Annotated in this window: 68 protein-coding genes, 2 tRNA genes and 4 pseudogenes (1 of these 74 running past the window's edge); 40 read left to right on the top strand and 34 right to left on the bottom strand. The window is 63.5% G+C overall.

Annotation, left to right across the window (positions count from 1 at the left end):
- The first annotated feature begins 74 nt into the window (after positions 1–74).
- Positions 75–311: a hypothetical protein gene (locus ACETMP_RS06110; RefSeq protein WP_375160265.1), complete on the top strand. Its 237-nt coding sequence runs from the start codon at positions 75–77 to the stop codon at positions 309–311.
- Positions 312–520: 209 nt separating this feature from the next.
- On the opposite strand, the gene ACETMP_RS06105 is transcribed toward ACETMP_RS06110, so the two are convergent.
- Positions 521–1,789, bottom strand: a complete 1,269-nt coding sequence (locus ACETMP_RS06105; RefSeq protein WP_375160264.1) for a hypothetical protein — start codon at positions 1,787–1,789, stop codon at positions 521–523.
- 115 nt (positions 1,790–1,904) lie between these two features.
- On the opposite strand from ACETMP_RS06105, the gene ACETMP_RS06100 reads away from it, so the two are divergent.
- Positions 1,905–2,132, top strand: a complete 228-nt coding sequence (locus tag ACETMP_RS06100) for a DUF2171 domain-containing protein (RefSeq protein ID WP_375160263.1) — start codon at positions 1,905–1,907, stop codon at positions 2,130–2,132.
- A gap of 364 nt (positions 2,133–2,496) precedes the next feature.
- Here the strand turns inward: ACETMP_RS06100 and ACETMP_RS06095 are convergent, their stop codons facing one another.
- Complete coding sequence (locus ACETMP_RS06095) at positions 2,497–2,646, bottom strand: hypothetical protein (protein ID WP_375160262.1); 150 nt, start codon at positions 2,644–2,646, stop codon at positions 2,497–2,499.
- A 227-nt stretch (positions 2,647–2,873) separates the two neighbouring features.
- Here ACETMP_RS06095 and ACETMP_RS06090 point away from each other — a divergent pair, with 227 nt between their 5' ends.
- Positions 2,874–3,035 (top strand): hypothetical protein, encoded by a 162-nt coding sequence (locus tag ACETMP_RS06090; RefSeq protein WP_375160261.1) that lies wholly within the window; start codon positions 2,874–2,876, stop codon positions 3,033–3,035.
- Positions 3,036–3,301: 266 nt separating this feature from the next.
- On the opposite strand, the gene ACETMP_RS06085 is transcribed toward ACETMP_RS06090, so the two are convergent.
- The 3 genes from ACETMP_RS06085 to ACETMP_RS06075 form a co-directional block, all read right to left on the bottom strand.
- Positions 3,302–4,048: a hypothetical protein gene (locus tag ACETMP_RS06085; protein ID WP_375160260.1), complete on the bottom strand. Its 747-nt coding sequence runs from the start codon at positions 4,046–4,048 to the stop codon at positions 3,302–3,304.
- A gap of 200 nt (positions 4,049–4,248) precedes the next feature.
- Positions 4,249–4,467, bottom strand: coding sequence for a DUF2273 domain-containing protein (locus ACETMP_RS06080; RefSeq protein WP_375160259.1), 219 nt, complete (start codon positions 4,465–4,467; stop codon positions 4,249–4,251).
- A gap of 86 nt (positions 4,468–4,553) precedes the next feature.
- Positions 4,554–4,781: a hypothetical protein gene (locus ACETMP_RS06075; RefSeq protein ID WP_375160258.1), complete on the bottom strand. Its 228-nt coding sequence runs from the start codon at positions 4,779–4,781 to the stop codon at positions 4,554–4,556.
- A gap of 262 nt (positions 4,782–5,043) precedes the next feature.
- Between ACETMP_RS06075 and ACETMP_RS06070 the strand changes: the two genes are divergently transcribed.
- On the top strand, positions 5,044–5,391 hold the full coding sequence (locus tag ACETMP_RS06070) for a DUF6481 family protein (RefSeq protein ID WP_375160257.1): 348 nt from the start codon (positions 5,044–5,046) through the stop codon (positions 5,389–5,391).
- A 151-nt stretch (positions 5,392–5,542) separates the two neighbouring features.
- Here ACETMP_RS06070 and ACETMP_RS06065 read toward each other — a convergent pair whose 3' ends face one another.
- Positions 5,543–5,788 carry a pentapeptide MXKDX repeat protein gene (locus ACETMP_RS06065; RefSeq protein WP_028136553.1) on the bottom strand — a complete coding sequence of 82 codons (246 nt, stop codon included), beginning with the start codon at positions 5,786–5,788 and terminating at the stop codon, positions 5,543–5,545.
- Between the two features lie 314 nt (positions 5,789–6,102).
- Here ACETMP_RS06065 and dctP point away from each other — a divergent pair.
- From dctP to ACETMP_RS06050, 3 genes and pseudogenes are all read left to right on the top strand, one after another.
- Positions 6,103–7,124, top strand: a pseudogene (dctP, locus tag ACETMP_RS06060) (TRAP transporter substrate-binding protein DctP).
- Complete coding sequence (locus ACETMP_RS06055) at positions 7,121–7,675, top strand: TRAP transporter small permease (protein WP_375160256.1); 555 nt, start codon at positions 7,121–7,123, stop codon at positions 7,673–7,675. The pseudogene dctP and the gene ACETMP_RS06055 overlap by 4 nt, the downstream one beginning before the upstream one ends.
- Positions 7,672–9,030 carry a TRAP transporter large permease gene (locus ACETMP_RS06050; protein ID WP_375160255.1) on the top strand — a complete coding sequence of 453 codons (1,359 nt, stop codon included), beginning with the start codon at positions 7,672–7,674 and terminating at the stop codon, positions 9,028–9,030. The genes ACETMP_RS06055 and ACETMP_RS06050 overlap by 4 nt, the downstream gene beginning before the upstream one ends.
- A 98-nt stretch (positions 9,031–9,128) precedes the next feature.
- Here ACETMP_RS06050 and ACETMP_RS06045 read toward each other — a convergent pair whose 3' ends face one another.
- The 4 genes and pseudogenes from ACETMP_RS06045 to ACETMP_RS06030 form a co-directional block, all read right to left on the bottom strand.
- Positions 9,129–10,040: a hydroxymethylglutaryl-CoA lyase gene (locus ACETMP_RS06045; RefSeq protein WP_375160254.1), complete on the bottom strand. Its 912-nt coding sequence runs from the start codon at positions 10,038–10,040 to the stop codon at positions 9,129–9,131.
- 1 nt (position 10,041) lies between these two features.
- Positions 10,042–12,040 (bottom strand): annotated as a pseudogene (locus ACETMP_RS06040) (acetyl/propionyl/methylcrotonyl-CoA carboxylase subunit alpha).
- A gap of 4 nt (positions 12,041–12,044) precedes the next feature.
- Entirely contained in the window at positions 12,045–13,649 is a 1,605-nt protein-coding gene (locus ACETMP_RS06035) for a carboxyl transferase domain-containing protein (RefSeq protein ID WP_375160253.1), read from the bottom strand.
- A 25-nt stretch (positions 13,650–13,674) separates the two neighbouring features.
- Positions 13,675–14,801: pseudogene (locus ACETMP_RS06030) on the bottom strand (isovaleryl-CoA dehydrogenase).
- A 146-nt stretch (positions 14,802–14,947) separates the two neighbouring features.
- On the opposite strand from ACETMP_RS06030, the gene ACETMP_RS06025 reads away from it, so the two are divergent.
- Positions 14,948–15,976, top strand: coding sequence for an AraC family transcriptional regulator (locus tag ACETMP_RS06025; protein WP_375160252.1), 1,029 nt, complete (start codon positions 14,948–14,950; stop codon positions 15,974–15,976).
- On the opposite strand, the gene ACETMP_RS06020 is transcribed toward ACETMP_RS06025, so the two are convergent.
- Positions 15,973–16,461 carry an Lrp/AsnC family transcriptional regulator gene (locus ACETMP_RS06020; protein ID WP_028136562.1) on the bottom strand — a complete coding sequence of 163 codons (489 nt, stop codon included), beginning with the start codon at positions 16,459–16,461 and terminating at the stop codon, positions 15,973–15,975. The genes ACETMP_RS06025 and ACETMP_RS06020 overlap by 4 nt on opposite strands.
- 224 nt (positions 16,462–16,685) lie before the next feature.
- Positions 16,686–16,991 (bottom strand): ETC complex I subunit, encoded by a 306-nt coding sequence (locus ACETMP_RS06015; protein WP_028136563.1) that lies wholly within the window; start codon positions 16,989–16,991, stop codon positions 16,686–16,688.
- Between the two features lie 257 nt (positions 16,992–17,248).
- On the opposite strand from ACETMP_RS06015, the gene ACETMP_RS06010 reads away from it, so the two are divergent.
- Together ACETMP_RS06010 and ACETMP_RS06005 are read left to right on the top strand one after the other, a co-directional pair.
- A complete protein-coding gene (locus tag ACETMP_RS06010) occupies positions 17,249–18,415 on the top strand; it encodes an OpgC domain-containing protein (protein WP_375160251.1) in 1,167 nt (388 codons plus the stop codon).
- 173 nt (positions 18,416–18,588) lie between these two features.
- Positions 18,589–18,987, top strand: a complete 399-nt coding sequence (locus tag ACETMP_RS06005) for a translational machinery protein (RefSeq protein ID WP_375160250.1) — start codon at positions 18,589–18,591, stop codon at positions 18,985–18,987.
- Positions 18,988–19,069: 82 nt separating this feature from the next.
- On the opposite strand, the gene ACETMP_RS06000 is transcribed toward ACETMP_RS06005, so the two are convergent.
- Positions 19,070–19,264, bottom strand: a complete 195-nt coding sequence (locus ACETMP_RS06000; RefSeq protein WP_375160249.1) for a hypothetical protein — start codon at positions 19,262–19,264, stop codon at positions 19,070–19,072.
- A gap of 330 nt (positions 19,265–19,594) precedes the next feature.
- Between ACETMP_RS06000 and ACETMP_RS05995 the strand changes: the two genes are divergently transcribed.
- Entirely contained in the window at positions 19,595–19,780 is a 186-nt protein-coding gene (locus ACETMP_RS05995; protein ID WP_375160248.1) for a hypothetical protein, read from the top strand.
- Positions 19,781–20,077: 297 nt separating this feature from the next.
- Here ACETMP_RS05995 and ACETMP_RS05990 read toward each other — a convergent pair.
- From ACETMP_RS05990 to ACETMP_RS05975, 4 genes are all read right to left on the bottom strand, one after another.
- A tRNA-Pro gene (locus tag ACETMP_RS05990) sits at positions 20,078–20,154 on the bottom strand.
- 97 nt (positions 20,155–20,251) lie between these two features.
- The gene (locus tag ACETMP_RS05985; RefSeq protein WP_375160247.1) at positions 20,252–20,734 is read right to left on the bottom strand and encodes a DUF192 domain-containing protein; all 483 of its coding nucleotides are present in this window, start codon (positions 20,732–20,734) and stop codon (positions 20,252–20,254) included.
- 148 nt (positions 20,735–20,882) lie between these two features.
- A complete protein-coding gene (locus ACETMP_RS05980) occupies positions 20,883–21,545 on the bottom strand; it encodes a cold-shock protein (RefSeq protein ID WP_028136568.1) in 663 nt (220 codons plus the stop codon).
- 198 nt (positions 21,546–21,743) lie between these two features.
- Positions 21,744–22,505 carry an NAD-dependent deacetylase gene (locus ACETMP_RS05975; protein WP_375160246.1) on the bottom strand — a complete coding sequence of 254 codons (762 nt, stop codon included), beginning with the start codon at positions 22,503–22,505 and terminating at the stop codon, positions 21,744–21,746.
- A gap of 234 nt (positions 22,506–22,739) precedes the next feature.
- Here ACETMP_RS05975 and ACETMP_RS05970 point away from each other — a divergent pair, with 234 nt between their 5' ends.
- Entirely contained in the window at positions 22,740–22,910 is a 171-nt protein-coding gene (locus ACETMP_RS05970; protein ID WP_157095033.1) for a hypothetical protein, read from the top strand.
- A 67-nt stretch (positions 22,911–22,977) separates the two neighbouring features.
- Here ACETMP_RS05970 and ACETMP_RS05965 read toward each other — a convergent pair whose 3' ends face one another.
- The gene (locus ACETMP_RS05965; RefSeq protein WP_375160245.1) at positions 22,978–23,265 is read right to left on the bottom strand and encodes a hypothetical protein; all 288 of its coding nucleotides are present in this window, start codon (positions 23,263–23,265) and stop codon (positions 22,978–22,980) included.
- 282 nt (positions 23,266–23,547) lie between these two features.
- Here ACETMP_RS05965 and ACETMP_RS05960 point away from each other — a divergent pair, with 282 nt between their 5' ends.
- Together ACETMP_RS05960 and ACETMP_RS05955 are read left to right on the top strand one after the other, a co-directional pair.
- Positions 23,548–23,778: a hypothetical protein gene (locus tag ACETMP_RS05960; protein WP_028136571.1), complete on the top strand. Its 231-nt coding sequence runs from the start codon at positions 23,548–23,550 to the stop codon at positions 23,776–23,778.
- Between the two features lie 81 nt (positions 23,779–23,859).
- A complete protein-coding gene (locus ACETMP_RS05955) occupies positions 23,860–23,985 on the top strand; it encodes a hypothetical protein (RefSeq protein WP_375160244.1) in 126 nt (41 codons plus the stop codon).
- Between the two features lie 33 nt (positions 23,986–24,018).
- On the opposite strand, the gene ACETMP_RS05950 is transcribed toward ACETMP_RS05955, so the two are convergent.
- Positions 24,019–24,216: a hypothetical protein gene (locus ACETMP_RS05950; protein ID WP_375160243.1), complete on the bottom strand. Its 198-nt coding sequence runs from the start codon at positions 24,214–24,216 to the stop codon at positions 24,019–24,021.
- 395 nt (positions 24,217–24,611) lie between these two features.
- On the opposite strand from ACETMP_RS05950, the gene ACETMP_RS05945 reads away from it, so the two are divergent.
- The gene (locus tag ACETMP_RS05945; RefSeq protein ID WP_375160242.1) at positions 24,612–24,797 is read left to right on the top strand and encodes a hypothetical protein; all 186 of its coding nucleotides are present in this window, start codon (positions 24,612–24,614) and stop codon (positions 24,795–24,797) included.
- Between the two features lie 60 nt (positions 24,798–24,857).
- Here ACETMP_RS05945 and ACETMP_RS05940 read toward each other — a convergent pair whose 3' ends face one another.
- Both ACETMP_RS05940 and ACETMP_RS05935 read right to left on the bottom strand, forming a co-directional pair.
- On the bottom strand, positions 24,858–24,998 hold the full coding sequence (locus ACETMP_RS05940) for a hypothetical protein (protein WP_375160241.1): 141 nt from the start codon (positions 24,996–24,998) through the stop codon (positions 24,858–24,860).
- Positions 24,999–25,428: 430 nt separating this feature from the next.
- Entirely contained in the window at positions 25,429–25,725 is a 297-nt protein-coding gene (locus ACETMP_RS05935; protein WP_018323108.1) for an HU family DNA-binding protein, read from the bottom strand.
- Positions 25,726–26,076: 351 nt separating this feature from the next.
- On the opposite strand from ACETMP_RS05935, the gene ACETMP_RS05930 reads away from it, so the two are divergent.
- Positions 26,077–26,568 (top strand): hypothetical protein, encoded by a 492-nt coding sequence (locus ACETMP_RS05930; protein ID WP_375160240.1) that lies wholly within the window; start codon positions 26,077–26,079, stop codon positions 26,566–26,568.
- A gap of 213 nt (positions 26,569–26,781) precedes the next feature.
- A complete protein-coding gene (locus ACETMP_RS05925) occupies positions 26,782–27,084 on the top strand; it encodes a hypothetical protein (protein WP_028136575.1) in 303 nt (100 codons plus the stop codon).
- A 70-nt stretch (positions 27,085–27,154) separates the two neighbouring features.
- Here the strand turns inward: ACETMP_RS05925 and ACETMP_RS05920 are convergent, their stop codons facing one another.
- From ACETMP_RS05920 to ACETMP_RS05905, 4 genes are all read right to left on the bottom strand, one after another.
- A complete protein-coding gene (locus ACETMP_RS05920; RefSeq protein ID WP_375160239.1) occupies positions 27,155–27,532 on the bottom strand; it encodes a hypothetical protein in 378 nt (125 codons plus the stop codon).
- A 10-nt stretch (positions 27,533–27,542) separates the two neighbouring features.
- The gene (locus ACETMP_RS05915; protein ID WP_375160238.1) at positions 27,543–27,710 is read right to left on the bottom strand and encodes a hypothetical protein; all 168 of its coding nucleotides are present in this window, start codon (positions 27,708–27,710) and stop codon (positions 27,543–27,545) included.
- A 78-nt stretch (positions 27,711–27,788) separates the two neighbouring features.
- Complete coding sequence (locus ACETMP_RS05910; protein ID WP_128941618.1) at positions 27,789–28,016, bottom strand: hypothetical protein; 228 nt, start codon at positions 28,014–28,016, stop codon at positions 27,789–27,791.
- Positions 28,010–28,243: a hypothetical protein gene (locus ACETMP_RS05905; protein ID WP_375160237.1), complete on the bottom strand. Its 234-nt coding sequence runs from the start codon at positions 28,241–28,243 to the stop codon at positions 28,010–28,012. Before ACETMP_RS05905 ends, ACETMP_RS05910 begins: the two co-directional genes overlap by 7 nt.
- Positions 28,244–28,340: 97 nt before the next feature.
- On the opposite strand from ACETMP_RS05905, the gene ACETMP_RS05900 reads away from it, so the two are divergent.
- The 8 genes and pseudogenes from ACETMP_RS05900 to ACETMP_RS05865 all read left to right on the top strand — a co-directional run bounded on the left by ACETMP_RS05900 (position 28,341) and on the right by ACETMP_RS05865 (position 34,229).
- Entirely contained in the window at positions 28,341–28,532 is a 192-nt protein-coding gene (locus tag ACETMP_RS05900; RefSeq protein ID WP_375160236.1) for a DUF3072 domain-containing protein, read from the top strand.
- 57 nt (positions 28,533–28,589) lie between these two features.
- Complete coding sequence (locus ACETMP_RS05895; protein WP_155253518.1) at positions 28,590–28,742, top strand: hypothetical protein; 153 nt, start codon at positions 28,590–28,592, stop codon at positions 28,740–28,742.
- Positions 28,743–28,776: 34 nt separating this feature from the next.
- Entirely contained in the window at positions 28,777–28,929 is a 153-nt protein-coding gene (locus ACETMP_RS05890) for a hypothetical protein (RefSeq protein ID WP_375160235.1), read from the top strand.
- A gap of 467 nt (positions 28,930–29,396) precedes the next feature.
- Positions 29,397–30,056 (top strand): oxidoreductase, encoded by a 660-nt coding sequence (locus tag ACETMP_RS05885; protein WP_375160234.1) that lies wholly within the window; start codon positions 29,397–29,399, stop codon positions 30,054–30,056.
- A gap of 329 nt (positions 30,057–30,385) precedes the next feature.
- Positions 30,386–31,483, top strand: a pseudogene (locus ACETMP_RS05880) (tannase/feruloyl esterase family alpha/beta hydrolase); the annotation flags it as partial.
- A 117-nt stretch (positions 31,484–31,600) separates the two neighbouring features.
- Positions 31,601–32,017: a tannase/feruloyl esterase family alpha/beta hydrolase gene (locus tag ACETMP_RS05875; protein ID WP_375161849.1), complete on the top strand. Its 417-nt coding sequence runs from the start codon at positions 31,601–31,603 to the stop codon at positions 32,015–32,017.
- 196 nt (positions 32,018–32,213) lie between these two features.
- Positions 32,214–32,948, top strand: coding sequence for a hypothetical protein (locus ACETMP_RS05870; protein WP_375160233.1), 735 nt, complete (start codon positions 32,214–32,216; stop codon positions 32,946–32,948).
- A 9-nt stretch (positions 32,949–32,957) separates the two neighbouring features.
- The gene (locus tag ACETMP_RS05865) at positions 32,958–34,229 is read left to right on the top strand and encodes a hypothetical protein (RefSeq protein ID WP_375160232.1); all 1,272 of its coding nucleotides are present in this window, start codon (positions 32,958–32,960) and stop codon (positions 34,227–34,229) included.
- Between the two features lie 438 nt (positions 34,230–34,667).
- Here ACETMP_RS05865 and ACETMP_RS05860 read toward each other — a convergent pair whose 3' ends face one another.
- On the bottom strand, positions 34,668–34,877 hold the full coding sequence (locus ACETMP_RS05860) for a transposase (RefSeq protein WP_375160231.1): 210 nt from the start codon (positions 34,875–34,877) through the stop codon (positions 34,668–34,670).
- Positions 34,878–34,965: 88 nt separating this feature from the next.
- Here ACETMP_RS05860 and ACETMP_RS05855 point away from each other — a divergent pair, with 88 nt between their 5' ends.
- The 4 genes from ACETMP_RS05855 to ACETMP_RS05840 all read left to right on the top strand — a co-directional run bounded on the left by ACETMP_RS05855 (position 34,966) and on the right by ACETMP_RS05840 (position 38,197).
- Positions 34,966–35,151: a hypothetical protein gene (locus ACETMP_RS05855; RefSeq protein ID WP_375160230.1), complete on the top strand. Its 186-nt coding sequence runs from the start codon at positions 34,966–34,968 to the stop codon at positions 35,149–35,151.
- 445 nt (positions 35,152–35,596) lie between these two features.
- The gene (locus tag ACETMP_RS05850) at positions 35,597–36,052 is read left to right on the top strand and encodes a hypothetical protein (RefSeq protein ID WP_375160229.1); all 456 of its coding nucleotides are present in this window, start codon (positions 35,597–35,599) and stop codon (positions 36,050–36,052) included.
- Between the two features lie 765 nt (positions 36,053–36,817).
- Positions 36,818–37,270 carry a VOC family protein gene (locus tag ACETMP_RS05845; protein ID WP_375160228.1) on the top strand — a complete coding sequence of 151 codons (453 nt, stop codon included), beginning with the start codon at positions 36,818–36,820 and terminating at the stop codon, positions 37,268–37,270.
- Between the two features lie 288 nt (positions 37,271–37,558).
- Positions 37,559–38,197, top strand: coding sequence for a glutathione S-transferase family protein (locus ACETMP_RS05840; protein WP_375160227.1), 639 nt, complete (start codon positions 37,559–37,561; stop codon positions 38,195–38,197).
- A 64-nt stretch (positions 38,198–38,261) separates the two neighbouring features.
- Here ACETMP_RS05840 and ACETMP_RS05835 read toward each other — a convergent pair whose 3' ends face one another.
- From ACETMP_RS05835 to ACETMP_RS05825, 3 genes are read right to left on the bottom strand one after another with little or no spacing between them, the layout of a single operon-like run.
- The gene (locus ACETMP_RS05835; protein ID WP_375160226.1) at positions 38,262–38,429 is read right to left on the bottom strand and encodes a hypothetical protein; all 168 of its coding nucleotides are present in this window, start codon (positions 38,427–38,429) and stop codon (positions 38,262–38,264) included.
- Between the two features lie 6 nt (positions 38,430–38,435).
- Positions 38,436–38,684, bottom strand: a complete 249-nt coding sequence (locus ACETMP_RS05830; protein ID WP_375160225.1) for a hypothetical protein — start codon at positions 38,682–38,684, stop codon at positions 38,436–38,438.
- Positions 38,685–38,740: 56 nt separating this feature from the next.
- Positions 38,741–38,995, bottom strand: coding sequence for a PilZ domain-containing protein (locus ACETMP_RS05825; RefSeq protein WP_028136585.1), 255 nt, complete (start codon positions 38,993–38,995; stop codon positions 38,741–38,743).
- 224 nt (positions 38,996–39,219) lie between these two features.
- Between ACETMP_RS05825 and ACETMP_RS05820 the strand changes: the two genes are divergently transcribed.
- The 8 genes from ACETMP_RS05820 (at position 39,220) to ACETMP_RS05785 (ending at position 44,833) form a co-directional block, all read left to right on the top strand.
- A tRNA-Glu gene (locus ACETMP_RS05820) sits at positions 39,220–39,294 on the top strand.
- Positions 39,295–39,410: 116 nt separating this feature from the next.
- Positions 39,411–40,079 (top strand): hypothetical protein, encoded by a 669-nt coding sequence (locus ACETMP_RS05815; RefSeq protein ID WP_375160224.1) that lies wholly within the window; start codon positions 39,411–39,413, stop codon positions 40,077–40,079.
- A 205-nt stretch (positions 40,080–40,284) separates the two neighbouring features.
- Positions 40,285–40,911 (top strand): PilZ domain-containing protein, encoded by a 627-nt coding sequence (locus tag ACETMP_RS05810; protein WP_375160223.1) that lies wholly within the window; start codon positions 40,285–40,287, stop codon positions 40,909–40,911.
- A gap of 120 nt (positions 40,912–41,031) precedes the next feature.
- Positions 41,032–41,283, top strand: coding sequence for a hypothetical protein (locus tag ACETMP_RS05805; RefSeq protein WP_375160222.1), 252 nt, complete (start codon positions 41,032–41,034; stop codon positions 41,281–41,283).
- Between the two features lie 58 nt (positions 41,284–41,341).
- Positions 41,342–41,494, top strand: coding sequence for a hypothetical protein (locus ACETMP_RS05800; RefSeq protein WP_375160221.1), 153 nt, complete (start codon positions 41,342–41,344; stop codon positions 41,492–41,494).
- A 330-nt stretch (positions 41,495–41,824) separates the two neighbouring features.
- On the top strand, positions 41,825–42,865 hold the full coding sequence (locus tag ACETMP_RS05795) for a PrsW family glutamic-type intramembrane protease (RefSeq protein ID WP_375160220.1): 1,041 nt from the start codon (positions 41,825–41,827) through the stop codon (positions 42,863–42,865).
- A 69-nt stretch (positions 42,866–42,934) separates the two neighbouring features.
- Entirely contained in the window at positions 42,935–43,513 is a 579-nt protein-coding gene (locus ACETMP_RS05790) for an HdeD family acid-resistance protein (protein WP_375160219.1), read from the top strand.
- Between the two features lie 234 nt (positions 43,514–43,747).
- Positions 43,748–44,833: a 3-deoxy-7-phosphoheptulonate synthase gene (locus tag ACETMP_RS05785; protein WP_375160218.1), complete on the top strand. Its 1,086-nt coding sequence runs from the start codon at positions 43,748–43,750 to the stop codon at positions 44,831–44,833.
- Positions 44,834–44,892: 59 nt separating this feature from the next.
- Here the strand turns inward: ACETMP_RS05785 and ACETMP_RS05780 are convergent, their stop codons facing one another.
- The 3 genes from ACETMP_RS05780 to epmA are packed head-to-tail and all read right to left on the bottom strand — an operon-like array spanning position 44,893 to position 47,333.
- Positions 44,893–45,141, bottom strand: coding sequence for a hypothetical protein (locus ACETMP_RS05780; protein WP_375160217.1), 249 nt, complete (start codon positions 45,139–45,141; stop codon positions 44,893–44,895).
- A 36-nt stretch (positions 45,142–45,177) separates the two neighbouring features.
- On the bottom strand, positions 45,178–46,272 hold the full coding sequence (locus tag ACETMP_RS05775) for a lysine-2,3-aminomutase-like protein (protein WP_375160216.1): 1,095 nt from the start codon (positions 46,270–46,272) through the stop codon (positions 45,178–45,180).
- Positions 46,269–47,333, bottom strand: coding sequence for an EF-P lysine aminoacylase EpmA (gene epmA / locus ACETMP_RS05770; RefSeq protein WP_375160215.1), 1,065 nt, complete (start codon positions 47,331–47,333; stop codon positions 46,269–46,271). The genes ACETMP_RS05775 and epmA overlap by 4 nt, the downstream gene beginning before the upstream one ends.
- A 162-nt stretch (positions 47,334–47,495) precedes the next feature.
- On the opposite strand from epmA, the gene efp reads away from it, so the two are divergent.
- Genes efp through ACETMP_RS05755 form a run of 3 tightly spaced genes read left to right on the top strand, consistent with a single transcriptional unit; the run spans position 47,496 to position 50,759 of the window.
- On the top strand, positions 47,496–48,062 hold the full coding sequence (efp, locus tag ACETMP_RS05765; RefSeq protein ID WP_028136595.1) for an elongation factor P: 567 nt from the start codon (positions 47,496–47,498) through the stop codon (positions 48,060–48,062).
- A gap of 24 nt (positions 48,063–48,086) precedes the next feature.
- The gene (locus tag ACETMP_RS05760; protein WP_375160214.1) at positions 48,087–49,709 is read left to right on the top strand and encodes a M23 family peptidase; all 1,623 of its coding nucleotides are present in this window, start codon (positions 48,087–48,089) and stop codon (positions 49,707–49,709) included.
- Positions 49,710–49,766: 57 nt separating this feature from the next.
- Complete coding sequence (locus ACETMP_RS05755; RefSeq protein WP_375160213.1) at positions 49,767–50,759, top strand: DUF808 domain-containing protein; 993 nt, start codon at positions 49,767–49,769, stop codon at positions 50,757–50,759.
- 24 nt (positions 50,760–50,783) lie between these two features.
- Here ACETMP_RS05755 and ACETMP_RS05750 read toward each other — a convergent pair whose 3' ends face one another.
- Together ACETMP_RS05750 and ACETMP_RS05745 are read right to left on the bottom strand one after the other, a co-directional pair.
- Entirely contained in the window at positions 50,784–51,287 is a 504-nt protein-coding gene (locus tag ACETMP_RS05750; RefSeq protein WP_375160212.1) for a cupin domain-containing protein, read from the bottom strand.
- A gap of 21 nt (positions 51,288–51,308) precedes the next feature.
- Positions 51,309–51,450 carry the final stretch of a carboxymuconolactone decarboxylase family protein gene (locus ACETMP_RS05745; protein ID WP_375160211.1) on the bottom strand. Its footprint extends 335 nt past the window's final position, so only the last 142 of its 477 coding nucleotides appear in the window; its start codon lies off the right edge, out of view; its stop codon occupies positions 51,309–51,311.

The following is a 51,450-nucleotide window of genomic DNA, read 5'->3' as shown; positions in this document are numbered from 1 at the left end:
ATCACTCCTATCTATGCGCCGGGCAAGAACGCGCCCGACAGGTTTTCTTGATGCAGCAATCCGAACTAACGAGAATGGCGATCGCATCTGCGGTGGCGATCGCTTCGATGTCGTATCTGGCAATCGACGCGGGCTTGGTGAACACCAACGTGGTTACGAAGCCGATCAAGGTGGCTCAGGCCTCCATCTTCGGCGCCGGGATGGGCCATCATCACCTGGCCTTCGCCGTTCAGGAGTGGTCGCGTCGCGGCCAGGACAAGCCGCAGTCTGACGACAAGCCGCAGCTGGAGCATTGCCTGGCGATCGACTGATCGAGATGTCCTCTTGGGCTATCGGCGTAACATTCGTTCTTCACCGCCTCCCGACTATGCAGGGCCCCTCTATATGAGCCGGACCGCTTTTTGGGCACGATAGTCTCCGCATCGTCATGGCCGGGCCTGTCCCGGCCATCCACGCCTTGGCCGCCGCAAAAAGAACGTGGATACCCGGGACAAGCCCGGCATGACGACCTCAAATGCAGTCAGCCCGTCGACTGATGGTCCCGCCACCACCGCGCGATGGCGACGGTGAGATCGCCCCACACCTCGGTCGGCAAATCCGAGACGGCTACCCGGACGCTGTACTGGTCCGTGGTCGCGTCGTGAAACCACTCGGTTGCGGCAAAATCGAAACCGAAGCTGCCGGCATGGCGGATCGGAAAGCCTCGCGCGCGCAGGTCGTTACTCATGTCCGCGGCGGCCCGCCGCGCGCTCGCCTCGTCGAGCGGGCGCCTGCCCCGGAGGGTGACGTAGAGACCGTGGGCGAAATGAAGCTCGGCCGAGAGCTCCGGGAGCTTCGCAGCAAAATGGCGAGCCATGCTGCGGCCGTTGCGCAGGATCGCCGCAACACGCCGCTGCGTGAGGTCCCAGTAAGCCGCGCTGCCGACAAAGGGCGGGAAGTGCGCCGGCAACGCCGCGCCGCCGAGAAGTCGCACTGCGTTGCGCGTTTCGCAGGCGAGACGCGTCCAGGGATGCTCCGTCCGTGGCTCGTTGCCGCCCGCGAAAACCGCCGAGCCGAGGCGGCCATATTCCGCCCCCAGCAGATCGAGCTTGTTGTGGCTGCGCACCAGCACCAGCGGGAGATCGTATCGGCGGGCCCATCTCCGGAGGCGCCGGATCCGGCCTGACCTGCCCGCAAAGCAGGTCGTGTCGCAGATCAGGAGATCGAGACCGGAACCGTCACAGCGTAGCACCGCCTCGAACGCGCCGGCGACGGAGCACGAATCCAACAAGAGAATCCGCGGCGAATTCGCGCGAGCAAGCGCATCGCCCAGCGGCAGCCTCAACGCCACCAGCCGCAAATGAGGGACATAGCCGCGGATCAGCTCCAGCGTTTCGCCGTACGAGCCCGGCAGCACCAGAATATCGGCCTTCTCGACGATCTGCGCGGAGGCCAGCAGCACGGCGGAGATCGCGGCCATGCCGGACGCGGTGTAGATCACCGTGCCCGCGCGGCCGCCGTCGAGCTCGTAGAAGGAAGGACCGCGCACCGTCAGGTCGGCCCGCTGGTAATCGTAACTGAATTCGAAAGGTCCGCTGGCGGGATCGGCCGAATGCGACCAGGCCGTCTCCGTCGCCTTCCACTCGTGCAGCTCGTGCTCGGCCCTCAGCGCCGCCGTGAGCTGGAATTTGGACCTGATGACCTCGTCGACCGATCGCGGACGCGCCAAATCGAGCCGATGTCTCAGGCAGTCGTTCAACAGGGCGAGTTCCCTGTGCTTCCGTTCCAGATAGGCCTGAATGGTCTGCATGCGCGTGTTGACGGATCCGATCGGATGTCAACGTGCGGGAACCGCCTTGGGTCCAACGCGCACCGGTGCAACGAACGTTGATGTTCGCAGTTGAGACCTCAGCAAGGAGGACCACATGGCTGACATCAGAGAGCACATGAAGATCATCGGTAAGGACGGCGCACGTGTCGGCACCGTCGACCGCGTCGAAGGCAACCGGATCAAGCTGACGCGGAAGGACAGCCCGGAAGGTCACAAGGACCATCACCATTACATCGACACGAAATATGTCGGTGCCGTCGAGGGCGATGTCGTCAAGCTTTCGGTGAATGCCGACGCGGTCCCGAAGACCGAAGCTGCCTGATAACTTAAGCCCCTTCGGGGGCTTTTTGTTTGTTCACGGTCCGACTCCGCTTCGTTCGCAAAGCACGAATCGCAACCGGAAAAATCAGCGCGGCGCATTTCTTAATGCCGCGTTTCATCCAACCAGTCGTTCACGCATTCGGCGTCACGGCAACCGGTCCGCAAGGACAGCCAACAAATCTGAGGTAACCGGGCGGAACGAGATCGCGAGCGGCGCGTTGACCCCGTGAAATCAAGTGGTGCCGATCTGCCAGCCCCGATCGGCTTTGAAGGGCCCCGTGCTTGTCCCCCGAGCACGGGGCTTTCTCATGCAGATCGAAGGTCGGCCGACCGCGCCCTGCCCGGCAATTCCCCCGGAAATGTCTTCAGTCCGCCCGCTCGTCGCGCCGGTCGCGCGCGAGCTCGTGCCAGGCCAAAGCGATCTGGATCAGGCGTTGCCGGTCGGCGCCGTCCGATGCCGCTGCCCGCCTCATCGCGGCCTCGGCCTCACGCTGTGGATCGTACTTGGTAGACATGCGGCCGACCCTAGCTCGCCATCTGGACCAGCGCGTGGCAATTACATCCGTATGATTGCGGGGTGACGCCGTCCCTGCGATCCCATTGCATGCGCTGTTTGCGCAGCCATTGAGGCCGGGATTCATTCAGACGATCTGTGAACGGCGTCACAGTCTTGGCGCCACGTCTCGGCTAACTATGTCTCGACGCTTCCAAAAGCGCCAAGGCATCGATGGTGTTTTCCGTCATGACACAAGACGCAGCAGCCTCAGCCAACGTCCGGACGCGGCGACAAAGGGGCGACCTGCTCGGCATCGCCTATCTCGGGACCATCGGCGTCGTGATGCTGGCCTGGATTGCCGGCCTGGTCTGGGGCGCGATGGCGTTCTTCAACTGGCTCGTTGCTTGACGCAGCGCGACCGGTCCCTCGCTAGAACAGGCAGTCCAGCGCCTGACCAAGCTTGATCCCGCCGCAAACGATCATGGCCCAAAGCGCCAAGCTGATCTGGATTGCATCCAGCATGTCCCAAGTCCCCGCGAATCATCCCGACAATTTTCTTTGAGACTTGCGTGAGGCGGCAACGAGCGCCAGCGCCTATTGGATGCAATTGCCGGTCGCGCACGAAAAAGGCGGGCCGTGGGCCCGCCTCTATGCCTCGATCCGGTTAGGACAGCTCAATAGCAGGCGCGGGGATCGGCCTGAACATATTGGCCGCTCGGATAGCGATAGTAGCAATTGCCCTGCGCCCAGTAATAGCCAGGTTGCGAAGCGGCGGCGGCGCCGGTAATGGCGCCGGTTGCACCACCGAGAACCGCGCCCGCAGCAGCGCCCGTTGCGTTGCCCGAGATCAGCCCGCCCAGCAGGCCGCCGACGATGGCGCCGCCAAGCGCGCTGGCGCCGGGATCAGCCGGTGGCGGAGGCGGCGGTGGCGGGGCATAGGCGACCGGGGGCGGCGGCGGAGCATAGGCTACCGGCACGTCGTCGTAGTACTCCTCGGAAATGTAGGCGGGCGGGCCGGCCATGCGCTGCGGATAATAATACCGGACGCCGCCAACGTCCCACCACCAGCCGGAGCGGCCATTGTGAACCTCATGGCGCCAGCGCCCACCCTCCCAGGCGCGGTGGCCGCGATAAGCATGTCCGCCCCAGTCACGCGCCGGAGCCGGTCCGCGGTCGACATGGCGTCCCGGCGGCGGGCCACCGGCCGCGCGCGGTCCGGGATTCGTATGGGGCTGACCGCCGGGCTGCGGCGGGTTCTTGCGCACGTCCGGCTTGTTTGGAGGCGCCCCGCCGGCGGGGCCGGCCGGAGGCTGGCCGGCGTCCCTCGATGGCCTGGCGTCCTGGGCCTGCGCCGGTAGCGCGAGCAACGCCATGGCCGAAACCAAGGGAATGATGATCTTCATGCGGCTGGACGCACTCATGCGTGCTTGACCCCCTGCTCTCTCGATTGCTCTCGCAATTGCCGTGGTGCCTGGCGCGATCGACGATTCGAACCGCGCCGCGGCTTGATGCCGGCTGATATAGCTGACCCGCTTTGGTCGGCGAAGTCCCGTTACAAATCATTAAGATGACGGCAATTTTTCGGCTCCAACGGGTTCGCGAAGAGTCCCGCTGGAAGCTTCTAGCGGGCCGGCTCGATCACGTTGCAATTGCTCCGCCCGGACATCAGGCAGTCCTGCATCTTGCTGGCCGCGGTGAGGTCCCGGGCGAGCCACCAACCGATCGCGAGGATCGCGACCGCAATGATCAGGCCGGCGATCGCGCCGCGGCGGTTGTCGCCGGATGGAGGTTTCGGTCTGGATCTGGGCTTCTCGCCCGGATCGGGCTTGGAGGTGGACATGGCTGCCTGGTCGCGTGGGCAGGCCGGCTTATCACCTCTGCGACGTCCCGTCACATCCTGGTGGGCCGCTTGCTCAGCTTCGAGACTCAGCCCCGGGTCGCGCTGGCCGCTTCCTTGCGCAAGGTTTCGACCGCCGGGATCGCCCGCGGTGCACACGTCGTGAGCACGAAGGCGGTCTGCGTGCACTCCCAGTCGGCGCCCAGAACGGCGCTCTCGATGGGCTGCGGCCGCGCGAGCAGCAGCACGGCACCGGCCAAGGCTGCCACGGCGAACGCAATTGAGAGCGTCTTCAGGGTTAATCTTAAGATCGGCATACCCGTGCTCCGTATCGCGGCGGACGCTAGGCGTCGCCCTCGTGATCCCTTATGAGGGACATCACAATTCGGCAGTTTTTCCGGGCTACGAGGGATCGTCGGGGGATGGCGATTTTCGTCGACCTGATCGGCTGCGATTATGGGTGGCTTCGCGACGCGCAGCGATGTACACGCTTCTGTGTCGCGCGGCGCCTGCTATGCCCAGCCGACGTACCAACAGGCCGTGATGTAGGATCGAAAGCGAGGAAGACAAGGCTCGTCGATGAGTGGATTCAGGGAACCCGGCTTCACAGACCGGCAAAAGGCGGCGCAGGAAGCCCGCAAAAATCTTTTGAACAAATTCAAATCCCAACCGGGGCCTGATGATCCCGCGGTGGCGGCGAAGCGTGCCGAGCGTGAAGCACTCGCGGCCAAGCGCGCCGAGGCGAAGGCTGCGCGCGAGGCCGAAAAGGCCGAGAAGAAGCGTGTGGAGGAAGAGGCCAAGGCCGCCGAAGCTGCGCGGCTCGCGCGCGAAGCCCAGGAAGCTGCCGAAAGGGCCGCGGCTCTCGAAGCCGAGCAGAAGGCCAAGCGCGACGCGCGTTACGCCGCCCGCAAGGCCAAGCGCAAGTAACCAAGCGCGAGTCATTTGACGCGTGACCTTTGCAGGTCACGTTCAATTCAAATTGAAGCAAGACATGATTTGGGGCGGTCCAGCCGACCGCCCCAAACGTTCGAGCGTGCGTTTGCTTGTGCCAAACGCCTCGATCGCGAACCAGCGACGATCAGTTCTTCTTCATCATCCCGTCGTCTTTCTTCATGCCGTCCTTCGACATGTGATCCTTCTTCATGCCGTCGTCCTTGGACATGGTGTCCTTTTTCATCATGCCGTCCTTGGACATCGTGTCCTTCTTCATCATGCCGTCATCCTTGCCCATCTTGTCCTGGGCAAAAGCGGCCGGCGACAGCGCAAGGCCGAGCGAGAGAGCGGCAGCCGAGACGCCGAGCGCGATGCGGGTGCGAATGGTCATGGATCATCTTCCCTTCGAGATCATGTTTGTCAGCGACATACGCCGCTATTCAATCTCGACGGATGGACGGCCATCGTTGTTACGCGGCCTCCGATAAATTTCAGCGAGCCCGTCTGCGACCCGTCGCTTCCAGAGCAACCCGATGTGTGCAGCGCAGCACAGGCGGCACTTGCGGCGGCGTTCCATCTCGAACTATCAGTTGAGAGGATATCGGGTGAAAGACCGGCTAGGATGGGCCTACGTACCGGTCACGCATGACCCGCCAATCACGCCAGCCAAGAATCATTCAAAGAAGCGTTCCAGGGGATCACACCATGCTCACGCGCCGCCATCTGATTGCGACCGCCGTCGCCGCACCCGCCATCCTCCGCTTCGGCACCGGCACCGCCCAGGCCGCGACCACGCTGAAGATCTCGCACCAATTCCCGGGCGGCACCATCGACAAGGGCGACTTCCGCGACCGGCTCTGCCGCATGTTCGCCGCCGAAGTGGCCAAGCGCAGCAATGGCGACATCGCGGCCGAGATCTATCCGAATTCCTCGCTGATCAAGACCAACGCGCAGTTCTCGGCGATGCGCAAGGGCGCGCTCGACATCAGCCTGTACCCAATGCCGTATGCCGGCGGTGAAGTCCCTGAAACCAATATCGGCCTGATGCCGGGCCTCGTGACCACCTACGACCAGGGCCTGCGCTGGAAGAAGGAGCCTGTCGGCAAGGCGCTGACGGACTTCCTCGCCGACAAGGGCATCATCCTGCTGACCTGGGTCTGGCAGGCCGGCGGCGTCGCCAGCCGTTCCAAGCCGATCGTCGCGCCGGAAGACGCCAAGGGCCTGAAGGTGCGCGGCGGCTCGCGCGAGATGGATATGGTGCTGCAGACCGCCGGCGCCTCGGTGCTGTCGGTGCCGTCGAACGAAATCTACGCGGCGATGCAGACCGGCGCCTGCGATGCCGGTATCACCTCCTCGACCAGCCTCATCTCCTTCCGCCTCGAAGAAGTGGCGAAATCCCTGACGTCGGGCGCTGGCGCCTCCTATTGGTTCATGCTCGAGCCTTTGATGATGTCGAAGGCGATCTTCGACAAGCTGCCCAAGAACCATCAGGACATCCTGCTCGCCGTCGGAACCGAACTCGAAGCGTTCGGGCGCAAGGGGCGCAGGATGACGACATCGAGGTCGCCAAGGTCTACGAAAAGGCTGGCGCCAAAGTCTCGGCGCTCGATGCCGCGACCGTCGGCAAGTGGCGCGACATCGCGCGCGACACCGCATGGAAGGATTACAGCGCCAAGACTGCGACCGCCGCAAACCTGCTCAAGCTCGCCATCGACGTCGCAGCATGAGCCACGGTCCGCTTCCGGATCGTGACGACACGGCCAACGCTGTCGCAAGGACCGGCCTTGCGGCAGCGGTCGATCGCGGTCTTGCCATCCTCAACACCGTCATCGTGGTGTTCGCGGCGGTCGCGCTGGTCGCCGCTTGCGCGATCCTGAGCTACAGCGTGCTCAGCCGGGCGTTGTACAAGGCCGCCAATTACTGGCAGGACGAGGCCGCGGTGTTTCTCTTGGTCGGCGCGACCTTCATGACGGCCGCCTATGTACAGCAGAACCGCGGCCACATCGGCATCGAGGCCTTCGTCGGCCTGTTGTCGCCGCTGGCGAACAGGATCCGGCTCTGGCTGGTCGACGCCGCCACGTTCCTGTTCTGCGCCTTCTTCACCTGGAAGTCCTGGACGCTGGCCCATGAGGCTTATGTCGACGGCCAGGTCTCGAACTCGATGTGGTCGCCGCCGCTCGCCATTCCCTACACGCTGATGGCCCTCGGAATGAGCCTGCTCTGCATCCAGATCCTCGTGCAGCTTGCGCTGCCCTTCACCGGAGCCAGGCGTTCATGAGTGTCTTCGGTATCGGCGTGGCTTACGGCGTTGCGACGCTGCTGGTGATGTTTTCGGGAATGCCGATCGCGTTCGCGCTCGGCGCGGTCGCGGTCGTGTTCATGGGCATCTACATGCCCGCCGCGTCGCTCGATACGGTGACGCAGAACGTCTACGAGGAAATGGCCTCGATCACGCTCCTGTCGATCCCGCTCTTCATCCTGAAGGGCGCAGCGATCGGCAAGTCGCGCGCCGGCCAGGATCTCTATTCGGCCCTGCATGCCTGGCTGCACCGCGTGCCCGGCGGTCTCGGCGTTGCCAACGTGTTCGCCTGCGCGTTGTTCGCGGCGATGGCGGGCTCCTCGCCCGCGACCTGCTCGGCGATCGGCTCGGCCGGCATTCCGGAGATGCGCAAGCGCGGCTATTCCGGCGGCTTTGCGGCCGGCATCATTGCCGCCGGCGGCACCCTCGGCATCCTGCTGCCGCCCTCGATCACCATGATCCTGTTCGCGGTCGCGGCTGAAAAGTCGCTCGGACGGCTGTTTCTCGCCGGCATCGGGCCGGGGTTGCTGCTGGTCTTGCTGTTCGGCTTCTATGCCGTGTTCCGTTTCCGTCGGGAATATGCGGCGGCCGAAGCGATCTACAAGAACGGCGGCCCGGAAGCTCCGATTCTCGCCCGCGACGAATACACGCTGGCCGAACGTTTCAGCGTGCTGCCGCGCGTGATCCCCTTCGTGCTGCTGCTCACCGGCGTCATGATCGCGCTCTATGGCGGATACGCCACGCCGTCGGAAACCGCAGGCCTCGGCGGCCTGTTGGCGCTGGCGCTGATCGCGGCGATCTACAGCGTGTGGCGGCCGAGCGATCTCGCGCCGATCATGAAATCGACGATCCGGGAATCGACCATGCTGATGATGATCATCGGCATGTCGCTGCTCTATTCCTACGTGATGAGCTATCTGCACATCTCGCAGTCGGTCGCCGAATCCATCGTCGCGATGCACCTGCCGCGCTGGGAACTGCTGTTCGCGATCCTGGTCATGGTGGTCGTGCTCGGCTTCTTCCTGCCGCCGGTCTCCATCATCCTGATGACCGCGCCGATCATCCTGCCGCCGCTCCGCGCCGCAAACTTCGACATCATCTGGTTCGGCGTGGTCATGACCATCGTGATGGAGATGGGGCTGATCCATCCGCCGGTCGGCCTCAACATCTTCGTGATCCGCAACGTCGCGCCGGACATTCCGCTGCGCGAGGTGATCTGGGGCACCCTGCCCTTCGTGCTGCTGATGATGCTCGCAGTGCTGCTGCTGTGCCTCGTGCCGGAGATCTCGACCGGCCTGCCGGATCTGGTGATGGGACCGGACGGAAGCAGATAGCGCTGCCGTAGGGTGGGCAAAGCGCAGCCTGCCCACCACCTGCCGGTGATCGCGAAAGATCGCGGGCACGGCGCTATGCGCCCTTGCCCCCTACGAAGCTAAGTCGCCGCCCGCTTCTTCTTCGCGTTCAGGGCCGAGGCCACGCGGCTCACCGGCGGCTTGCCCAGCACACCGCTCATCTCGTTGGTGGCCGCGAGCAGCCTGTCCATGTCGATGCCGGTCCTGATCCCCATGCCTTCGAGCATGTAGACGACGTCCTCGGTCGCGACGTTTCCGGTCGCGCCCGGCGCATACGGACAGCCGCCGAGGCCGCCCGCAGCGCTGTCGATGACGCGAACGCCCTCCTCCAAGCCGGCATAGAGATTGGCAAGCGCCTGGCCGTAGGTGTCGTGGAAATGCATTGCGAGCCTGGCTGCGGGAACGTTGGCGGCAACCGCGCGCAGCATCTCCTTGGCCCTGGTCGGCGTGCCGACGCCGATGGTGTCCCCGAGCGAAATCTCGTAGCAGCCGAGCTCCCATAGCGTGCTCGCGAGATCGGCGACCGCTTTCGGCTTGATCTCGCCGTCGAAGGGGCAACCGAGCACGCAGGAGATATAGCCGCGCACCGCGACGCCATCGTCCCTGGCACGCGCCAGCACCGGCTTGAAGCGCTCGATGGACTCCGCGACCGTGCAATTGATGTTGGCGCGCGAGAAGCCCTCCGAGGCTGCCGCAAACACCGAAACGATCTTGGCGCCGGCGGCGCGGGCGGCGTCGTAGCCCTTCTCGTTCGGGACCAGCACGTGGAATTCAGCGCCGGTCACATGGGCAACGCCGCGCAGCACGGCGTCGGAGCTTGCCATCTGCGGGATCGCCTTGGGCGAGACGAAGGCGCCGACCTCGACCGCATCGAGGCCGGCCGCGACCAGCGCGTCGATGAAGGCGATGCGGTCCGCGACACTGACCGGCGTCTTCTCGTTCTGAAGCCCGTCGCGCGGCCCCATTTCGATGATGCGGACGGAATCGCTCATGTCACTCTCCCGCAGGCTCGACCACGGCGAGCTCGACGCCCTCCTGCACGATGTCGCCGACCTTGCACCTGATCGACTTCAGCACGCCGGCATAAGGCGCGCGCAGCGTCTGCTCCATCTTCATCACCTCGAGGGTGAGGATCGGCGCGCCTTTCTCGAGGCGTGGCGCCCTGCTTGGCCAGCACGGCGACGACCGTCCCCGGCAACGGGGCGGCGATCTTGTCCTCGCCAGTCTGTTCCTCGCTCTCGCCGCCGAACGGATCGACCCAGTGCAGGTCAAAGCGGCCGTTGCGCGTGCGCAAATAGAGTTCGTGGCCGTCGATCACAGCGGCGACCTGCGATTTCACGCCGTCGAGCGTCAGGTCAAATCCGCCGTCCCGCGGCGCAATCGCGAACGCCAGCTCGCGATCGCCGAGCAACAGCGTCGATGGCCCGCTGCCGTAGTTCAGGATGATCTTCTGCTCCGGCCCGTGCCCGACGCGGAAGGCGAAGCTGCGCTGGCGACGGCCGACCGGCTGCCAGCCGAAGGTTTGCCAGGGCGAATTCGCTTCCGCCATCCGTCGCTCGTCGTGGACGATTGCAGCGACCGCCGCGCACAGCTCGAGCTCGCCCGGCGCCGGCGCGGCCTGTGTCAGCACGGCCAGTTCACGCTCGATGAAACCGGTGTCGATCGTATTGGTCCGAACCTTCGGATGCGTCATCAGCGCCGACAGGAACGGAATGTTCGTGACGATGCCGCGAACGTCGGACTCTTCCAGGGCGCGGTTCAGCCGCTCGACCGCGACATCCCGCGTCGGCGCCCATGCGATCATTTTGGCCAGCATGGCGTCATAATACGGCGAGACCATATCGCCTTCGCGATAGCCGGCATCGATCCGCAAGCCGCCGGTTTCCTCCGGCAGCCGCCACGTCGAGATCCTGCCGACCGAAGGCATGAAATTCTTGGTCGGGTTCTCCGCGTAAACGCGCGCCTCGACGGCGTGGCCGTTGAGCTTGATCTCGTTTTGCCTGAGCGGCAGCGCCTCGCCGAAGGCGACGCGGAGCTGCCACTCGACGAGGTCGAGGCCGGTGATCAGCTCGGTCACGGGATGCTCGACCTGGAGGCGCGTGTTCATCTCGATGAAGAACACCTCCTTGCCGTCGGACACGAACTCGATGGTGCCGGCGCCGACATAGTTCACCGCGCCGGCCGCCTTTCGCGCGGCGGCGCAGACGGTCTCGCGCTGCGCGGCATTGAGCGTCGGCGATGGCGCCTCCTCGATCACCTTCTGGTGCCGGCGCTGAAGCGTGCATTCGCGCTCGAACAACGACAACAGATTGCCGTGGCTGTCGCCGATCACCTGCACTTCGATATGCCGGGGATTGTCGACATATTTTTCGATCAGCATGCGGTCGTCGCCGAACGCGGCCTTGGCCTCGCGTTTGGCGCTGACGATCGCAGGTCCAAGCTCGTCCGCCGAGCGCACGATGCGCATGCCGCGGCCGCCGCCGCCGGCAGAGGCCTTCACCAGGATGGGAAAGCCGACCTTCTCGGCCGCCTTCGCCAGCGTCGCATCGTCCTGGGCCTCGCCGTGATAGCCGGGCACCAGCGGCACGCCGGCCTTTTCCATCAGCGCCTTCGAGCCTGATTTCGAGCCCATCGCATTCATCATGTCGGCGGTCGGGCCGACGAAGACCAGCCCCGCGTCATAGCAGGCCTGCGCGAACTCGGCATTCTCCGACAGGAAGCCGTAGCCGGGGTGCACGGCCTCGGCGCCGGTCTTGCGCGCCGCCTCGATCAGGCGCTCGACATTGAGATAGCTATCGCGGGCCCGGGCGGGCCCGAGCAGCACGGCTTCATCAGCGAGCGCGACATGCATCGCGTCGCGGTCGGCCTCGGAATAGACCGCGACGGTGCGCAGGCCCATGGCGCGCGCGGTGCGGATGACGCGGCAGGCGATCTCGCCGCGATTGGCGATCAGGAGGGTGCGAAAACGCCGGTAGAGCTTTGAGCGGTCCATCGCATCACATCCTGAACAGGCCGAACTTCGTCGGCTCGATCGGCGCATTCGACGCCGCCGAGAGGCCAAGACCGAGCACGAGGCGGGTGTCGGCCGGGTCGATCACGCCATCGTCCCACAGACGGGCCGTTGCGTAATAGGGGTGCCCCTGGCTCTCATATTGCGCGCGAATGGGCTCCCGGAACTTGTCTTCCTCTTCCTTCGACCAGCTGTCGCCCTTGGCCTCGATATTGTCGCGGCGGACCTGGCTCAGCACCATCGAGGCCTGCTCGCCGCCCATCACCGAAATGCGCGCGTTCGGCCACATCCAGAGGAAGCGCGGCGAATAGGCGCGGCCGCACATGCCGTAATTGCCGGCGCCGTAGGAGCCGCCGATCACGACAGTGAATTTCGGCACCGAAGCGGTCGCCACCGCCGTCACCAGCTTGGCGCCGTCGCGGGCGATGCCGCCGGCCTCGTATTTCTTGCCGACCATGAAGCCGGTGATGTTCTGCAAAAACACCAGCGGAATGCCGCGCTGGCAGCACAGCTCGATGAAGTGCGCGCCCTTCAGCGAGCTTTCGCTGAACAGAATGCCGTTGTTGGCGATGATGCCGACCGGATAGCCCCAGATATGGGCGAAGCCGCACACCAGCGTCGTGCCGTAGAGTTTCTTGAACTCGTCGAACTCGGAGCCGTCGACGACACGCGCGATGATGTCGCGCACGTCGAACGGTTTTCTGCCGTCGACCGGCACCACGCCGTAGATTTCCTCCGCCGCAAACAACGGCTCGCGGGGCGGATGCATGTTGAGGTTCGGCCGCGGCGATGGCTTGAGCGTGCCGACGATCCGCCGGGCGATGCCGATCGCATGAGCGTCGTTCTGGGCATAGTGATCGGTGACGCCCGACTGCCGCGAATGCACGTCGGCGCCGCCGAGCTCCTCGGCACTGACCACCTCGCCGGTCGCGGCCTTCACCAGCGGCGGGCCGCCGAGGAAGATGGTGCCCTGGTTGCGCACGATGATGCTCTCGTCCGACATCGCCGGCACATAGGCGCCGCCGGCGGTGCAGGAGCCCATCACGATCGCGATCTGGGGAATGCCCTGCGAGGACATCTGCGCCTGATTGTAGAAGATGCGGCCGAAATGCCGTTCGTCCGGAAAGATCTCGTCCTGCAGCGGCAGAAAGGCGCCGCCGGAATCGACCATGTAGACGCAGGGAAGATTGTTCTGCCGCGCGATGTCCTGGGCGCGAAGATGCTTCTTCACGGTCATGGGATAATATGTGCCGCCCTTGATGGTGGCGTCGTTGGCGACGATGACACATTCGCGCCCGGCAACGCGCCCTACCCCGGTCACGACGCTCGCCGAATGCACATCGCCGCCGTAGAGGCCGTAGGCCGCGAGCGGCGACAGCTCCAGGAACGAGGTGCCGGGATCGACCAGCAGGTCGACGCGCTGGCGCGCCAGCATCTTGCCGCGCGCGGTGTGGCGGTTGCGCGAGACCTCGCCGCCGCCGCCCGCGACCTGGCTGAGCTTTTCGCGCAAGTCGGCAACGAGGGTGCGCATCGCCTCGGCATTGCGCGCGAAATCTGACGAAGACGGATCGATGCTGGAATGAAGCGGCATTTTGATTCCAAATGGGGTGAAAGACTTAAGCCGTCTCGGCCATCAGCTCACGGCCGATCAGCATGCGGCGGACTTCGGACGTCCCCGCGCCGATCTCGTAGAGTTTCGCGTCGCGCCAGAGGCGCCCCACCGGGAACTCGCTGGTGTAGCCTACGCCGCCGAGCGCCTGGATCGCCTCGCCCGCCATCCACGTCGCCTTCTCCGCCGAATAGAGGATCGCGGCCGCCGCGTCCTTGCGCAAGGTGCGCGCGTGGTCGGCGCGGTCGCAAGCCTTCCCCACGGCATAGACATAGGCGCGCGTGGCCTGCCAGGTCGAATACATGTCGGCGAGCTTGCCCTGCATCAGCTGGAAGTCGCCGATCGGCTGGCCGAACTGCTTGCGCTCGTGCATGTAGGGCACCACTGCGTCCATGCAGGCAGCCATGATGCCGAGCGGGCCGCCGGACAGCACCGCGCGCTCGTAGTCGAGGCCGGACATCAACACCTTGACGCCCTCGCCGACCTTGCCCATCACGTTCTCCTCCGGCACCTCGCATTCGTCGAAGAACAGCGGATAGGTGTTGGAGCCGCGCATGCCGAGCTTGTCGAGATGCTGGCCGTGGCTGAAGCCCTTGAAGCCCTTCTCGATCAGGAAGGCGGTCATGCCGCGCGGGCCGGCCTCCGGATCGGTCTTGGCATAGACCACCAGCACGTCGGCATCTCCGCCATTGGTGATCCACATCTTGGAGCCGTTGAGCACGTAGCGGTCGCCGCGCTTGTCGGCGCGCAGCTTCATCGAGACCACGTCGGAGCCGGCGCCCGGCTCGGACATCGCGAGCGCGCCGACATATTCGCCGGAGATCAGCTTCGGCAGATAGCGCTGGCGCTGGGCGTCGTTGCCGTTGCGGCGGATCTGGTTGACGCAGAGGTTGGAATGGGCGCCATAGGACAGCCCGACCGCAGCCGAGCCGCGCGAAATCTCTTCCATGGCGACGACGTGGGCGAGATAGCCCATGTTCGAGCCGCCATATTGCTCCGGCGCGGTCATGCCGAGCAGGCCGAGGTCGCCAAAGCGCTTCCACAGGTCTGCCGGGAACAGGTTGGCCTTCTCGATCTCGGCGGCGCGGGGGTGATCTCCGCCTCCACGAAGGCGCGCAACGTGTCGCGCAGCATCGTGATGTCTTCGCCCAGGTCGAAATCGATGCTCGGGATGTTCAAGGCGATTCCTCCGTGTTTTGGGCACCGAACCTAGCGGGGTCAGGGCCCTCTTGCGGTCGAAAAGGTTGCATTTTCCGCCAAACTTGGCGAGGATTTTCCTCATGCCGTTTCAAGCCGCAACTGCGGTCCCGCGCCGCGCCGTCACTCCGGCCGCCTTCGTTCGCGGCGTGGTTGCCGCCTATGCGCGATACCGACTGGACCCGGCCGAAGCGTTGCAGCGGGCTCAGATAGCGCCAGACCTTGTCAATTCTCCGGACGGGCGGATCACGGCTGCCCAGTTCGAAGCTCTGGCGGGCCATGCCATGCGCGAGCTCGACGACGAGGCGCTCGGCTGGTTCTCGCGGCGCCTGCCCTTCGGCACCTACGGCATGCTATGCCGCGCCTCGATCACGGCGCCGACGCTGGAAGTCGCGCTCAAGCGCTGGTGCCGGCATCACCGCCTGCTCACCGAGGACGTGCTGCTCGATCTCGAGGTCGGCGAGGAAACCGCGGAGGTCTCGATCCGGGAGCTGCGCGATCTCGGCGATTTGCGCGAATTCTGCCTGGTCACGCTGCTCCGCTACGTACTCGGCTTCTCCTGCTGGGCCGTCGATTCCAGGATTGCGCTGCGCGCGGCCGAATTCCCGCACACCGAGCCCGGCCATGTCTCGGTCTATCCGACCATCTTTTGCCGGAACATCCGCTTCGATGCCGATCGCGCCCGCATCGTCTTCGACAAGCATTATCTCTCGCTGCCGCTGACGCGCAGCGCCGTCGATCTCGACAACATGCTCAAGGGCGCGCTCAGGCTGACCGTGCTGCCCTATCGGCGCGACCGGCTGCTGGTCGAGCGAGTCCGCCGCGTGCTGCGCAATGCGCGCGGGCGCAGCCTCGGCGCCGAGGACGTCGCGAGCGAGCTTGCGCTCTCCACCCGCACCATGCATCGCCGCCTGCGCGAAGAGGCCACCTCGCTGCGCGACCTCAAGGAAGAGGTCAAATTCGAACTGGCAAAACAGGAACTGATGCGGGGCCGCACGCCGATCAAGCGGATCGCGGAGATCGCCGGATTCCGCAACGAGAAGAGCTTCTCGCGGGCCTTTCGAACCTGGACCGGTGCGAGTCCCCGCGAGTTTCGAGGACGGTATCGCTAAGAGGACGCTGCCGCGACGTCCTGCAGCGGCAGCGGCACGTCCTTGGCAACGCCGAGCACCGGGAAGCTGCGGACGTTCTTCACGTCGGGCATGGCCGCGAAATGCAGCAACTGCTGGCGCATGCTCTCGACGCTCGGCGCCACGCATTTCAGGAGATAATCGGTGTCTCCGGAAATCCGCCAGCACTGCTGGATGCGCGGGATCGCGGCGATCGAGCTCTCGAACGCCTCCAGCACCGGCTGCGCCTGGCTGCCGAGCTGGATCGACACGAACGAGACCACCTCATAGCCGAGCCGCCGCTCGTCGAGCACAGCCCGCACCGCCCGGATCACGCCGCGGCTGAACAGCGACTTCAGCCGCCGCAGGCAGTTCGGCGCGGATACCCCGACGCGCAGCGCGAGCTCGTTGTTGCGCACCCGTCCGTCCTGCTGCAGCTCGGAGAGTATCTTCAAATCGACGCTGTCGAGCTGGTCCCGCCCGGCCATCCCCTAACCTCGCCATGGTCGTGTCATGCGAGCCAACGAAGCACGCGGCGGAAGGGGTGCCAAGGGGCTGGAGCTGCGCATGGCACCCCCGTGTACGAGCAGAATACCTCTCAGCGTCATGGCCAGGCTTGCCCTCGCCATCCACATTTTTTCTTCGGCCCCAAAACGTAGATGCCCGGGACAGGCCCGGGCATGAGGAATTCAGCGTGCGCGGATGCAAGTGGTTAGTGCGTCCAGGGCTCGCCGCGGCGGAACGAGAAATTGTCGGCATAGGCAACCGGGCGCCGCACCGATTCCTTCGGCTCGATGACCTGGTAGGCGATGCCCTTGCGCTCGCAATAGGCGACCGCCTCTTCCTTGCTGTGGAAGCGCAGCGTGATCTGCTGCTTCATGTCGCCCGACGAGGTCCAGCCCATCAGCGGCTCGACCGCGCGCGGCTGCTCCGGCTCATAGTCGAGCTGCCATTCCTTGGTCTTGGACCGGCCGGATTGCATCGCGTTCTTGGCGGGCTTGAAAATGCGTGCGGTCATGGGTGGTCCGGGCCTCGTTCTTCGTCTTTCGTTCGATTTCGATGCGTCAGGGTGGCAGTTGGTGCAAACCTCAGGGATAGTATAGAGAAAACCGGTTGGGAACTGCTTGGTGATTCCGGCCTCCGTGGCCCCTGCGACGGTATAGTCATTATGCTGCACCGTGACAATTGCGTACCCGCCTCCCGCGCCGGGATCCCGCCCGGCGGCACTGCCTCCCCGACCTCAGCCTGCCCGCCCCCTTCGAGAGCTCCCCTCGCATGGCCTTCCTAAACGTCAACGCCACCCTCCCCGACAAAGGCCGTGACCTCCGGCTCGACCTGTTTCGCGGCGTCGCGAACTGGGCGATCTTCCTCGACCACATCCCCGACAACGTCGTGAACTGGATCACGACGCGCAATTACGGCTTTTCCGACGCCGCCGATCTGTTCGTCTTCATCTCCGGCTACACGGCCTCCTTTGTCTATGCGCGGATGATGCTGGAACGCGGCTTCATCGTCGGGGCCACCCGGCTGACCAAGCGGGTCTGGCAACTCTACGTCGCCCACATCATCCTGTTCGTGATCTATATCGCCTCGATCAGCTATCTGGCGCTGCGCTTCGGCGATAGCGAGATGATCAACGAGTTCAACGTCGCCGGTCTCGTCGACAACGCCACCGAGACGCTGCGCCAGGGCCTGTTCCTGCGCTTCAAGCCGCTCAATCTCGACGTGCTGCCGCTCTACATCGTGCTGATGGGCCTGTTTCCGCCGGTGCTGTGGTTCATGCTGCGCAAGCCCGATCTGACGATGGTGCTGGCGATCGTGCTCTGGCTGACGGCGCGCCACTTCGGCTGGAATCTGAACGCCTATCCGGCCGGCCAGTGGTACTTCAACCCGTATTGCTGGCAGGTGCTGTTCGTGTTCGGCGCCTGGTGCGCGCTGGGTGGCGCGCGGCGCTCGATGACGCTGATCAACGCGCCGATCACGCTCTATCTTTGTCTCGGCTATCTCGTGTTCGCCCTGATCATGACCATGGCGGGCCGCTTCCCCACATTCGGCGGCATGTTCCCGGAATGGCTGTTCTCGGCCTTCAACCCGAACGACAAGACCAACCTCGCGCCCTACCGCTTCATCCACTTCGTCGTGATCGTGATCCTGGTGATCCGCTTCGTGCCGAAGGAATGGCCGGGGCTCGAATGGAAGGTGTTCGATCCCCTGATCGTCTGCGGCCAGCAATCGCTCGCCGTGTTCTGCGTCGGCGTGTTCCTGTCCTTCGTCGGCCATTTCGAGCTGTCGATGAGCTCCGGCTCGCTGCTCGCGCAGATCTTCGTCAGCGTCGCCGGCATCGCGATCATGACGACGGTGGCCTATTACATCTCGTGGTCGAAGAAGCAGGACAAGCCGCTGAAGCCGCCGCCGCCCAAGCCGGCGGCAAGCGCGGCGTAGATGGCCTGAGCCGGGAACGCCTTGCTGTTCGCGGAGCGCGCGGTCGCCCTGGCGGCTTGAGCCGATCGATTGACCTGGGTCAACCGGGGGCTGCGCCGGCCGGCATAATGTCGTCACGACACGCGCCGCCGCTCCGATGTCGGCGGCCTCCCCTCGGACAAGGCCAAAAGCACATGCCCTCTCATTTTCACGCCGTGGTATGGATCGACCATTCGCAAGCCAGGATCTTCCATCTCGGCCTGAGCGGCTCCGACGAAATCACGCTGCATCCGCACCTGGCGACGCGTCACCTTCATCACAAGGCCAGCGTGGTCGGCAGCGGCCATGCCGCTCCTGACAAGGCGTTCTATACTGAAGTGAGCAAAGCCCTCGCGGATGCCGGCGAGATCCTCATCATCGGTCCGGCCAGCGCCAAGACGGAACTCGCAAGCTACATCCGCACGAACGCTCCCGATCTCGCCAAGCGGATTGCGGGGGTGGAAGCGGCCGATCATCCCTCGGATGCCGAAATCGTCGCCTATGCGAAACGTCACTTCAAACTGCCGCTGCCGCGCGTACAGGCACGGGGATAGGCTGGCGAGCGGCACGCGGGCCTCAGCGCGAAGCGTGACGAACCTTGGGCGTGATGAGCGGTCAATCCCGGCTCATCATGCTTCAGGCCGCTTCCTCGCCGTCGAACTCGGTGAATTTCTTGTAGATCCAATCGCGGCCATCATGGCGGCGCCAGACCTTGCCGTACACGAGCTGGCCATTGATCGAGCGGCGGGGCACGATCACGGTCCAGAGGTGCCAGATCTCGTTCCAGCCCGACTGCGGACCGGCGGTCTTGAGGTTGCGATCGAAGGACATGGGCAGAACTCGCTGACGCAGAACTCACCTGGTGCGCGCGCTGGACGAGCCGTGATCGGTGTCGCACGGATGGAAGGCAGCACATCGCGAGCCGGGTCCGATCTGATAGCAGCCGGAAGAACCGGCGCAACAACCGCTCGGCTTTAACCTAACCGATCAACCTTACTTCTTGGGATGACGCTGCGCGATCGGTTGAATGCTGCAGCCGGCTCTTCTAGGATTGCACGTGATTTGAGAACGAGCGCGGGCTTACGCGCAGGTGAATTTGAGCGACGTCGAACTCTGAAACGATGGACGTTTGAAGATCATTGACGGACGGGGACGACCACGATGAATTTGCAATATGCATGCTCGCGCGTCGTGCTGCGCTGGGCGCGGTCCGCGCAGGCCGCGGAGACGGCTATCCCGGAGCCGCCGAAAGCCGCCAACGACAACCAGACGATCTGGCCCTTCGTTCCGTTTCCCGCCGGCTGGTACGCCGCGCGCTGCCCGGCCGGATCTGACCAAGCCGTCTGAAAAGCGCAACGCCGCGCAAGCGGAATATCATCGCTCGGCGGCGTTGCCGTTTGGACGTTGGGCGCTGAAATCCCAACACCGATATGTCTATGGCGCCGCCAGCAGGTTCGATGACGCTTTGGTCATTCTGACCGGCTTCGCTCGGACGCTGCGTCCCCCAGGCCGGATCGGCCGCGTCGACGCAAAGGGCCGCACGGCAGGCACATGTTGCGAGGATGGATCCGGCGCCCCGGACCAGCCGTGGCCACAGGCGGAGCCAAAATCGCAAGGAAAATGAAAGGGATTCAACCTCGGGACTGGTCGGGGCAGCTGGATTCGAACCAACGACCTGCAGTACCCAAAACTGCCGCGCTACCAGGCTGCGCTATACCCCGAATGTCCGGCGAGCCCCGTCGATACACGCTTCCAAAGGCGCCAGCAAGCTTACAAACTGGCGCCAGCAAGGCTGCCAATGCCCCTCGCCTGCCTACCCTATTTGCCGCCGAACAGCGGGTGACCGACGCGGTCACCGACACGGATGCCGTATTTCTGCACCGTTCCCGCCACCACCTCCAGCACGGCCCGGGCCGGCCCGCGGGACGAGATGATCTTGGTCGACAGCGGCTCGGTGTTCTCGGCGATGCGCAGGATGCGCCCGTTGGCGCTGATGAAGATCATGTCGAGCGAGACATAAGTGTTCTTCATCCACATCGATATCTCCTGCTCGGGATTGAAGTCGAACAGCATGCCTTTGCCATCCGCCAGCTCCTTGCGGTACATCAGGCCGGTCTCTTTCTCTTCCGCGGTCGTTGCCATCTCCACCGAAAATACCTGCACGCCGTTCCTGGTGACGATCTCCAGCGGCTGAAAGCTGGCGGCGCGGGCGGGCGCGCTGGCGACACAGCCGGCGGCGACGAGGATGGCGGCGAGCCAGCCCTTCAGAGCGGACCAGATGGCCTTTCGATCAGGATTCATGGGGGATACTCGAGGCGTGGGACTGGAGTCAGTCCTTAAGCGGCGGTCGTCGGAAAAGCCAGAGGCGCGCCGGCCTGCCGGCGCGCCTCTGCTCACGATTGCGGGACCTGAAGGCTCGACCGGATCCGGTCGGCACGTCGCACCGTGCTCAGTGCGACTGCAATCCCGGCGATCCGGTCTCGGGATGGATCTCGGCCGCCATCATGCCCTTGGAGCCGGGCCCGAAGCGGACCAGGACATACTGGCCGGGCCTGAGCTCGGTCATGCCGAAGCGGCGCAGTGTCTCCATGTGCACGAAGATGTCGGGCGTACCCTCGCCGCAGGTCAGGAAGCCGAAGCCGCGCAGCCGGTTGAACCATTTGACCTGGGCCCGTTCCAGCCCGCTGGTCGGGGTGACCGTGACGTGGGTGCGCGGCGGCAGCATCTGCGCCGGATGGATCGCGGTCGATTCGTCCATCGAGACGACGCGGAACGCCTGGTAACCCTTGGCGCGCTGGATGCACTCGACGACGATGCGGGCGCCCTCATAGGCGGTCTGGAAGCCGTCGCGCCTAAGCACGGTAACGTGCAGGAGCACGTCCGGCCAGCCGTTGTCGGGAACGATGAAGCCGTAGCCTTTGGAGGCGTCGAACCATTTGATGACGCCGTGGACTTCGACGAGGTTGGCGCTAGCCTCGCCCAACCCGCTGAATGGATTGAGGCCGCTGTCGCGGCCGGCACCGCCATGTTCGCCCGGCGTGACCCGCCCGGACGATGCTCCCTGCCCGGGAACCCCGAGCTTCTTGGACTCAAATCCGTCCGACGACCCCATAACCCCGGACCCCACGCTGCCATGCAACCCGCCACACCGGCGGCGCTCGAATCACGCGTCTTAAGAGAATGTTCTCAATTCGACGCGACGCGAATCTTTCGACTCAAAAGATAACACTCCCGGTTGCGAGGCATAGACAAAAAAGAGATCTGCCGGAACCTATGAACAGCTTGCGCAGCCGCGAATCAAATTGATGCCTCAATTACCGACAAAGGGCCCGAGCGTTTCGCCGATGTCGTGACGGATGACGAGGTCGGCGATGTCGTCCTGCTCGGTCGGCTCGCGATTGATGATCACCAGACGTGCACCGGCGTTCCTCGCCATCATCGGAAACCCCGCCGCCGGCCAGACCACGAGCGAGGAACCGATCGCGATGAAGAGGTCGCAGGCTTGCGACAGCGCGGTCGCGCGCTGCATTTCGTCCTCGGGCATCATCTGGCCGAAAGAGACCGTGGCGGTCTTCACCGGCTCATCGCAGACGGTGCAGTTGGGCGCGGCGCCGGCCTCGTCGAAGCGGCGCTTCACCCAGTCGAGCGGATAGGCCTGTCCGCATCCGATGCAACGCGCATAAGTCGTGTTGCCGTGAAGTTCAATCACGTGCTCGCCGGCGAAGCCGGAGGCCTGGTGCAGATTGTCGATGTTCTGGGTGATGACGGCGGGAACCTTGCCGGCACGATAGAGCGAGGCCAGCGCGCGATGGCCGCGGCCAGGCTTCGCCGCCGCGAACACCTCCTCCATCGCGAAACGGCGACGCCAGGATTCGTCGCGAGCCGACTGGCTTGCGACGAATTCGCCGAAGTCGATCGGACGGTAGCGCGTCCAAATTCCGCCCGGCGAGCGGAAGTCGGGAATGCCGCATTCGGTTGAGATGCCGGCGCCGGTGAACGGCACGATCACCTTTGCCGCGGCGATCATGTCGCCGAGCCGTTCGACGCCGCTCTGAAGATCCGATGCAATCAATCGCGGCCTCCCGATTCGTTTTGCCCTGGCAGCTCACTGCGCAAGCGGCAAGATCATTGACGCTCTTATCAAGCGCTAGCGCGATGCGCTCGGCAATTTTTTCCGGCCTTCGCATATCACAATCCTGCAATGCCGCCTCCCCATTGACGCCCCATTCAGGAGCATCAATGGATGTGTGAATGCGACTCAAGATGGTGCGGCGGCAGTGCTTGAGTTCAATAGTAACCCGAGGGGATGGCCATGACCGAAGACGAAGAACGCAAAGCCCGTGAGCGCGACGAGATCGCCGCCCGTGTCGCCGCCTTCCGTGCCACGCAGGAAAAATTCAAGCGCGAGCGCGAGGAGTATTTCGTGTCGACGCTGGAGAATGCCCGCAAAGTCGAACGGCCCTCGCTTTGGCCGTAATACGCCTCTGATCACTGCGCATGAAAAAAGCCCGGAGCATCGCTCCGGGCTTTTCGCTTGTCGGGTGTTACCAATGGCGCCAGTGGTGATGGTGCCGGTGGTACGGTCCACCGCCGTAATAGGCGTAGGGGCCAGGACCGTAATAATAGGCGGGGCCGTCATAATAGCCGTAGCGGGGGCCATAATAGCCGTACGGGGATGCTGCGACTGCGCCCGCGGTGATCGCGCCGGCGGCGAGGCCGAATGCGAGGCCCGGGCCGATGCCGCGCCCGCGTGCCTCGGCCGGCGCAGGGGCTGCAACCGCGGTCACGCCGACGGCTGCGACGGTGGCCAGAACTGCCAATGTCTTCTTCATGCTCTCCTCCTTCGCGTCTTGCCGGGATTAACGACGCGCGCCTGCGATGGTTGCGCGCAGGGGCGGAACCGGCCCCTGCAAACAAAAGCAGACGGCGCCGGAACCAAATCGCCGGGCGCGCATTGCCCTTCCAAGTGCGGGAGCCTCCGCCATCCGGTTGAGGCGACAGCACGAAGACCCCGTCGGCATCTCCGCGATGCCGGCGGGGTTTTCAGTTTCACGGGAACACATGGCAGCACACGGCAATGGCTGCCAGCGGGGCGGACCACCGAGGAGGAAGACTTGCCCTTATCCGCTTTGCTGGCCCGTATCCGTAAATTGGTTCCCAGATCCGACGATCGGCATTACGACGAGATCGTGCGCAACTTCGGTAACGGCGCGCTGCACCCGCCGCCGACCCCGATGAGTGACCGCGAGCTGGCGCGGGCCATCGCCGAGTTCCTGAAGGAGCAGCCGTCGAGCGAATCCGTTGCAACCCTCGGCCGCCGCCTCGACCCCTCCTCTCCGGTTTGAGCTGCTATTCGGCGGGAGCAGGGAACCAGGATTGCGCGCGGACGTTGAATCCGTCTTCACGCAGAGCGGAAGAGGTCCGTCATGCCCGCTTGGCTCGAAGTCCTGCTCAACCTGTCCGGCTATGCCGGCTTCCTGGCGCTCGCCTCGCGCGGCACCGCATGTCCGGAAGTGCCGGCCGACAATCGCAGCTACAGCGACGAACGCTAATTGGGTACGGCATTCTCCATGGCGCGCGCCGCTTCAATTGGCATGCGCCGGCTGGCCCGCCGTGCGCACCAGCCGGTCGGCCTTGACTGCAACGCGCGTGTCCTCGGCCTGCGGCCGCAGCGAAAAGCTGACCACCACGAACGCGAGACAGAACAGCGTGCCGACGATGGCGACGCGCCGGTAGGTGTGGCGGTCGCCCTGGTAAAAGGAAGGCTGTGAAAAAGGTGTCATGACAAAATTGCTTGCTGCAAAGCCGTTTCTTGCTTGTCTTTGCCAGACACCTACCCGATGCGGCGACAAGCGCAACGCGATTGGGCTTTTAACCTAACCGAATAGGGTTATCGGCTTCCGCGCAAAGGATCGTTAAGGCATGACCCGGAAAAGTGCGCAGCGGTTTTCCGGAAAGATCATGCGCAGACAACAACCCAAAGCGCGATGACGTTTCATCGAGATCTCATCGCGCTTTAGGAATTTGCCGAGCGATCGCAACGCGGTGCTTTCTCTCATGCGAAGCAGAGTTACGACAGCGCTGCTTGCCGACCGGCTTTGTTCCAGCTTCGACCTTTTCGTTCTCAAAGAACGAATCGGAATCGAGAAAATCAGCGCGGCGCGATTCCTAACGATCGATGAAAGCGCGCGCCGCAACGTCCTCTGCCGGGAGACTCCTCGGCACGATCTTCGGCGGCAAGAATTTCGACACCACCGCAAACACGATGACGATCTCACGGCATGGCTCACATCGAAAGCTGTTGGCAGAAATCGCCGTCATCGGCTTGGCGCATCGCGGGCATGTCATGCAGGCCGAACGTTGAGGGCACAGGTTCGTTCCTGCACTTCGTGCCCGCCTCTTGGTTTCTGCCCACCGGCGCGGATCAGGCCGCTCGCTTCGCTTTACTACTCTTCTCCGAGAAGCATTCCAGGATCTGAATGCGGAGCTCTTCTGCGGCCGGACCCTCGAGCCTCCTGAGCTCGTTCCAGAGCCTGATCACTTCGCGCTGCTTTTCGACGGTCATGAGTCACCTCCTTGCGGTCGATCGAGAGGAGGCGCATTAGAACAAAAAGAGAACGAAAAGTCCAGCCCCTTGGCGCGATTTTCCCGGCACGTCGCGTTGAACCTTTTCGGCGCAGCGCGGACCCATGGAGGCTGGGGATTTCAGCGCCCAGTTATATGGCAGCGCCGCGGTGAACGAACATATTCCGTCACCCGCGGCGCTGTTGCTTTTTGATTTTCAACTTTAAGTTTGAGCTACGGCTGACGGCCAGGCGCTGAAATCCCAACGTCGTCAGTCGGAAGAGCCCCGTGCGAAAGCGCGGGGTTTTCTTGTTTGTCCTGATCGTCGTGGCGATGTTCGGCATCGCGGATGCCGGGCACCACCTTGGTCTTCAGCCCTTGATCGCTGCGCCGTCTTGCGAAGAGCGCGCTGCAACGATGCGGCCAGCGCCTTAGACGGCGTCCTTGGCTACCTTGAGTGGCGAGGCCTTGACCGACTTGCTCGCGGGCTTGGCCGCAAACTGCATCGGCTCCTTGGTGAAGGGATTGACGCCCATGCGGGCTTCAGTCGCCGGCTTGTTGACAACCGACATCTTCACGAAGCCGGGAATGACGAACTCTCCGGACTCGTTGAGCTCCTTGTAGCCGACCGTGGCCATGTATTCGATCACCGACTTCACGTCGTTCTTCGAGAGCTGCGTGCCCTCGGCAATTGCATCAATCAATTGGGTTTTCGTCATCTTCGCCATCTCTGAATTCCTTTTGTGCGCGCGAGCAAGTTTTGCTGTGGACGCGGCCTGAAGCGCGGGGGGCGCGCTGGCTGATTTCATGCCTGAGGTCATGAAGTGACGGGCTTAGAACCCATCGAGGCTGAAAACGCAAGCAGCGGCTCTGCGGGGTTCCCGACTTCCTGTGCAAGCTGGCGCAGGCCTGCCACTTTCCTTTTGAACCATTTTGTCCCTGGCGCGTCTCATCATTGAAGTCCCTAAGCTTCACCCCACCAGAGAGCCCCGCTTCCCCCAGGCGGGGTTTTCGCTTTGCGCGCCTGGCAGAACGTCCCCGGCTGCTATAATGGCTTGAGGGTTTCTCGCGGGGTGCTCATGAAGGTCGCTATCGTCATTGCAGGTTTGATCGTCGTGGCCGTCGCCGCCCTCGTCGCGTTCCAGCCGAGCTTCCTGAAACCTGCGTCCCTCGCCGTCGTGAAGAAGTCCGACATCTTCGGCTTCTCGCCCGGAATGACATTCGAGGAGACCAGCAAGCTCGTCAGTCGACGCCATTATCTCTGCCGTCAGGGTCGCAACTCCTATACCCTCGAGTGCGATATCAACGGTGCCAAGGTCACGGTTGACAGCGACGAGGCTGATGCCAGCCACCCGATCTGGCGCGTCAATACGACGGTGAACAATCCGGGACCGCAGGATGCTGCCGTCAAATCGATCTCCGACCAGTTCAACGCTCAAGCCATCAAGGACGGCGACGGATGGACCTGGATCGTCGGCCGCGGGCTCAAGCTGAGCTATGACGGCCTGGCCTTGAACCTCGTGGACGAGGCCGCAGAGGCCCGCCTGCGCAAGGTGGACGCCAAGCGCTGAAGCATGCTCCGGAAAATTGCGGAGCGCTGTTTCGGAGCGATCATGCTTGAACGACAACCTGAAGCGCGACGGCGATTCATTTCTCGTCGCGTCGCGCTTTGGAGCCTGACGTCACCTCGTCGTGAAACTTGTGGCCGGGCTCGCGTTGTTGACACTTCAGTAACCTAACGCGGCCAAGCTCCATTCAGTCTTGTTGCGTTGGAGTATCCCACAGTGCTTGATTTTGACGAGCTGCGTGAACTCGCGGCCGATGTTCGTGTCTTTGTCGAGCTTGCCGAGGACAAGGCCGAAGCGCTCAAGGCCGTCATCGCGGCCTATGACGTGGTCCTGGCGATCTTCCCCGCCGACGACGGCATGGGCCTCCATGTCATCAAGGGCAGCGAGATCCTGAACGGGATCGCAAGATCAGGGAGCCATGCGGCCTACAGCCACACGGCGATCGCGGTCCCCGACCTGCAACATGCGCAAGCGCTCAAGCTGCTGACCGCCCCGGTCGAGCAACGGATCGCGGCCTAGCTGCGGGCGTCGGGGATGGCTGCCTCGGCTGTCGTCCCAAGGAGCGTCTGAGGTCGCGTCTGACGGCGTATCAGCGGAGCCGATTCAGCACCCGGAGGGGAAGCCACGATCCTAGCAACATCAAGATCGCGATGATCGCAACGACGGCGTGCTTCAGCGGCTGTTGCGACGAGGCGAGCGAGCCTTCGAGGCGAAGGTAAGGCAGCACGGCCTCCATGCCCATTCCGATGAGCGCAACCGCCGTCAGGCCGCCCACGATTGATGCGACGAGATTGACGATCCATCCCATCACGCCGCGCTCGTTCGACCACGCCTCGTAGATCGCGACCGCCAGCGTCACGACGACAAAGACCAGCATGAAGCTCATCGAGCCGCCGACGCTCGACGTCGGGCCGAACGCCTCCAGCAGCAACATGGCCGCCACTGCGAGCAGCGTGATCGTCTTCACGAAGCTCTCCTCATCCGTGCCCCAGCAGCAGCACCGCAGAACCGATCACGATACAGGCGAGGCCGAGGACGGCGGTCGCGATCTCGACGGCATTTTCCAGGCCGAAGAACCTGATGACTGCACTCCATGCGGCCGACGGAAGGATCTCCACGATCGCGCTGAGCAGGGCTTGAAGCATGAGAATTGGTCGCGCCGGCGGAACCGGGGTTCGGCGACGGTGGATTAAATTTAGCCGCTGTCCCCGGTCACGATTTCCTTACCGAATATCCCCGGCCTTCCGGCTCTCACCAATCGAGACCGGCTTGTTGAGGAAATACTCGCGGTTGCCGGTCGCGGCTTCCGCGTACTGGTCGATCGCCACGATGATGGCCTGGACGTGGGCATAGCACCACCCTTCCCGCGTCGCCCGTCGGCGAACGTCCTCGAGCGCGGTCAGGAATGGCGACAGCTCTCTCTCGTCGTCGAACCATCGCCTGCTCACCATGTCCTCCCGCCAAGCACCCTGCCCTTGGCCGCGCGCGGCTGCGCCGCCTTCAGCACGTCGCGCTGCGCACAAAGACTTTCGACCTTCGCCTCCATCCGCGACAGCAGCGCTTCGGCCGACGCCGTACCGACGCCAGCCCGCTGCAGCTGAAGAATCTCCTTCCTCTGCCTGCCCATCTGGATGCGCATCCGTTCGATCTCCCGCCTGACATCGTCCAGGTCCGGCATTGTTCCGCCTCGCGAATTTTGAAGACGGCCCATGAGAACAAAAACGGAACGTCGAGTCGAGTCCGACGTTATACGGAGACGAAAAAGGAGATGCGCGATGGCCGACAACACCCGGAAGGATCCGAAGGACTGGGTTTCCGGAGACGACCCGATGACCGGAGCCCAGGAATCCTACCTCAAGACCCTCGCCGAGCAGGCGCACGAGAGCCCGCCCGAGGACGAGCTGACCAAGGCCGAGGCCTCGGAGCTGATCGACAAGATGCGGCAAAAGGCCGGGCTGGAGGAATAGGCCCCGGCATTGCGGGAATACCGTGCCGTGTGTAGGCAAACGAAATTAGAATCGAAAATGCCTTATTTCGTTTGCGCCCGCGACGGAGCGGGCCAGATCATCCTGAAGCGGGACACCCGGGAGGCGGCCGAGAAGAAGGCCGCCGAGCTCCGCGACATGGGCTATTTCGAAGTCGAGATCATTGCGAAGGGTGTCGAGAAGGCGGCGTGAGGAACTGTTTCATCGTCGGCCGAGTTGGCCAGGTATGACCAGGGACTCCCTCAAGCAGCAGGCCGACCGCGCGGAAGCTCTCGCCGCCCAGACGGCAGACGGCGAAATCAGAGAAGCTCTGTTGAAAGCTGCCGAGGAATACAGAGCCCAGCTTGAGAACGGTGACGGCGAAGCTAAGTCGGAGTGACGCGCAGTCTGTTGCATCAGCAACTCGCGTTCGGACGCGTCCCTTAGGAACAAGTCCGCCAAATCGGAATTCACCGATTAAGCAGTGCCGGCATTCTCCCCCTGCATGCCGGTACTGACAGCCCCGTGGCGCCGCCGCTGCGGGGCTGTCCTTTAGGAGGCCTTCATGAGTGACCGCACAGGCAACGAACCCGCACCCCTGGTGCTCTTCGGCGTGGCCATTCTCCCGGTCATCGCGGTGCTGGCGTGGTTCGCGTTCTGATTCACGATCTCCGAAGCCAACGCCGGGCTTGAACCGCTGCGCTTGCGTCGCAACGCCAGGTGCGTGCATTTTCGGCACGCCAAATCGCGGCCCATGCGCTAAGGGAAAGCTCGATCCAGACATCGCGCATCCTGCACGACCTCCGGCTCCATTCCCCCTGACTTTCAACAAGCGATCCGGCAATTGACGCAAAAGCGGTGGCTTGAATGAAAACCGCACTTGTCTTCGGCGCATCCGGCTTCATCGGCTCGCATTTGCTGCGCGACCTCTTGGACAGTCCCGACTATTCGCGGGTTGTGGCGGTGGCCCGCAAGCCGCTGGCGGTGAGCCATCCGAAGCTCACGGTGCTGATCGGCGATCTCGCGTCTCTGCCCGCACTCAAGCCGCAATTGGTTGCGGACGAGATCTTCATCGCGCTCGGGACGACGCGCAAGCACACGCCTGACGAGGCCGAGTACTACAAGATCGATCATGATTATCCGCTGTTGGCGGCCGAGATCGCCAAAGCGAACGGCGCGCGGTCGGTGTTTCTGGTCACGGCCGTTGGCGCCAACGCCGGCTCCGGCGTGTTCTATCTCAGGACCAAGGGCGAGGTGGAGCGCGACATTCTCGCGCTCGATTTCGAGCACACGCATATTTTCCGCCCGTCGATGATCCTCGGCGAGCGCGATGAGGACCGCCCCGGTGAACGCCTCATCACCGCGATTTGGGGCGTGCTCAACCCGCTGCTCGTCGGCCCGGCCGGCCGCTATCGCGGAATCGCCGGCAACGACATCGCGCACGCCATCGCCAAAGCCGCGCGGCATCAAACCGAGAAGGTGCGAATCTATCATTGGAAAGAGATGGCGGCACTGCTTCGAACGTGATGCAGCTCGCAGGATGGGTAGAGCCAAGCGAAACCCATCGCTTCTTCATCGCCACTCTCCGTCGCCAGCAACGTCGGCCAGTTCACCGAGACTGGAAAAATTGTAGCGTCGTTCTGTAACCGACGTCTGCAATCGGCGTAGCATCCGCCGTCCTATTCGATCGACGTCATCGGCAAGAGCGAAGGGCGAGAGCGGTTGAAAGCTTGCGCCGCTGGACTGCACCTCCCGAATAACACAAGATAGTTACGGTATCGGTGCACCAGATCGTCCGGCGCCAGGGTGAATTGCGTGCACCGCAGTAAAGTCCAAAAAAACGGCAGGGAAGAACGATGCAGGGAAAGAGAAATCTGGCGCTTGATGGCGCGATGGCTTGCCTGGCTCCAGTCGCAGCCATCATGGTCATTGCGATCTCGCCGGCAAGCGCCGACGATTCAGCCAACATAGCACCTGCGCTCAAATGCGCTGACTTGACCGGCTGGAAGATGCCGGGATCGACGGCAACAGTCACCAAGGCCGAAATGGTGCCGGAGGCGCCGCCGGGAACCGTGCAGCCGTCACCGCCGGCGCCGGCCACCGTATCGGTGGCGCTGCCGCCGAACTGCCGCGCGGATGGCGTGATCGATCAGCGCGTGGGAGTCGAGGGCAAGTCCTACGCGATCGGCTTTGCCGTTGCCCTGCCCGATCGCTGGAACGGCCGGTTTTTGTTTCAGGGCGGCGGCGGTTTGAACGGCTCGATCCGGCCGCCGCTGGGTTACCACGCGGCCGGCGAGGTGCCGGCACTGGCGCGCGGCTTTGCCGTGGTCTCGACCGATAGCGGTCATCAGGGCGCGGTGTTCGATGCCTCGTTCCTGAAGGACCAGGAAGCCGCGCTCAACTTCGCCCATGCATCCGTCGGCAAGGTGACGATGGCCGCCAAGGCGATCGTCGCGCATTACTATGGCCAGCCCGCAAAGCGCTCCTATTTCACGGGGTGCTCGACCGGGGGCCGCGAAGGCATGCTGGCGTCGGCGCGCTATCCCGAACAATTCGACGGCATCGTTGCCGGCGCGCCCGCGATGCGCACCGGCAATTCCAATCTCGGTCTCGCCTGGGCCAACGCTGCCTTCAGCCAGATCGCACCGAAAGATGCGTCCGGCAAGCCGGAGCCCGCCAAGACTTTTTCCGCGGGCGAGCGAAAGCTGATCACGAACGCGATCCTCGATGCCTGCGACGCCAAAGACGGCGTCAAGGATGGCCTGATCTTCGACGGCAAGGCCTGCCAATTCGACCCCGCGGTGCTCACCTGCAACGGCGACAAGACGAATGACAAGACGGATTCCTGCCTGGCGCCGCCGCAGGTCGATGCCCTGAAAAAGGCTTTCGCCGGACCGAAGAATTCACGCGGCACGCAGGTCTACCCGCCATTCCCGTGGGACAGCGGCGTCGCAGCCGAAGGCGTCGCCATTCCCGGTATCCTGACAACAGGCGCGCGCAGCCCAGTCGGGCCGCCCGTTTGGGAAAGCATCAACGTCGATCAACTCGAAGACCGGGTCAACGCGAGCGGGATGGATCGCCTCACCACCACCGCCTACTGGACCAATCTCTCGAGCTACTTCGGCCATGGTGGCAAGCTGCTATTTTACCACGGTGTGAGCGATCCCTGGTTCTCGGCGTTCGACACCGTGAATTACTACGAGCGCATGGCGGCGGATTCCGGCGGCATGGAATTGGTGCGGGAGAAATCGAGCCGGGCCTTCCTGGTGCCCGGCATGGGTCACTGCTCGAGCGGCGCCACGCTCGATCGTTTCGATCTCCTCACCGCGGTCGTGAATTGGGTGGAAGACGGCAAGGCGCCCGGTGCGGTGGTCGCGACGGGGCCAGCCTTCCCCGGCCGCAGCCGGCCGCTGTGCGCCTACCCGCAACATGCGCGGTACAAGGGGCAAGGCGATCCCGAGAGCGCGGCGAGTTTTGAGTGCAAATAGGGGAGATACAGCCGATTGAGCGCCGTAGCTCCTGCGACAAGACGACGCAATTGTGCGAAGTGCACAGTCAAAACCGGCAGTCACCCCATTGACAGTTGTGGAAGCAAGAAGAAAGTATGCAACTTTAGCGCTCACGTTTTAGAAAGTTATTGATTTGTCAAATGGCTCTGCTCCGAAATTGTCGGCAGCCTCTGGATTGACCAAATCCGAAGTATATAGCCGGTCCGCAAATTTTGCGAAGAACACAGCTAATGGAGCTGCTGCGTTACTAGAAATGGAAGCGGCCGCTGTTGCTTTTGGTTCATCGGTTGTAACTGGTCCTTTTGGTATCGCGGGCGGACTCACACTCACTTTGCACGCATCGCTGTCGCTTTCATCTTCCATAGTACTGGGAGTGTCGAGCATTTTTCTCGACCAGGGCAACTACGAGAAGCTTGAGCAATCACTGAATGTCATTAGCTTGCCTGGAATAGTCACCCTTTTAGGAGCAGAGGTATTTTCTGCGACGACTGGAAGCGATTTTGATTTTGACGCGACATCTGAGGTTGCGGGTTACGCGAACGCTATGATGGACTCTGCCGATTTTCTGAAGACCGCCACTAAATTCGAACCCGTTTTCGGTACGGCTCGCAAAGCAGCCAAAGGCTGGTCCCTCTTAAGTGGCGGAGGGGCGACATACAGCTTGCTGGGTAGTGGCAGCAAAAAGACCTCATCAGATCAAGGACAGTCGCGCCAGGTGCAGCCGGCTTCGAAGCCAACTCCAAAGCCAAGCCCTAAGCCAGCTCGATCTGAGCCCAGGGGGGATCGGCTGTTCCGTGAGCGTGATATGATACGCAACGTTGATGACGCCCGAGGTACCCGAGAAATTCAGGACAGGCAGCGCGATCGCATCTCTCCATCGGGCGGCGGTGGTCGTTCGTACTATGCGTGAGGATTGAACATGGCTGAAACAATTAGTCTCGCAAGCGTACGACGGAACAGGGCCTCCTACGGATGGCTTACGCCGCTCGTTGTTTCTCTTGATGCAACAACGAGCAGTTATCTCAAACCGTCAGAAAACAAGGATCCTAACCACGATCCCTATCAGGTTGAAGACAATCTTGAGGAAAGTTCTCGTCTGCTCGACAACTGTCTTGCATACAGGAAAGAGATTTATGAACTCCAAGCTTTAGCGACTAAGACGGCGCTGGAGTACGAACTTTTTGCAAAACAGTTAGAGGCGCAAAAAACTCTCGAAATGAATGAGGGCGCCTTGAAACAACTGAACGCTGCGAGGCCGCACTATGTGAATGCAGTCGCAGCAACTGGTGACCCAATATTAAAGGGGATAGCGAACGCACATTTGGCTACGACAAACTCTTCAATTGAGTGGGAAGCGACAAGAAGGGAAGCTGTTACCACGAAGTGGACTCAGCTGCAGCAATATCAACAGGCCTTGAGCTCCCGTCACACGGATCCCGGAAATGCGTTGAATTATGTGGAACGCTTCAATCGAGTTCTAGCACTTTACAAAGAAGACGTCATCGACGCGTACAACCTAGCTCGCGCCGCCGCGGCGGGGATTAAAATACTCACAAGCGAAGCCAATCCCGATGTTCCACAACTGAACGACAAAGACTACCTTGATCGGCTCGTTATCTGGAATCGAGGTGCAGTAAAGATGTACAACGAGTTTCGCCGCGACGACTGTCAAAGCGAAATCACTATCCCGCTCAAATCTCTCTCGAAGACAAACTATGCCGAGCACATGAAGGAGGACGGTCCCGGGGAGCTTATTGTTGATCTAAGCGACTATTTTCCTCCAGGCATGAAGCATCTCAGGCTGAAGGGTGTTGGGGTAACATTTAGTACGAGCGCTCCTGAAACTGCGGCGCTCCGTTTTCAGCAGGTCGCAGTTCTTGTGGTACCGCCAAATACACGAGACCCCTTCGGTTCCGCCCCTGCTGAAAATACCATTCCCCGTCGCCCACTCCTGCTTGAAGCGATGATCGGGGACAAAACTTCTCCCGTCCGTTATTCGTCCAGCGTCGACCTCAATAACATTAGTCCGAAAGGCGAATGGAGAGTTTTCGTTAGCAAGAAAATGACGGTGTCTGACAATGGTGAACGTCCCAAGCGCAGCGAGACAAAAGTAGCTAATGTCCAGCTTCACCTACTGGTCACTAGCCAGAATTCACTCGCATCAAATGGTTTCAAGGATCTTCAGGTTTAGCAATGTTTAGCCGACGAGCTTTTGTTGCGAGCGCTGGTGCCTTTGCGATTGTGAATCCCCGTCCCGCTTTGGCATGGAACCGTCGCTTTTTGCTGACGCGGAGCAGCGTCAACATTGGACCTGTAGTCAAAATTCACTATCAACTCCGTCTTGCTAAAGGGGAAAAGTGTCGCTGGATACTGTTCGCGACCGATGCAAATCTGGATGCCGAGATAGCCTGTCTACAAGATCTGGAATCCTCGCCCATCCTCACAGGGTATATCGAAGCTAGATCCTATCCTGAGCAACATATCAGCGCAGCCGCGATACTTGAATCGGGGATACATTTGACGGATCGCCTGCATCTGCGTGCCTGTTAAAGCGGCGCAACGCAGACTGCCGCAAAACGAACTTCGCCATCCTGCCGCTGCATCGGCCCGGGCCCGCAAGCGAAGACGCCTATGCACGCCTGCCGCGCCAAGCCGTAACCAGACTGCGGCGAACGTCATGTCGCCGAGCAACCTCGACAACATTTGCTCCAAGCGCCAGACCCTCCTCCGCGATCCGAAGCTTCTCGGCAGTGGTCCACCGCCGTCGCCGCTCTGGACCGGATAGAACCCTAACCGTCGCCACGTTTGCTCCTTTGTTTCGAATTAATGAGCAAATCATCCCACGCTCGAGCACAATCCGGGAAGGCGGCCATCACCGTAGCCTTACGCAGAGCCGCTCCAAGGTGTTGTTCGTCCATGGGATGAGAATGCGTCTACCCCTCATCATCGCGATATGGGGCGTGCTCAATCCGTTGCTCGTTGGCCCGGCCGACTGCTATCGCGGGCTCGCCGGCTACGATATCACGCACGCCATCCCCAAAGCCGCGCGGCATCAACTGGAGAAGGTGCGAATCTATCATTGGAAAGAGATGGCGGCACTGCTTCGAACGTGATGCGGTGCGTAGGATGGGTAGAGCGAAGCGAACCCCATCGAGAGCCTTGCGTAACGAAACAGGATGGGTTTCGCAAGTTGCTCTACCAATCCTACGAGCTGCATTTGAGGCCCATTCGGAATGCTTACAAAGCGCTCTCCGCCCCGGAGAACGAAAACCCCAAGAAGGCCGCGTAAGCCCGATTGAGTGCAACGTAGGGTGTTGCTATACCCCACTTTTGGGGGAATTTCATGGACGAGAAATACTGGGGCAACAAAGGCATTGAAGTAGTCCGAATCCTCAAGGGCAACGGCGTCGGCGCAAGCGCGCTTCTCCTTATAGGCGGGGAGTCTCTGCACTTACAGGTTTCATCGATAAATTCATCCAGGCCTATTTCAATCTCAACTGGGGAGACGTTCCAGAATATACGGGGTGGATTCTCCTCGCACTTGGCGTCCTGCTTCTATTGCTGAATGTGTCCCTCAAATTTTTCGAGGAGAAACCAGCCACTGCGCACGATGAAGCGTTGATGCGCGAATTACGGATGCTCTTCACCATAAGCGTCGTTGAATGGCTGAAAACCGACAATTTCTACGGACGATGGCTTTTTGCCCGAGTCGATTCGATCACTGAGGTGGCAGATGGCTGGACCACGGCGCACAAAGAGTTTGGTGACAAGAAACTCAATCGCCGCCTAGACTTGCTGAAAAGGCTCTGTCGCGAGTTTTCTACGCAGGAAGACTATGCCTTTTCCGAGGGCTCAAACCTTCAATTTCGTACATTCCGAAACAACGCCGACCGGAATGGGCTTACGGTAGAAACAACGCGGAAAGCCGATAACCTTCGGACCACGGCCCAAGCGCTTGCCGCTGCCTTTGAGGATATTGAGCGAGAGGCCAAGAAGCGCCTACCGGATGCGTAGCGGCTCGCAATAGCTCATGCCGGGCGCCGCACGGTGAGAACGACCGCCACAATCACCACAATGATGATGATTGCGCCGATGGCGACCCGGCCCTCAGCGTTGGCACTCATTCCCCACAGTGTGAGCGATAGCTTATCCGACATAGGCAAACCTCTTCCGTGGCGCGAAGCGACATCGCGCGGGTGATTGACAGGTTGCCTGGGGAGAGCGAGAACCTTCGGTGTTGAAGCGGAGAGCCCTACGGGATCTCCTCCAGGCGTCGGGCGGTGCTCTTCCAAAGCACCGTCCGAATCCCTTCTACCGCATGGGGTGGGGCACGGACACGCCGAGTCGGCCGCCGGCACCGATTATACCCGGAAAAATGATGGTCCCCCGAACAAAACGGACCTGTGGCTTTTCGGTCGTTTTACCGAAAGCGTGTCAAATCCAGTGGCTTACAGTGTGGATAAGTTCTCAGTGACGGCCATTGACATTGAACAACTATTTCTGCCGGTTTTGGCGCCGTCATTTGTTGACGCCCGTTCGCTCCGCTCACCTTCCCGCAACCGCCCGCCCTGGGAGCTTTAGGACCCTGGTGGGAAGACACGGCACATCACCGAGATCGAGGTCCGGGCAGATTCTGCGCTCCCCAGAACGAAGCATGCCTAAGCTGCACTTAACCCGCACGTATGGCAGTGCCCCGCAATGAATTTTGCTGCTATTTTATGCTCTCCAGTGCCCCGGAGCGCACGCAAAACCAGAAACGTTCTCACGGAGTTCTCTAAGATGCGATACCTCCACACCATGCTGCGCGTGCGCAATCTCGATGCTGCGCTGAAATTCTATCAGGATGCGCTGGGCTTGAAGGAGGTGCGGCGGATCGAGAACGACAAGGGACGGTTCACGCTGGTGTTCCTGTGCTCGGCGGACGATCTCGAGGCGCTGAAGAAGCAGCCGCCGACACGCGGCGCGCCGCTGGTCGAGCTGACCTACAATTGGGACGAGGAGACCTATGGCGAGGATCGCTTCTTCGGCCATCTCGCCTATGAGGTCGACGACATCTACGCCACTTGCGAGAAGCTGATGAAGGCCGGCGTCACCATCAACCGTCCCCCGCGCGACGGCAACATGGCCTTCGTCCGCTCGCCGGACCTGCACTCGATCGAGCTGTTGCAGAAGGGCGATCCGAAGCCGCCGCAGGAGCCCTGGGCCTCGATGCCCAACACCGGTCATTGGTAATTTGCGCGCGGGAACAAGCGCGCGCGACCTGCGTTCACCCTCCGACAATGCGATTGGAGGAGGACATTATGGGACGCGGAATTCTGCTCTGGATGCTTGGCGTGCCGATCCCGGTGATCATTCTGTTATGGCTGTTCTTCGGCCGCTGACCGTCAGGTTGAACTTTGCAAGGAAAGCTCCGCCGCGTGCGGAGCTTTTTGCATGACGGGCGCGCCGCAATCGCGCATCGCTCGAGGCGGCGAATTCCGCTATCACCCCAGCAAGCTACAACGCCGTGGGAGACGCCTGATGCCCGACACCAAGCTGACGATCTGGGGCCGCGCCAATTCGGTCAACGTGCAGAAGGTGCTGTGGTGCCTGACCGAGCTCGATCTGCCCTATGAGCGCATCGACGCCGGCATGAGCTACGGCAGGACGCGCGAGGCCGAGTATCTGGCGATGAACCCCAACGCGCGGATCCCGACGCTGGTCGAGGGCGACTTCGTGCTGTGGGAATCCAACTCGATCATGCGCTACCTCTGCCTCGCACATGGACGCGGCACGCCGATCTATCCCGAAGCGCCGAAGCAGCGCGCCTCGATCGACCGCTGGCTGGACTGGACGCTGTCGACGGTGCAGCCGGTCGACCGTCCGGTGTTCTGGGGCATCGTGCGCACGGCGCCCGCGGAGCGCGACATGATCCAGGTGCAGCGCGATGCCGACGCCGCCGCCGAGGTCTGGGCCATCGCCGACCGCCTGCTCTCCTCACGCCGGTTCATGGAGGGCGATTCCTTCACGCTCGCCGACATCGCGGTCGGCTGTTATGCGCGGCGCTGGCTCGGGGTCGAGGGCATCAGCCGGCCGGCGCAGCCGCACCTGACGCGCTGGCTCGCCGAGCTCGGCAAACGGCCCGGATTCGCACAGCACGTCGCACCGCCGATGTCGTGAGCCGTCCCCTCGGCGCTTGACGGCTACGGTGCATGGGGTTGTTTTCGCATTTTTTGCTTTGGGCCTAGCGCCAGCCACGCTCGACCAGCAGCACGCAGACGATCAGCACCAGGGTCACCACCGCGGTCGCCAGCCGCGCCGTCCAGCTCAGGCCGCGGCCGACCCACCACAGCAGCGCGCAGTACATCACGACGGGAACGATGAGGTCGAGGCGGATGAGATCCGGCGACATCAGCCTTTAGCGCCTAACCGTGGTGTCGATGCGGCTCGAGCCCTCGATCTTCACGCAGGTGCCGGTGCCCTCGACCATGACGAAGCGCGGGCCATAGGAGGCGCAGGCGCCGCCTCGGGCCTTGCCGGCCGCCCCCTTCAGCGGCGCGGTGGTCGCGCCCGCCTGGGGCCGCTCGGCAGGCGGCAGGCGCAGCGCCTCCGCCGCGGCGGCGGACGTGACGAGCAGCGAGATCAGGATCAAGAGCTTGGTGCGCATGGCGGCGTTCTAGCCCGGACCGGCGCAGCGCGCCATCGGGGCGGGCGCACCCGCGATCAGATGAACTTGATGCCGGCCGATTTGCCGCGGCGCCAAACCACCTGGCAGCTCCGCCCGGTGCGCGAATCGCGGGCGAAGGCGAGCCGGATCACGCCCGGGAGCTGGCTGGCGTCCTCGTCCAGGGTGATCTTGGCGCCGGAATCCGAGATGTCCTGGACCAGGCAATGCCGCGCGGCGAAGCCGCCGTCGAGCGTGATCCAGGCGTGCTTCGACAGCAGCTTGCGGGCTGCGCGCTTTTTCGGCGGTGGCATCGGCGAGAGATCTCCCTCCCCAGCGCTACCCGGCGCCCCCTAAGAAACCGTTGCAATCGCCGCTTGATCACCTGGGATCGGCGCTATCCACCGGGGCCAAAAGACCGGCCCGACCGGCTTGCCCGGAGGCGGAAAGGCCACTATACGTTCGCCCGCTGCAAGCCGCCGGGCCCTGTTCGGCCGGCCAGCGGCCGTGCCGGGAACAACGGCAGGGCCCTGCGTTTGCTCCCTTCGTCTATCGGTTAGGACGCCACCCTTTCACGGTGGAGAGAGCGGTTCGATTCCGCTAGGGAGCGCCAGTGCGCGACCATGAACGCCATCGGCTGCCACGGCCGAACGGCAATTTCCGCTGCTTCCCCATGAACCTTCCCACCGCTCGCCATCGACCAATGGCGGTTGGAACCGGTCCTGGCCCATGGCGCAGCACTCCCCCGAGATTGATGGTTCGTCCGGCCCGTCCGCAATGACGCCGGAGCTTCCGCCATGGCTGGGCCATCCCCGCCCGCCTCCATCGGACCTGCGCCCCAAGATGCTGGCGCACATGGCCCGCACCCGACCGGATCCGCAGGCCGATCTCGCGCCGGCGGCGCCGCTGCCGTCAGGCCGGATCGCCCCGGATCTCCTCGGCGATCTCGTCGGCCACGTCATCCTGTTCGGTCTCGCCGCCCTGCTCTTCCAGTCGCGCATCCCTCTCTATTTGGGGGCGTTCATCCTCCTGACCGACGGTGGGCGCATTGAAAGCGCGCTGGCAAGGATCGGTATCCGGCTCGAGCCCGAAACGCTCGGCGCAGACATCGTCAAGCGCTTCGCATTCTGGTTCGGATGGTTCGCGTTGCTGGCCGCCTTGAAAGGCTCCGTCCCCGCCTGGCTCGCGCCGTGGATGCCGCCGGCGGATTCCTGGTCCTTCCTCGCCGGCATCGCCCTCCTCCTCGCCGTCGTCGAAGCATTCACGGCGCTCGCATTGCGGCGCGCGTTGCCGCAACTGGGATTGGAGATCAGCCCGAACGGCCTGACATGGACCACGATCCAGTTCGCCATGGCATTCGGCGCATTGGCCTTGCTGGCGTTGTTCGGATCTTCCTAGGCAGCGCGGTGGCTCCCGCGCCCGCAATGACGAGGTTGTGAGAAAGCCTGGAGCAAAACGGGTCCTTATGCCGCGCTTTTTCCGGCGCGACCGCGGCCCGCGTTTACCGGAAATTTACCCCCGCTTTTGAGCGCCGGTATCATTTACTTAGAATCTGACCGCTACCGTGGAATTACGGGAACGATCCCAAACACGATTGGCGCGCATGTCCGTCACAGAGTTCCTCAGGCAACGAGCGGTGGACGTCGCCGTGAACGGCAGCTACTCGCTGCCGCGCTGGTACGATTGCGAGGGCAAGCTGCGCACCTTCGCCTGCCGCACCAAGCGCGTCTCGCCGTTCCGCATGATCGTGGACGTGCCTGTCGTCGGCAAGGTCGGCGAGCGGCTCACGTCCTACTTCCAGGATTTCGGCGAATTCCAGTGCACCATCAGCGCGACGCTGAAAGCCGGCTTCCTGATGGAGCTCGACATGACGCGGGCGCGGCGCGCCTGGATGTCGGAAAAGCTGACCTGGCTGGAGAAGAAGCAAAAGGACGACAGCATCCAGGAACTGCGGCGTGATGCGCGCTTCGTTCCCCAGGTCTCGCACAGCCTCCTGACGCTCGCCGACGGCAGCACCCATCCCTGCTTCATCATCGACGTCTCCACGGCCGGCGTCGCCATATCCTGCGAGTACGACCCGCCGGTCGGAACCCCGCTGGCCGTCGGCGCCTGCGTGGGGCGGGTTATCCGCAAGTTCGACAACGGCTTCGCGGTCAAATTCGCGGAAAATCAGGCGCGTGACGACGTGGCCCATCTTATTGCGCGCTCGCCGCTGCAGCAGTCGGCTTGAGGCGGACCGGCCGTCTCGCCTCCGCATCGCCGCCCTATCGCGGCCCCATTGCGGGATCAGCTTTTGAGGGTCCGTGCCTTACGCCGGACGTCATTTGCGGACTCGCGATCGGGGGACCGGATGGCACTCAACAAGTTCACGGTTGATAAGATTACCTGGGACAGGGTCGGCCGGGTCACCGAGCCCGGACGCTACATGTACACGTTCGGCTGGCTCACCATCACGGCCGGCGATCTGGAGATCTGGAAGCTGTACCCGAAGGCCGCGTTCACGCTGCTGGCGCAGCCGGGTGATCCGGACACCGGCGGCGAGTTCCATCTCGGCGCTTTCGACGTCGCCCCCGAAGCGCCGCCGCCGTTCACCACCCACTAACGGGCAAAGCGCCGGCCGGTGCGGGAACGCGTGGCATGGGCGTTGCTTGATAATCGTCATGATGCACATCCCCGCCGTCGACCAAGCCTTCCTGCTGTTGCTCATCGTGTTCTGTCTCGGCACGTGCCTCGTACGCGCCTTCTGGGAACTGGAACAGGCGCGGATGCGGCGGACCGCTTCGCCGCGCCGCAGGGACTCAAACCGCAGCTAGTGGCCTGCCCGCCGTCCCACCTGCGCCCTGGTTTCGGTGCTCCATCGCGACAGATGCAGCAAGCTGCAGGGTGACTCAAAGAAACCTGCACATATCATTGATCCGGTTTGCCAACGTGGCTTCGGTCTCGGCAGGCGCGACCGTTGCCATGGCTGACGAACTGGTGCTGTGATGCAATTGATTACGCTTGCACTCTCCAGCCCGGCAGGCGGCGGCAGCAGATGAACGGGAGCTGTCGCGCGCGTTAAGTGAGCCGACAGCGAGCGCATGACACATGGTCGCATCGCTGAATGTAGATTAGCGGATCAAGGGAACCTATTTTCGGCGCCGATGTACCTGATCGAAGCGTTGCCCACCGTCATCGGAACTGCTGCCATCGCCCCGGCGCTGCTGATGCTGTGGCTTGTCATCGCCGCTGAAGAGCGACCCGGCCCGCCTGCTCAGGTCTGGACCGCATTCCTGTTGGGTGCGGCCAGCATCTCGTTGCTTGGCCTCGCCCGGGCCCCCTTCGCCAAGATGGTCGCCGCTCCCGACGACCCCTGGGCGGCGCTCGCCATGCATTCGATCTTCGGCGTCGCGCTGCCTGAGGAAGCCGTCAAGGTGATCGCCATCGTTCTGATCTCCTCGACCAAGCGGCGGACCTTTGCCAACCCGATGGACACCGTGGTCTATGGCGCCGCGGTCGGCCTCGGCTTCGCTGCTTACGAGAACCTGGCCTATCTGGTTCAGCACGCCGACATGTGGCGCTCGCTGGCCGCCTTGCGCAGCGTGCTGACCGTGCCGTTCCACGGCGCGCTCGGCATCATCGCGGGCGCCTACCTGACGATCGCGCGCGCCGGCACGGCGCTGGGCGCGAACCGCCACCATCGCGACTGGGCCCGCCTGTCCAGCCGCCTCCTGATGCTCGCCGGCCCGCTCGCGCTGCATTCGGCGTTCGACTTTCCGCTGCTGACTCTGCAAAGGATGCCCGATCTCGATCCGACGCTGCGGATGTGGCTGGGCGCGGCCAGCCTGCTGGTCGGCTTCGGCTCGATCGCCTTCGCGATCCGCCTGGTCCGGCGCGTCGCCCGCCACCATGCACCCCGGACCGATATTGCGCGGGAGCGGCTCAGCCAGCTCCGCCGGATGTGGGCGCTGCTGCTCGCTGGCGGCGGCGTCGGCTTTCTCGGCCTCGCCTTCGTGCTGACCTCGATCCATCACTGGCTGATCAATCCCGAGCGCAACCTGACGCTGGCCCTGATCCCGATCGGCTTCGTCTCGATCCTGCTCGGCCTTGCGCTTCTGATTGTCACGACCGCGATCTACATTCTCGGCCGCAACCGCATCCGTACCAGCGCGGAAGGTTTTTCGTCGGCGTCCGGCAGCGGTTGATCCACCGCATGGCGCGCGCGCCGCGTGCGTACTAGATTGAGTGCTGACCTTTGGATCTGGAGCCTGCCGATGACATCGCCCGAGGATTATTCACGGCTTCAATCCGCGATGAACCAGACCGTCAAGGCGCATTGGAAGGCGTTCCTGTTCGAAGGCATCCTGCTCGCCGTTCTCGGCGTCGCGGCACTGATCCTGCCGCCGCTCGCAAGCCTTGCGATCGCGATCTTCCTCGGCTGGATGTTCCTGATCAGCGGCATCGGCGGACTGATCGTGACCTATTGGGCGCGCAACACGCCGGGCTTCTGGTGGTCGCTGATCTCGGCTGCGCTCGCCGTGCTCACCGGCATCCTGTTGCTGGCCCGGCCGGTCCAGGCCGTGCTGACGCTGACCATCGTGCTTGGCGCCTACTTCCTCGCCGAGGGCGTTGCGACCATCATGTACGCGCTGGAGCACCGCCGCGAGCTGAGCAGCCGCTGGTCGTGGCTGCTGATCTCGGGCGTCGTCGACATCGCGATCTCGTTCATGGTGATCACGGGATTGCCGAGCTCTGCGGAATGGGCCATCGGCATCCTCGTCGGTATCAACCTGCTGTTCGGCGGCGCCAGCCTGATCGGCATGGCGCTGGCGGCGCGCAAGAGCAACACCTGACGCGCCTCGTCGCCTGCTGCGCCGATTGGGGGGTGACAACCCTCGAACGGCGCGCTATATGGCCTGCCATGATCACCGTCGCCACCAGCTATTTTTGGTACTTTAGCTACGACAGCTCGCTGGCGGCAGGAGGATCGCGCTCAATCTGAAATATTGCAGCAAACGTCCGAACAAGCCGCCAGACCTGGCGGCTTTTTTATTGGCCGGCAGGTTCGAAACAAACAGGAGCCTGCCGTGCTGAGCACGACCGACGATCTTCGCATCCGCGAACTGAAAGAACTGAGCACCCCGGACGAGGTGATGCGCGAGGTCCCGCGCACGCTCACCGCCACCCGCGTGGTCATGGCCGCGCGCAACGCCATCCATGCCATCCTGAACAGCCAGGACGACCGTCTGCTGGTCGTGGTCGGCCCCTGCTCGGTGCATGATCCCAGGGCCGCGCTCGATTATGCCGAGCGTCTCGCCAAGATGCGCGAGGACCTCGCCGATCAACTCGAGATCGTGATGCGGGTCTATTTCGAGAAGCCGCGCACCACCGTCGGCTGGAAGGGCCTGATCAACGATCCCGACCTCGACGGCAGCTTCGACATCAACAAGGGCCTGCGGCTGGCGCGCAACGTGCTGTCGGCCGTGAACAATCTCGGCCTGCCCGCGGGCACAGAGTTTTTGGACATGACGACGCCGCAATACATCGCCGACCTCGTGTCGTGGGCCGCGATCGGCGCGCGCACGACCGAGAGCCAGATCCACCGCGAGCTGGCGTCCGGGCTGTCGTGCCCGGTCGGCTTCAAGAACGGCACCGACGGCAATGTGCGGATCGCGGCAGATGCGGTCAAATCGGCATCGCATCCGCATCATTTCATGGCCGTCACCAAACTCGGCCGCTCGGCGATCGCCTCGACCGCCGGCAACGAGGATTGCCACATCATCCTGCGCGGCGGCAGCAATCCGAACTACGATGCGGCAAGCGTTGCGGCGGCTTGCAACGAGTTGACCAAATCCGGGGTCGCGCCGCTGGTGATGGTCGATGCGAGCCACGCCAATTCGAGCAAGAAGCCGGAGAACCAGCCGCTGGTGATGGCGGACATCGCCGGCCAGATCGCCGGCGGGGAGCACCGCATCATGGGCGTGATGATCGAGAGCAATCTCGTCGCCGGCCGCCAGGACGTGGTGCCGGGCAAGCCGCTCGTCTACGGCCAGAGCATCACCGACGGCTGCATCGACTGGTCGACCACGGCAACCGTGCTCGAGCAGCTCGCCGATGCGGTCGAGGTCCGCCGCAACACCCGCGGCGCCGGATTGCACGAGCGGTCGGCATAGCTCGTCGCAAAATCGCGGTCGCTCTTCTCGCCTCTCCCCGACGGGGAGAGGTGAGCCCATCAGCAGCCGCGGCAGATGCTCTTGATCTTCTTGTCGAGCGCCTGGTTTTCCTTGCTGAGTGGATCGTTCGGGTCGCTCACAATCTTGCTCGGCACGTCTGAAGCGCGCGGCTGGCGATGGCCCACGGGCGCCTGCGGCACAGATCCGGAGCTGACGCCACCCGACGTCGATCCCTTGGGGCCGGTCTGCGCGATCGCCGCACCGCCGAGCAAGGCCGCAAGCGATGCTGCCAGCATGATCTTCTTCATATCCGATCCTCCATTCAAGCCGGCGCTTCCCACCGTTCAGGTCTCAGGCGGATAGAGATGAACGTCGCCGCAATAGTCGACGATACGATAGCTCGTTTTCGTCTCTGCTTCACGTGCATCGGTTGCGGTATTTTGCTCCGCCAACACATAGCTGGGTCCCACCGGCGATTTGCCGGCGCCGCCGGGAATGTCGATGACATAGTCGGGCTGACACAGTCCTGACGCCCGACCGCGCAACTGCCGCATCAAGTCCTGCCCCTCCGCCAGCGTCGTCCGCAGATGCGCCGTGCCCGGCGCGAGATCGCCGTGATGCAGATAATAGGGCTTGATCCGGCATTCGACGAAAGCTCGCATCAAATCCGACAGGGCGGCAATGTTGTCATTGACCCCGCGCAAGAGCACGGACTGGCTCACCAGCGGAATGCCGGCATCGACGAGCCGCGCGCAGGCGGCGCGCGCCGGCCCTGTCAATTCGCGCGCATGATTGGCATGCACGGCCACCCACGTGGTCGCGCCCTCGACCTTGAGCGCCGCAACCATCTCCTCGCTGATGCGCCCGGGTTCGGCCACCGGAACGCGGGTATGAAGACGAATGATCTTGACGTGCTCGATCGCCGCGAGGTCGGCCATGATCTCGCTCATCCGCCGTGGCGACAGCATCAGCGGGTCGCCGCCGGTCAGGATCACCTCCCAGATCTCGCGATGCGATCGGATGTAGTCGATCGCCGCGCGATAGGCATCGTCCGACAGCGCGTTCTCCTTGCCCGGTCCCACCATCTCGCGGCGGAAGCAAAAGCGGCAATAGACCGCGCAGACGTGAACGAGCTTGAACAAGACGCGATCGGGATAGCGATGCACGATGCCTGCTACCGGCGAGTGCGGGTGATCGCCGATCGGATCGGCGCTCTCACCCGCCTGCATCTCCAGCTCCGCGGCGCTCGGCACGAACTGACGGGCGATGGGATCATCGGGATCGGAGGTGTCGATCAACTCGATCAGCGCCGGCGTGATCGCGACCGCATAGCGCGCGGCCACGCGCTCGAGCGCGGGCAGCGCTGCCGCCGGAGCAAGATGCTCGGCCACGAGCTCGGCCGGCTCACGCAAGGTACGTGCAAGATTGGTCTTCGTCATGTCTCACTAGACGTTTCATTTGCTGGCGGTGTCCACACCACCTGGTCAATTCGCGATGCGCCGCTCGCCAGCATCACCAGCCGGTCGAAGCCGAGCGCAACGCCGCTCGCCTCCGGCATTGCCGCAACTGCGGCCAGAAAGTCCTCATCCAGCGGATAGGCTTCGCCGTAGCGGCGCTGCTTCTCCGTCATCGATTCCGTGAAGCGCTTGCGCTGCTCCTCGGCGTCGGTCAGTTCCCCAAATCCGTTGGCGAGCTCGACGCCGCACGCATAGACCTCGAAGCGCTCGGCGACCCTGGGATCGTCCGCCTTGACGCGTGCCAGCGCCGCCTCTGGAGATGGGTATTCGAACAAGATGGTCAAACGCCCCTGCCCCAGATGCGGCTCGACATGCTCGACCAGGACCTTGCTGAAGATGTCGGACCAGGTGTCGTCCTCTGCTATCCGAATCTTTCCGTCGGCCGCCGCGGCGAGCGTGGCACGGTTACCCTCGCTGCCTGAGATTGTCGACAAGAGGTCGATGCCGGCGAACCGCTCGAAGGCGCCCGCGACCGTCAGAAGCTCCGGCTCGGCGAAGGGATCGGCGGTCCGGCCGCGGAAGGAGAAGGTCCCGATCCCGGTCGCCTGCGCGGCCCGGGCGATCACCGCCACGGTGTCGGCCATGATGGCGTCATAGGAGGCGCCTGCCCGATACCATTCCAGCATGGTGAATTCGGGCAGATGCAGATCGCCGCGCTCGCGGTCGCGGAACACCCGGGCGAGCTCGAAGATCCGCGTCTCGCCCGCCGCCAGCAGCTTCTTGCAGGCGAATTCGGGCGATGTCCGCAAGTAACGGCTGACGCGGCTGCCGTCCGGCCGCGTCAGCTCGGTCCGGGGGGCGTGCAGATGGGTCTCGTTGCCCGGGGAGACCTGGAGAACGGAGGTTTCGACCTCGACGAAGCCCTGCTCGGCGAAAAAGCCCCGGATTGCGCTGGTAATGGCTCCCCTTGCCCTGAGGAAGGGCCGCCGGTCGAGGTGGCGGTCAGGCGACCAGAACGGTGAGATCGGCTTGTCCCCAGTCATTAACCGACCGCCCCAGGCGCGAGCAAAACGCTGGCATCTAACGGCAAAATCAGTATGTTGCGGCCCGAAACGGGCGCCGAGGTCCGATTTGAGGCCCCAAGTCCCCCATCGATTTGACCACGTCCTGGCCGGTGCCGGGCCAAGCAAGCAGGAAATATCACTTTGAGAGTCATCGCCAGTTCTATTCGCAAGGGCAACGTGATCGAGCAAGACGGCAAGCTTTATGTCGTCGTCAGCGCCGAGAACATCCATCCCGGCAAGGGCACCCCGGTCAGCCAGATCGAAATGCGCCGAATCTCGGACGGGGTAAAGATCTCCGAGCGCTACAAGACCACCGACCAGGTCGAAAAGGCCACCATCGAAGAGCGCAATTACACGTTCCTGTATGAAGATGGCGACGGCTACCACTTCATGAACCCGGAAACCTACGACCAGGTCCAGGTTTCCAAGGACGTGGTCGGCGACGCGGCCGCGTATCTTCAGCCGGACATGACCGTCAAGCTGTCCATGCACGACACCAACCCGGTCTCGATCGCGCTGCCGCAGCGCGTGACGCTGGAAGTGGTCGAGACCGAGCCGGTGACCAAGGGCCAGACCGCCTCGTCGTCCTACAAGCCCGCGGTGCTCTCCAACGGCGTGCGCACCACCGTGCCGCCGCACATCTCGGTCGGCACCCGCATCGTGGTGATGACCGAAGACGGCTCCTATTCCGAGCGCGCCAAGGACTGACGGGGACCGGAGCGGTCGCAACAGATGGCGCCGGGGGGCGGGACAGTGGTTGGGAAAGGTTTCCGCTTCGTCTCGCAACTCCTGGCGTCGCTTTCGCTCTTCTCCGCCTCTGCTCTCGCTGCGGATGAATTCCGCAGCCCCTCGCTCACGGCCCTGCGCGTCGACTGGCGCGCAGCGCTCGACCAGTTCCGCACCGAAATCAACAGCCGCCCCCGGGTCGCGGAGGATTTCGTCTTCGCGCCTCGCCGTTCCGTGCCGCGCTACGATCCGCGCGCGACGCCCGCACTGGTTCAGCTCAACGCAGTCTCCTCGCGCTTCTTCACCGGCATCACCCGCAGCCCGGTGCCCGTGCTGCTGCCGTTCGACGCCGCCGCCTACCTCGAGGGGCAACGCAGCGGCGCGCCGGCGACGCTTGCACTTTCGCGCTACCAGGCCGACTTCAATCCCGTCGACATGTTCGATGCCGGCCCCGCCGGCTACAGCGCGACCTTCTCGCTCGAGCCCGGCGCTGGCGACGGCATGCCGTCCCGCGTGTTCGCGCGGCCGGTCGAAGTGCAGATCACGGGCTCGGCGCTCGTCTACGACATCGCCGATCCCTCGGGGGGCAAGGGCGAGCCGGTCAAGCCGCTCGCGACGCTCTATCCGGATCTGCGACGCTTCATCCGCGAAGGTTATGTCCGCTATGCCTTCACCCGTTTCGGCGTTGCTTATGTGGTGTCGATCCAGTGCCTCGACAGCGTCGCCAAGCCGCGGCGGCTCGCCTGCAAGGAAGCCTATCCGGTCGCCGAGCGCTTCCTGAAGGCCCTGCGTGTCGCCGGCGGCCAGCGCATGCGGCCGTTGACGGACATTGCCTCGAAAGTGCTCGATCGTCCGGCGGCGCGTTCGCCGGACTTCAGCTACCGGCCGAGCGGCGACATCATCCCGAACACCGGTTACCGCAAGCAGGGCGGCCATCCCGACCTGATGGCCTATGCCCAGATCCGCTTTCCTCTCGAAAAGGCTCCCGCCTTCGTGCGCTCGCAATCCTACGGCAAGCGCGACAGGAACGATGGTCCGACCGCCTATCCCTGGCGCGACAATTTCTGCGAGTCGCGCAGTTTCGAGGTGTGGCAATGTGCCGGCGGCTATGGCCACCAGGGCGAGGACATCCGTGCCGCGGACTGCCCGCCGCCGGGCGAAGCCCGCGAGCCCTGCGATCCCAAGCAGCGCGCCGTCGTCGCCGTGCGCGACGCGGTCATCATCCGCGGAGCCAGGGACCAGGCCGCGACGCTTCAGGTCAACAGCCGGACCGAGCACATCCGCTTCCGCTACATGCACATGAACCCGCATGCGATGAACGCCGACGGCGTGCTCAACGGCCGCATCGTCACCGAAGGCGAGAAGATCGGTGTGATCTCGAATTATCTCGACCATCCCGCGGGAACGTCGCTGCATCTGCATTTCGACGTGCAGGTGTTCACACGCGACGGCTGGATCTGGGTCAGCCCCTACGTCACCCTGGTCTCCGCCTATGAACGCCTGATCCGCGCCCGCGGCCGCGAGGTCGGCCCGGAGATCGCGGTCACGGCGCAGCCGGTCGCACACGCCTTGCCGGACGACGTGCTCAAGCCGGACCTGCGCGAAGGATCGAGCGGCGAGGACAACTGACGGCTTGCAAGAGCTGTCGTCGGGCACACCGGCTCCAACGAGCAAAGGACAGGGTTGATGAGTGTCGGACTGATCGGTCTTCTCGACGACATCGCGGGGATCGCCAAGGTGGCGGCGGCCTCGCTCGACGATATCGCGGGCCAGGCGGCCAAAGCGGGCACAAAGGCCGCCGGTGTGGTCATCGACGATGCGGCCGTCACGCCGAATTACGTCATCGGTTTCGCCTCGAAACGTGAACTGCCGATCGTCGGCAAGATCGCGGTCGGATCGCTGCGCAACAAGCTGCTGATCCTGCTGCCGATCGCCCTGCTGCTTGGCTATTTCCTTCCCGCCGCCGTCACGCCGCTGCTCATGCTCGGCGGCGTCTTTCTCTGCTACGAGGGTGCCGAGAAGGTGCTCGAAGCGGTGCTGCCGCATCACGCACACCATCACGAAGCCCAGCTCGAGCCGATCGCGCCGGATGCAAGCTCGGTCGAGGACGAGAAGGTCGCGAGCGCTATCAAGACGGATTTCATCCTGTCGGCGGAGATCATGGCGATCACGCTGGCGGCGATCCCCGTGGGCAGCATCTGGACACAGGCGCTCGTGCTGGCGCTGGTCGGTTTCGCCATCACGGTCGGGGTCTACGGCGTGGTCGCCCTGATCGTGAAGGCGGACGATGCCGGCCTGGCCCTTGCGCGTTACGACAGCGCCTCCTTCATTGGCGGCGCGATCCGCTTGCTCGGGCGCGGGCTCGTCCGCGGCATGCCCGCCTTCCTGGCGGTGCTGAGCACCATCGGCACCGCCGCCATGATCTGGGTCGGCGGCGGCATCATCCTGCACGGCATCGAGAAATACGGCCCGCCCGCGGTCGGCCACACGGTGCATGCCGCGACCGAGGCTGCCGCGCATCTCCTTCCATCGGTTGCCGGTATCGTCGAATGGTCGGTCGAAGCCGCCATCTCGGGCGTGCTTGGGCTGATCATCGGTGCGCTTGCGATTCCGGCCGTCGAATACGGACTTGCACCGGCCTGGAAACGGTTGAGGCGATCGCGGGATCGAGCCTCTTAGCCGCATCCGACTGACGAACCCAAGCTAATCCAGAAACGTCGTGAGCTGCGCGCCCTCATCCGCCACGAACACCGCGATCAACTCCGCCGGCTCGGTCGCGCTGGCATTGGCCGAGACCAGATGCGTCGAGCCCGGCGGCTCGAAGAACGACTGGCCGACGCCGAACGTCTCGACCGGGCCGCCGCCGAGCTGGGAGCGGATCTCGCCCTTGGTGACATGGGCCGTCACCGAGCCTGCGTGACGATGTGGCCGCGAAAACCCGCCGGGACCGTAGGAGACGCGCACGATGGTGACGCGCTTGCCCGGGACGTTGGGCAGCGCGTAGGAGCCGATCGGCTCGACCTTGTCGAGCGACGAGCCATCCGCAGCACTGGCGCAGAGCGGCGCCAGTGCACCCGAGACGGTGTCCATCGTCACAGGAAGGGCTTTGCCGATTGCCAGCGCGCAGGCGAGCCCCGCGACGGCGGCGAACGCCGTCGTACGTGACGGCGCCGGGCGTTGCACGGCAGAAAAACTCATGGCTGTCATGGTGACCTCCCCGCGCGCTGATCAGGAAGCCGCATGCGCGGCCGCCGGCCGCAACGCCGGCGTCCAACGAAACGCAGCACCAAAGCGATTCCAGACGTTGATCGATGCGACGGCCGAAGTCAGGTACATCAGCTCGCTCTCGGAGAATTCCCGGGCGGCTTCG

Source organism: Bradyrhizobium dasycarpum, from assembly GCF_042019905.1.
Taxonomy (GTDB): Bacteria; Pseudomonadota; Alphaproteobacteria; order Rhizobiales; family Xanthobacteraceae; genus Bradyrhizobium; species Bradyrhizobium japonicum_B.
This window is presented reverse-complemented; position numbering and strand designations above follow the sequence as displayed.

Excerpts from the sequence above, each read along its gene's own strand:
- ACETMP_RS06110 (WP_375160265.1), top strand. The coding sequence starts at position 75 with ATGGCGATCGCATCTGCGGTGGCGATCGCTTCGATGTCGTATCTGGCA.
- ACETMP_RS06105 (WP_375160264.1), bottom strand. The coding sequence starts at position 1,789 with ATGCAGACCATTCAGGCCTATCTGGAACGGAAGCACAGGGAACTCGCC.
- ACETMP_RS06100 (WP_375160263.1), top strand. The coding sequence starts at position 1,905 with ATGGCTGACATCAGAGAGCACATGAAGATCATCGGTAAGGACGGCGCA.
- ACETMP_RS06095 (WP_375160262.1), bottom strand. The coding sequence starts at position 2,646 with ATGTCTACCAAGTACGATCCACAGCGTGAGGCCGAGGCCGCGATGAGG.
- ACETMP_RS06090 (WP_375160261.1), top strand. The coding sequence starts at position 2,874 with ATGACACAAGACGCAGCAGCCTCAGCCAACGTCCGGACGCGGCGACAA.
- ACETMP_RS06085 (WP_375160260.1), bottom strand. The coding sequence starts at position 4,048 with ATGAGTGCGTCCAGCCGCATGAAGATCATCATTCCCTTGGTTTCGGCC.
- ACETMP_RS06080 (WP_375160259.1), bottom strand. The coding sequence starts at position 4,467 with ATGTCCACCTCCAAGCCCGATCCGGGCGAGAAGCCCAGATCCAGACCG.
- ACETMP_RS06075 (WP_375160258.1), bottom strand. The coding sequence starts at position 4,781 with ATGCCGATCTTAAGATTAACCCTGAAGACGCTCTCAATTGCGTTCGCC.
- ACETMP_RS06070 (WP_375160257.1), top strand. The coding sequence starts at position 5,044 with ATGAGTGGATTCAGGGAACCCGGCTTCACAGACCGGCAAAAGGCGGCG.
- ACETMP_RS06065 (WP_028136553.1), bottom strand. The coding sequence starts at position 5,788 with ATGACCATTCGCACCCGCATCGCGCTCGGCGTCTCGGCTGCCGCTCTC.
- ACETMP_RS06055 (WP_375160256.1), top strand. The coding sequence starts at position 7,121 with ATGAGCCACGGTCCGCTTCCGGATCGTGACGACACGGCCAACGCTGTC.
- ACETMP_RS06050 (WP_375160255.1), top strand. The coding sequence starts at position 7,672 with ATGAGTGTCTTCGGTATCGGCGTGGCTTACGGCGTTGCGACGCTGCTG.
- ACETMP_RS06045 (WP_375160254.1), bottom strand. The coding sequence starts at position 10,040 with ATGAGCGATTCCGTCCGCATCATCGAAATGGGGCCGCGCGACGGGCTT.
- ACETMP_RS06035 (WP_375160253.1), bottom strand. The coding sequence starts at position 13,649 with ATGCCGCTTCATTCCAGCATCGATCCGTCTTCGTCAGATTTCGCGCGC.
- ACETMP_RS06025 (WP_375160252.1), top strand. The coding sequence starts at position 14,948 with ATGCCGTTTCAAGCCGCAACTGCGGTCCCGCGCCGCGCCGTCACTCCG.
- ACETMP_RS06020 (WP_028136562.1), bottom strand. The coding sequence starts at position 16,461 with ATGGCCGGGCGGGACCAGCTCGACAGCGTCGATTTGAAGATACTCTCC.
- ACETMP_RS06015 (WP_028136563.1), bottom strand. The coding sequence starts at position 16,991 with ATGACCGCACGCATTTTCAAGCCCGCCAAGAACGCGATGCAATCCGGC.
- ACETMP_RS06010 (WP_375160251.1), top strand. The coding sequence starts at position 17,249 with ATGGCCTTCCTAAACGTCAACGCCACCCTCCCCGACAAAGGCCGTGAC.
- ACETMP_RS06005 (WP_375160250.1), top strand. The coding sequence starts at position 18,589 with ATGCCCTCTCATTTTCACGCCGTGGTATGGATCGACCATTCGCAAGCC.
- ACETMP_RS06000 (WP_375160249.1), bottom strand. The coding sequence starts at position 19,264 with ATGTCCTTCGATCGCAACCTCAAGACCGCCGGTCCGCAGTCGGGCTGG.
- ACETMP_RS05995 (WP_375160248.1), top strand. The coding sequence starts at position 19,595 with ATGAATTTGCAATATGCATGCTCGCGCGTCGTGCTGCGCTGGGCGCGG.
- ACETMP_RS05985 (WP_375160247.1), bottom strand. The coding sequence starts at position 20,734 with ATGAATCCTGATCGAAAGGCCATCTGGTCCGCTCTGAAGGGCTGGCTC.
- ACETMP_RS05980 (WP_028136568.1), bottom strand. The coding sequence starts at position 21,545 with ATGGGGTCGTCGGACGGATTTGAGTCCAAGAAGCTCGGGGTTCCCGGG.
- ACETMP_RS05970 (WP_157095033.1), top strand. The coding sequence starts at position 22,740 with ATGGCCATGACCGAAGACGAAGAACGCAAAGCCCGTGAGCGCGACGAG.
- ACETMP_RS05965 (WP_375160245.1), bottom strand. The coding sequence starts at position 23,265 with ATGAAGAAGACATTGGCAGTTCTGGCCACCGTCGCAGCCGTCGGCGTG.
- ACETMP_RS05955 (WP_375160244.1), top strand. The coding sequence starts at position 23,860 with ATGCCCGCTTGGCTCGAAGTCCTGCTCAACCTGTCCGGCTATGCCGGC.
- ACETMP_RS05950 (WP_375160243.1), bottom strand. The coding sequence starts at position 24,216 with ATGACACCTTTTTCACAGCCTTCCTTTTACCAGGGCGACCGCCACACC.
- ACETMP_RS05945 (WP_375160242.1), top strand. The coding sequence starts at position 24,612 with ATGAAAGCGCGCGCCGCAACGTCCTCTGCCGGGAGACTCCTCGGCACG.
- ACETMP_RS05940 (WP_375160241.1), bottom strand. The coding sequence starts at position 24,998 with ATGACCGTCGAAAAGCAGCGCGAAGTGATCAGGCTCTGGAACGAGCTC.
- ACETMP_RS05935 (WP_018323108.1), bottom strand. The coding sequence starts at position 25,725 with ATGGCGAAGATGACGAAAACCCAATTGATTGATGCAATTGCCGAGGGC.
- ACETMP_RS05930 (WP_375160240.1), top strand. The coding sequence starts at position 26,077 with ATGAAGGTCGCTATCGTCATTGCAGGTTTGATCGTCGTGGCCGTCGCC.
- ACETMP_RS05915 (WP_375160238.1), bottom strand. The coding sequence starts at position 27,710 with ATGCTTCAAGCCCTGCTCAGCGCGATCGTGGAGATCCTTCCGTCGGCC.
- ACETMP_RS05910 (WP_128941618.1), bottom strand. The coding sequence starts at position 28,016 with ATGGTGAGCAGGCGATGGTTCGACGACGAGAGAGAGCTGTCGCCATTC.
- ACETMP_RS05905 (WP_375160237.1), bottom strand. The coding sequence starts at position 28,243 with ATGCCGGACCTGGACGATGTCAGGCGGGAGATCGAACGGATGCGCATC.
- ACETMP_RS05900 (WP_375160236.1), top strand. The coding sequence starts at position 28,341 with ATGGCCGACAACACCCGGAAGGATCCGAAGGACTGGGTTTCCGGAGAC.
- ACETMP_RS05895 (WP_155253518.1), top strand. The coding sequence starts at position 28,590 with ATGCCTTATTTCGTTTGCGCCCGCGACGGAGCGGGCCAGATCATCCTG.
- ACETMP_RS05890 (WP_375160235.1), top strand. The coding sequence starts at position 28,777 with ATGACCAGGGACTCCCTCAAGCAGCAGGCCGACCGCGCGGAAGCTCTC.
- ACETMP_RS05885 (WP_375160234.1), top strand. The coding sequence starts at position 29,397 with ATGAAAACCGCACTTGTCTTCGGCGCATCCGGCTTCATCGGCTCGCAT.
- ACETMP_RS05875 (WP_375161849.1), top strand. The coding sequence starts at position 31,601 with ATGGATCGCCTCACCACCACCGCCTACTGGACCAATCTCTCGAGCTAC.
- ACETMP_RS05865 (WP_375160232.1), top strand. The coding sequence starts at position 32,958 with ATGGCTGAAACAATTAGTCTCGCAAGCGTACGACGGAACAGGGCCTCC.
- ACETMP_RS05860 (WP_375160231.1), bottom strand. The coding sequence starts at position 34,877 with ATGATTTGCTCATTAATTCGAAACAAAGGAGCAAACGTGGCGACGGTT.
- ACETMP_RS05855 (WP_375160230.1), top strand. The coding sequence starts at position 34,966 with ATGCGTCTACCCCTCATCATCGCGATATGGGGCGTGCTCAATCCGTTG.
- ACETMP_RS05845 (WP_375160228.1), top strand. The coding sequence starts at position 36,818 with ATGCGATACCTCCACACCATGCTGCGCGTGCGCAATCTCGATGCTGCG.
- ACETMP_RS05840 (WP_375160227.1), top strand. The coding sequence starts at position 37,559 with ATGCCCGACACCAAGCTGACGATCTGGGGCCGCGCCAATTCGGTCAAC.
- ACETMP_RS05835 (WP_375160226.1), bottom strand. The coding sequence starts at position 38,429 with ATGTCGCCGGATCTCATCCGCCTCGACCTCATCGTTCCCGTCGTGATG.
- ACETMP_RS05830 (WP_375160225.1), bottom strand. The coding sequence starts at position 38,684 with ATGCGCACCAAGCTCTTGATCCTGATCTCGCTGCTCGTCACGTCCGCC.
- ACETMP_RS05825 (WP_028136585.1), bottom strand. The coding sequence starts at position 38,995 with ATGCCACCGCCGAAAAAGCGCGCAGCCCGCAAGCTGCTGTCGAAGCAC.
- ACETMP_RS05815 (WP_375160224.1), top strand. The coding sequence starts at position 39,411 with ATGGCGCAGCACTCCCCCGAGATTGATGGTTCGTCCGGCCCGTCCGCA.
- ACETMP_RS05810 (WP_375160223.1), top strand. The coding sequence starts at position 40,285 with ATGTCCGTCACAGAGTTCCTCAGGCAACGAGCGGTGGACGTCGCCGTG.
- ACETMP_RS05805 (WP_375160222.1), top strand. The coding sequence starts at position 41,032 with ATGGCACTCAACAAGTTCACGGTTGATAAGATTACCTGGGACAGGGTC.
- ACETMP_RS05800 (WP_375160221.1), top strand. The coding sequence starts at position 41,342 with ATGATGCACATCCCCGCCGTCGACCAAGCCTTCCTGCTGTTGCTCATC.
- ACETMP_RS05795 (WP_375160220.1), top strand. The coding sequence starts at position 41,825 with ATGTACCTGATCGAAGCGTTGCCCACCGTCATCGGAACTGCTGCCATC.
- ACETMP_RS05790 (WP_375160219.1), top strand. The coding sequence starts at position 42,935 with ATGACATCGCCCGAGGATTATTCACGGCTTCAATCCGCGATGAACCAG.
- ACETMP_RS05780 (WP_375160217.1), bottom strand. The coding sequence starts at position 45,141 with ATGAAGAAGATCATGCTGGCAGCATCGCTTGCGGCCTTGCTCGGCGGT.
- ACETMP_RS05775 (WP_375160216.1), bottom strand. The coding sequence starts at position 46,272 with ATGACGAAGACCAATCTTGCACGTACCTTGCGTGAGCCGGCCGAGCTC.
- epmA (WP_375160215.1), bottom strand. The coding sequence starts at position 47,333 with ATGACTGGGGACAAGCCGATCTCACCGTTCTGGTCGCCTGACCGCCAC.
- ACETMP_RS05760 (WP_375160214.1), top strand. The coding sequence starts at position 48,087 with ATGGCGCCGGGGGGCGGGACAGTGGTTGGGAAAGGTTTCCGCTTCGTC.
- ACETMP_RS05755 (WP_375160213.1), top strand. The coding sequence starts at position 49,767 with ATGAGTGTCGGACTGATCGGTCTTCTCGACGACATCGCGGGGATCGCC.
- ACETMP_RS05750 (WP_375160212.1), bottom strand. The coding sequence starts at position 51,287 with ATGACAGCCATGAGTTTTTCTGCCGTGCAACGCCCGGCGCCGTCACGT.